Below are 57,671 nucleotides of genomic sequence, written 5' to 3'. Positions count from 1 at the left end.
AAAGGGGAGAGGGCTCCGCCCTGGACCCATTTTAAATTCAAATGCTTTATTTTTCGAAAATCTTCATTTCTAAAGTCCATATTATTTTATCTTTTTATTCTTCTAAAACTTTCTTTAATTTTTCAGGATCAACTCTAAACTTAGAACCTTTTCCCTGAAAAAAATGATGTTTTTCAATTAAATGTATAGAAAGCTCTGACAACAGTATTTCTTCGTTATTTTTTAAATTTCTGATTCTTAAATTCACTTTTCTAAAGATACCGTCTTCAAAAGGGCAAGGCAAATGTCCTCTGGCTTCATCAACTTTTATAAGCCATTTATTATCGACTGTTACAGGCTCATCGAAAGCTTCTTTACCTTTTTCAAGCAAATATTTTATTTTTTTCAAATCTTCATAAAAATTTATATTCAAGACTCTTACTTTCTCTTCGTCACTTTCTATTATATCCGCAAGAGTTCTTTCATCCTCACCTAAAAAACCTTCTGCTGTTATTACTCCAGGCTTCATATTTTCGGCGGCTTTCTTTAATTCTTCGGTCATTTTCATACTGTTTCGCCTCCATCACGCAAACTTGTCATAATATATTTTATCTTCTGGTATCCCATTTGTAGTCATAACTTTTATACACGCATTTATCATACCAGGGCTTCCACAAAGATAACCTTCTTTAGATGTATTTTGATCCATTTTAGCTTTAAAATATTTATCTAAAACATCTGTAATTAAACCAACTTCACCTTCCCAATTATCTTCTGGCTGAGGTTCAGAAAGCGCAGGAATAAAATGAAACCTATCCCATTTTTTCTCCATATCTTTAAAGAAATCAACATAGTAAAGATCTTTCAAACTTCTTGCTCCAAAAAATAACCAAACATTTCTATGAGTGATATTTCTTTCATACATATCTGTTACTATGGACTTTATTGGAGCCAAACCCGAACCTCCTGCAACACATATCATATCAGCGTCAGTATCTCTCATGTAAAATTCTCCAAAAGGCCCGACCAATTCTATTTTATCGTTCTCTTTAAGATAATTATGAACATAGGTTGTTGCTATTCCACCTGGTACAAGTCTGATCAAAAATTCTACATAACTTTTTTGACTTGGCGAAGAAGATATTGAATACGCTCTCTGGGTATATTCATTAATCTTTTCATAGGGCGGAATAACTAACTGCATATACTGTCCAGCTTTAAACTCTACTTCAGGTGGTTCTATCAATTTTATCTTCACTTCTTTTATGTCATAAGTAAGATTCTTAATGCTTTCGACAACGCCTTCGAATTTTTTAGCAATAAATAATTCTTCGGGAATTTCTATCGATATATCGGATTTAACTTTTACTTGACAGGATAATCTAATATTTTGCTTAATCTCTTCTGTATCCAGCAAAGGAGCTTCCGTTGGCAATATAGGTCCTATATCTGATAAAACCTTTACTTTACAAGCTCCACAACTTCCTCTACCTCCACAAGCCGAAGGAATAAAAATCCCTTGCTCTGATAAAGTAATTAACAAAGGAGCTCCTCCATTAACTTTCAATTGTTTTTTTCCATTGTTTATATCTATATTAACTTCACCATAGTTATTAACTAAACTGTCTACTAACACAATCAATGCAGACAAAACTCCACTTAAACCTCCAATTATAAGAGATGCAACTAAAACTGGATTCATCAACACCACCTCACTGTACAGCTAACATTCCTGAAAATCCCATGAAAGCCATAGCCATAAACCCTATAGTTATTAAAGTTATGCCAGGCCCTTTCAAAGGACCAGGAACAGGAGAATTATCAACTTTTTTCCTAATAGAAGCCAACAAAATAATAGCCAACCACCAACCAAGCCCTGAACCTAAGCCGAACACTACTGATTGTAGAAAATTATAATTTCTTATTTGCATAAACAAAGCAACTCCCATTATAGCACAATTAACAGTAATTAAAGGCAAAAAAATTCCTAAACTCATGTATAAATTAGTGGACATTCTTTCAATTACCATTTCTGAAATCTGTACAATAGCAGCAATTACAATAATAAAAACAATGTATCTCAAATAATCTAAACCGAATGGAACAAGTAAATAATGGTATACAAGCCAGTTAATAGCAGTAGTAATAGTCATGACGAAAGTAACAGCCAGCCCCAAACCATTGGAAGAATTAAAATCTTTCGATACTGAGATAAATGAACACATTCCTAAGAAATTTGAAAGTAAGATATTACTAGTAAAAATAGAAGCAAAAAATAGAGAAAGAAAACCAATATCAGGAGCCATTATTTTTTAACCTCCTTTTTAAACATGTATCCTTTAAATATCCACATAAATATAGCGAGCATAAAGAAAGCGCTTGGAGGCATAACCATTATTGTCCAATTTACAAAGTTGGCTGGTAAAACCTGAAAACCAAATATAGTACCAAAACCTAAAAGTTCTCTAACAAACGCTATCATCAAAAGAATATACATATATCCTAAACTGGAAGTAACCCCATCCCATAATGATAACAAAGGAGAATTAGATTGGGCAAAAGCTTCTGTTCTTCCCATTATTATACAATTTGTAATTATTAATCCAACGTACGGCCCCAAAGCTCTACTCACTTCTGGTACATATGCTCTTAATACAATATCTATAATTATAACATAAAAAGAAATTATAAGAGTTTGAACGATCATTCTAACTTTTCTTGGGATAAAATTTTTCAAAAGAGATACGGTTAAACTCGACAATCCCGTGGCAAAAGTAACACCTAAGGTCATAATTAGAGTATTCAATAACCTATTTGTGACGGCTAACGTAGAACATATACCTAAAATTTGAACAAAAACAGGATTATTATTCCATAAATTTTCTTTAGCTATACTCTTAAAAGTTTTTTGAGCCATTAACCATTCACCCCCAATGCAGCTTTTATAGTTTTAATCGTATCGTTTACAATTCTTTGAATAGATTCTGATGTTCTTGTTGCACCTGTGATAGCATCAACTTGACCACTTTCATAATTATTGTATCTATCAGTTCCTCCAGTCACAACTCTAATTTGTCCATCTACAATTTTTAAACCTCTAAACTGCTCTTTAAACCAATCTTCTTCAATCCTTCCTCCTAAACCCGGCGTCTCATTTTGAGAGATAAACTCTATTCCCATTATTCTTGAAACATCTTCATTGACAGCTAAAACACCTGTGATAGTTCCCCATAATCCACTACCCGAAAAAATAGTTGCATAGACATTTCCTTCATCTAATTCGGCTACATAAAATGGTAAGTTGCCTATGTTTTGTATTTCTACTTTTTGATTATACTTATTGTAAGCATCTTCATCTGATTCGTAAGATATACCCATCGCTGATAAGATAGCTTTAATTTGAAAGAGTTCTTGATTTCTCGTAACTTGCTCTTTTGTCAATTCGTTTGCAACTGCCAGAACAAATACAAATATGAATGAAATTATAAAGGTGAAAATAACAGTGTAAATTTTTCCTTCTTTTTTCATGCTTCCACCTTCTTTTTAGAAAAAGCTGTGTCAAGTAAAGCTGCAAAAGTGTTTCCCATTAAAACTGCAAAACTCGTTCCTTCAGGAAACAAAGAAAAAGATCTAATTAATATTGCAGTAACTCCTATTATAATACCATAAAACCATTTAGAAGTTTCGTTTTTTGGTGCAGTTACTGGATCAGTAGCCATAAAAACAGTAACAAATATTAAACTACCTGAAAATAAAAATTCTAAAGGATTTGAAAGTTTCGGTATTGCTAATAATGAAAGAAATACAGTTAATATTGAAGCACTCAAAAACGTTGAAATCATAATTTTCCAACTTGCAGTTTTTGTTACTATTAGATATATTGCCGCTATTAATATCAAAAATATTGGTCCTTCGCCCATCGAACCTGACCTTATGCCAAAAAATAAATCGAATAACCCAATATTTTCTCCGTTAGCTAAAATTTCAAGGGGTGTTGCAGTTGTCATTACATCGTTCACCATTCTTCCAAAGTTACCTGGTTGAGCCCAAGCTTGTGTCATAATGTTTGGAAAAGTTATGTATATAAATAATCTAGCAGCAATGGCAGGATTGAAAATGTTTCTTCCAAAACCTCCATAGGCTTCTTTAGCAAACAAAACTCCGAAAATAATACCTATACTGGCAATCCACCAAGGAGTCTTAGGGGGTAAGGAAAGAACAAAAAGTGTACACGTAACTAATACAGCTTCGGTAACTTTTCTGTTTTTCCTTTTTTCAAAAAGATATTCCGTTAATATTCCAAAACCATAAACAAAAACAGAAAGGTAAAGCAATCTAATTCCATACATATAAAAAGCAAATATGTATATCGGTATCAGCGAATACAAAACTCTTCTCATAATAACTTGCTTCTGAAAAAAACCTTCTGCCACATTAGCACCCCCTTAGTAAAATTAACTTAATAAAGCTATTAATATTTTAACATAACATATTTTAACATAACAATAGTTTTAATTCAACTCAAATCCAAACAAAAAGGGCGAATTAATTCGCCCTTTTTTAATAAAAAATTGAAACTAATTTTGATACAGCACATAAACCGCTAAGGGTGCAACTTCTATTACATTCGACACAGTGTTCAAAACTTCAATTCCAGCTTTATTTTCATCAACAACTACATTCCATTCTCCCTGAGGTAAAGTCAAAGTTATCTGTTTATCAGTTTCAGCATTATAAACCACAATAATATTTCGCCATGAATCGTTATTCGCATTGTCTTTTATCATAAAAGCAACTGTCCTTCTGTATTCTTTTGGGAGTTCAAAAAATTCTATATGATTTATTATATCTTGACTACTTGTCATTCTAAATGCAGGATGTGCTTTTCTTAATTCAATCAACCCTTGATAATACTCAAAAATATCATAAAATTCCGCTTTTCTGTTCCAATCAAAGACATTTGGTTCTAAAATATTGTATGGATTATGATGACCCTTTTTGGTTCGTGCAAAATCTACTCCTCCATGCAAAAAAGGTATACCTTGCATAGTTAAAATCATCGCATTAGAAAATTTCTGTGAACTTTTTAAGATCTCTAAAGTTTCTTCATCCACTTCTTCCTCCCATGGTTTTACACCGAGAGCAAGTGCATTTTTGTCCCATAACGTATGATTATCATGATTCGAAACATAGTTTATAGTTTCTTGAGGATCTAAAGCCCAAGATTTAATCCTATTATTATATTCTATAGAACCGACTATACCTCTTTCGATTTTTATAGTTTGACCTAGAGCTCCTAAACCAAATCCTTTAACGTTTGAATCAAAAACACTACCACGAATTGCATCTCTTATATCATCGTTGAATACAGCAACTTCTAATCCTTTTTGGTCTCCTTTACCAAAAAGGATAGGTCCTCCCCCAGTCCAAGGTTCACCATAAAGAAGTATATCTGGCAAAACTGCATGAAGTTCTTCTGATATTACCTTAACGGTTTCTTTATCGAACAATCCAAGTAAATCGAACCTAAATCCATCAACATGATACTCTTCAACCCAATATTTCAAACTATCAACTATATATTTTCTAACCATAAATCTTTCTGTAGCAATTTCGTTTCCAACTCCAGAACCGTTGGTATATTTTCCAGAATTATCTGTTCGATAATAAAAATAAGGAACTGTTTGATCAAAAGGAGAATTTCTACCTACTTGATAAGTATGATTGTAGACCACATCTAAAATTACTCTTATATCATTACTGTGAAAAGTTTGAACTACCTTTTTTACTTCTTCTATTCTTGTTAAAGGATCATAAGGATTGGAAGAATATATACCTTCTGGAACATTATAAACTAATGGATCGTATCCCCAACCATATTGTTCTTCAAACTTAGTCTCATCTAAAGAACCTGCATCTTGAATAGGCATAATATGTACATGAGTTACTCCCAACTCCTTTAAATGGGCTAAGCCGGTTTTGACACCTGCGGGAGAATATGTATTATCTAAAGTTAATCCTAAATATTTTCCCCTAAACTCTTTTGGAATTCCTGAACTTTCATCTATAGTGAAATCTTTTACATGAATTTCATAAATTATAGCATCTTCAGGATTTTTGAAAACTGGTCTCACATCATTTTGCCATCCCTCGGGATCACTATCTTTTAAATCTACTATTGCAGACTTAGTAGAATTGACTGCTACAGCTACAGAGTTGATATCTATAGTTCTTCTTTTTTCTCCATAAGATTCAAATTCATACATATAATATTTTCCTTTTAAATCACCTTCAACCTCAATTTCCCATACACCATTAATATTTTTAATCATAGGATAAACTTTATATGGCTCTAAATCATTATAATCTTCAAATAATAATAAAGAAGCTTTAGAAGAAACTGGTGACCAAACCTTAAAAGTCGATTTTTCAACACTATAATTTAAACCTAAATCATTCCCATAATAATGAAAAACTTCATCGTCTAAAATATTCCTCATTATTACATAATTATCTGAAACGTATCCTTCTATATTTAATTTAAACAGATTATCAACATCATCTGGAGACAATGGATTTGATAATTTAATTGTGATACTTGTTGTGACAGAAATATCTGTAGGATCAGTCTTATAAACATTCGATACTTGTAATATTTCTTCCTTTGGATCTTGCCTTGTCAAAAACACTTTACCTTTCCAATCTTTAGTATCAAAAGGAACATTAAGAGTTACTTTTATTTCATCGAAAGAATCCATAATAGCCCCAAGTACTCTGGGACGTAGGTCTACTTTTGTTGGATCAGAATAATAATTTTCAACTCCCGAAATAACCCAAATCTCAGCTACTCCAGTTTCAGGAATACTTACAAATCTATCAACGGATATATCCTTTTCCCAATTGTCTGTTCTGACAATGAACCCTAATTCTGTATATTTTTCACCAAAAGTAATAACTGCATATTTTCCAAAATCATCTTCTGCTTCAAACAAATATCTGTTTCCCTCTTTGGAAACAGGCTTACTTGGCCAAATCCAAAGATTCCAGGGATCATACTGACCATCTGGTCTGTGATAATGTACTATCAAAACTGTTTGTGCACCAAAATCTTGAGCAGTTTTACCTTCAGAAAGGCTTGTAAAATCTTGCAAGTTAGAAGTTTGGGTTGCTTGTGGAAGAACTGTTTGCTGACCTGAAGAAGCGGTCTGACTTGAACAACCTAAAAGAGAAAAAATAGTCAAAACAATTAACAAAAAATACCAACCTTTTTTCATAGTATCTACCTCCTCATATTAATTAATTAAATTATCTTACTTACTTTAGAAATTTTAAACTTCACATTTTATAAATATTTCGGCGTTTAACTTTTTACAAAATACCTCCCTCTTCTAATCCTTACTAATTTCTTTATCTTTTTCGGTACGTGTAGCTAAGGAGAGAGAGGAGGGCTCCGCCCTGAACCCATTTTAAATTCAAATGCTTATTTTTAAAAACTTCCCATTTCTAAAGTCTCTATCTAATCCTCAACTCTAATCTTTACAAAGTAAGAATTTCTTTAAATTTCTTCGTTATTTTTACCAAAAGAGAGGGAGAAAGGCTCCGCCCTGAACCCGTTATAAATTCAAAAGCTTATTTTTAGCAACTCTAAATATCTATTACGAACTTATGGAAAGGTTTCCATTACTCAATAAAAAAAAGATATTCATGTTTCTCTTTCAATTAATTTGCCTTCAAGTTTATAATTTTCTACTTTTTTTCTTCCATTAGAGGAACTAATAAACATTTCATAAGCGATTTCAACCATTTCGGTTATTGGTTGCCTTATAGTAGAAAGTTTGAACAATCTACTTATAGGAAGATTGTCAACACTAATTAAAGAATAATCTCTTTTGGGAACTATATTTTTTTCTTCTAAATATTTTTTTGCTCCTACTCCTAACATATCACATGTTGCAAATACGGAAATGTAATTTTTAGGCTTATTCTTTATATGAGATTCTAATGCTTTGTATCCTCCTTCCCATAAGAGATCCGCATAAATAATTTTAACTTTTTTATTATGTTTTTCCATAACTTCTAAAAATCCTTTATCTCTTTTAGCAAAAACAAAAGACGTAAATTCATTATTTAACTCTTTAAAAGTTACAAGATAAAAGTTGGTTTTAGTTGGAGAATTCTTAAGAAGATAGTCAGCAGCCGTTCTTCCTATGTTCTCATTATCTACATATACTGAATCAAATCTCTCATCAAATGAATCTATTAAGACTATTGTTTTTTGAGGGATTCTACTTTGAAAAATATTTGTAACTGATAACGATGAAATAAAAACTCCATCTGTTTGATAAATTATATCGGTATTTTGTTTAATCTTTTCTAATGAAATTTGATCTATTAATGGAAAAACTATCAGCCTATAATTATGTTTTGAAAGTCGACTTTCAAGTAAAGAATACATAATGCCATAAAATTCGTTCCCCATATCTGGTACGACAAACGAAAGTGAATTGATATTCTTTGAAGATAGAGTTCTAGCATGTATATTTGGAGAAAAACCTAACTCCTCTATAACTTCAATAACCCTTTCTCTTGTTTTCTCGCTTACCTTTCCAGAATTATTTAAGACTCTTGATACTGTAGCAATACCCACGTTTGCAATTTTAGCAACATCTTTTATTGTAGGATTAGTGTTTTTTTTATCATGCCCATTTTTCACAAATTACCATCTCTCTTTTCATATTCTTACTTTACCCGCTTTAGAAATTTCAAAATCCTTGCCCTGGACCTATTTTAAATCTAATATATTATTTTTCAAAATGTTTCGTTTCTAAACTTAGTAGAATATTATCAGTTGCATTATTATAACATATTTTTTATAATAAAGGAACCGTTTCCTTTTATTTATTTTACTAAATATATTATAAAAAATTCTAATCCAATTAACAGAAATTAGAGAGAATTATCGTTTTTTAAGTTTAATTAAGCTAAAAAATCTTTGATTTTCTCTTACTTAATAATATTAAAATAAAGTTGCATAAGAAAAAGTAGTATGATATAATAAATTTAAACTGTTATATAAGATAATTGATAATTAATCTTTATAGAAATAAAATATAATAAAAATAGTAGAAACTTTAAAATGCTGGTTTAGAGTGGGTATTGTATGCATGTCTCTAATCAAGTATAAAATGCAGGAACTTTAGAAATGAAAGTTTTCAGAAAAGAGGTATTTGAATTTAAAATGAATCCAGGCGGTATATAAAAATGGCGAAGGAGGTAAAAAATGGGTTTTTTAGATGTTTTATTAATAATAGTACATATTGTTTTAGCCATAGGAGTAATTTTTTTCGCTTTACAGCGTATGCAAAAAAACAGTGAAATAGGAGGTGCTTTTGGAGCAGGAGCAGCTGCAACAAATTTTGGTAGAGAAAAAGGTTTAGATAAAGCTTCTAAATTGGCCTTAACTTTAGGAATATTATTTATGTTTAGCTGCTTTTTAGTTACATGGATCCTTTCTTAAGGAGGAGTAAATGAATTTGCATCTTGAAGATCAAATAAATATAATAAAAAATAATACATTAGATTTAATAACAGAAGAAGATTTGTTGAATAAACTTCAAAAAAAGAAAAAGCTAAAAGTAAAGTTGGGAGTAGACCCTTCGAGGCCTGACTTACATTTAGGGCATGCCGTTGTTTTAAGGAAATTAAGACAATTTCAAGAGTTTGGGCACATAGTGTATCTAATTATAGGTGATTTTACAGCAAGAATAGGAGATCCTTCGGGAAGAACAAAGACTCGTCCGATGTTATCCGAAAAAGAAGTAAAAGAAAATGCAGAAACTTATGTAGAACAGGCTTTTAAAATTTTAGAACCTCAAAAAACTATTATAAAATTTAATAGTGAGTGGCTTTCTAAATTAACATTTGCTGATATAATTAATTTAACTTCAAGATACACAGTTGCAAGGATGCTTGAAAGAGATGATTTTAGTAAGAGACTGAGAGAGAACGAACCTATTACTATTGCTGAATTTTTGTATCCAATTGCACAGGCTTATGATTCTATTTTTATCGAAGCAGACGTAGAAATAGGTGGTACAGATCAGCTCTTTAATTTATTAGTCGGACGAAAACTTCAAGAAGAATTTGGTCAAGAACCGCAGGTAGTTATGACAATGCCTCTAATAGAAGGTACAGATGGCCACCTAAAAATGAGTAAAAGTTATGATAATTATATAGCTTTTAATGATACTCCAGAAAATGTTTTTGGAAAAGTTATGTCAATACCGGATCATCTTATTATAAAATATATGTGTTATTTGACAGATATTCCAATGGAAAAAATAAAAGAATATGAAGAGAAAATGAAGAATATGGAAATTAACCCGAGAGATGTTAAAATGATTTTAGCTGAGGAAATTGTTTCTTTATTATATAATAAAGAAGAAGCCAAAAAGGCAAAAGAAACTTTCATATCAATTTTTCAAAAAAGAGATATGTCTATAGATCTACCTGAAATTGAAGTAACAGAAGGAGAAAGTATATTAGATATAGTTTCAAAAACGAAAGTATACGACAGTAATAGCGAAATAAAAAGAGCCATAAAGCAAGGTGCGATAAAAATCGATGAAGAAAAAATAGAGGATTTTAAAAATGTTCCCAATTTTAAAGAAGGTGCGATATTGAAAGTTGGAAAGAAAAATTTTTTCAGAATAAAAAAAGCAAAATAACTTTGCATTTTTTTCTATGATATAGTATAATATTATTGATTTATAAGTTTTAAGATTTTAAATACATATAAAAAAATATAATTAATCAAAAGGGGGTAAGGAAGAATGAAAAAAACGTTAGTATTCATGATGGTTATAGTCTTTGTTGCTTCAGCTTTTTCTCTTGGCTTTACAGACGTAGGCGAAGATCATTGGGCTTACGACTATGTAATGAAATTGGTTGAAAAAGGAATTATACCGGTAGATGAACCAACTTTTAGAGGCTACGAACCACTTACTAGATCAGACGCATCAGTATGGATGACAAGGCTTGTTACTTACCTTGAAAATTCTCCAGAAATTGCAAAGACAAAGGATCTTGAATATTTAGAAGTTAAAGTTAAAGACTTATCTAAAAAAGTAGACTCTACTTCAAATGAAGTAAAATCCTTAAGTGATTCGTTGAATGAGGGTGGTCTCTTGGCAGATTTAAAAGCTTCCTACAGTGATGTTAAAAAAACTGCATACAGAGCAAAAAACATTGGTGACTCATTAACAGAAGACCTGTTAATGATTACAGGAGATGTGTATCAATTAAAAGCAAATTATGAAGTTTTGAGTAAGACTGTCGATGAGACAAAAACTTTAGCTGAACAAAACTCTATGTTTGTAAAAGCACTACCAAATCTTTCAAGAAAAGTAGCAGACAACGAATCAAAGATAAATTCATTAGATCAAAGAGTTTCTTCTTTAGAAAGTTTCCAACAAACTATGATAAGAAATCATTTGAATTTGAAATATGATACTTACGACAAAATCGACAATCTTTCAAATACAGTAGCAGCTAATGAAGAAGAAATATTAGCTTTAAGTAAAGATGTCCAATCATTGAGTCAACAAGTATCTGAGGTAAAGTCTTTAGCTGAAACAAACAAGATTTTTTCTGATTCTCTGAAGGTTATTTTACCGAATATGAACCAAAGAATTACAGCTAATGAAACAAAAATAACAGAATTAAGTCAGCAAGTTGATTTAAACACCCAGGAATTAGAAAAAGGAAAAGATGAAAAGCTCTTATTGTGGATAACAGCAGGATTAGGTGTATTTTTAGGATCTCTTGGGATATATTTAGCTCAACAGTAATCTAATAAAAAATAAAAAGTTTCACTTAAATTCACAATGTTGTATTGACAAGATATTCTGAATTTTGTTATAATTAGAAAGATTTCTCAAAAACAAAATTAAAAAAGTAGAAGGGGGTATTTCTGTATGAAAAAACTTTTAGTTACTTTTATGGTGGTACTTTCTGCACTGGCTCTTTTTTCTATAGAACCAGTTATTAATGTTAGTGGTTCAGCAGGTTTCGAAGTTTTACTAGATGAAAGTGCTTTAGATGTCACTTCATCTTTGGATTTTGACATTAGTTTTGATATACCTTTTACATCTGAAAGTGGTAAGTTAAGTGCTGGTTTCACCTTGAAGCCGGTTAACTTAAAAACAGAAACAACAGTTATTGGTACAACCACCGTTTTAACAAGTGTTGAAGTAGATCCTACTATCAGTTTAAAGTACATTCAATTTGAAGAAGACACTTGGTTAATAAGATATCAACCAGGGGCTATCGTATTGAGTGATTACACTATTAATGGTTTTACAGATACGGAAGGAGCTTTAAAATTAGGTTTAAAGAATTATAACTTATCTTTAGAGTTAGCCGACTTAAAAGCAGGCGAAGTAACAGAACATGCGACTGGAACTCTTTCTTTCCCAGAAGGTTGGATTGTTGGTGCAAAATATGATTTAGGGATAAGCGAAGATATTGAAGGCTTTGTAGCTGCTGCATTCAGCAATTATGAAGGTTCAGGGAATAACAGATTCTCTGTTGAAGGTAAATTAACAAAATCTCCACTTCCGGGAGAAGAAACTGTTGATCTTGTATTTGCTCTTTTAAATGATGAAAGCACACCTACAAACGCTTACAGAGTTTATGTTGATTACAAATATCCTGTAAAAGTTGAGAATGCATCTTCAACCGTTGTATTAACACCTCATGCATACGCTAAATTTCAGGAAGGTCTAACAACAGTATTTGCTCAAGAATATAATTCAGATATAGACGATGGTGATGAAGACATATCTTGGTCTGATGCAAAAAAAATAGGAGCAGGTTTTGATGTATCTTCAACAATGGATTATTTTACATTTGGTTTGAAAGATACTTTTACTTATGATCTTATGACAGAATCATCTTCTTTATCTTTAACACCATTTGTTGAATACGAAAAAGAAAAATTATTATTAGGAGCAAAGGTACCTGTAGATATGGATTTTGTTTCTCCAGTAGAATATACTATTACTCCTCATCTTTATTCAGAACTCAGAGTAAATAAGCTTACATTAAGTGGAGACTTGTTCTATTTCTATGAAAACCCTGATGCAGATCCGGACGCTAACAAGTTAGCTTATATGGCTGGTGTTTCTTATAAAGTTGCTGACCCATTAGAAATAGGGTTGCATCTTGGTAATGAAGTATGGGACGATGGTGCTGTAGGTGCCAACGAATTGACAGATTTACATTGGTACTTATACTTAAGTGCAAGCTTAGCATTTTAATTATAATATAGATACAAAAAACCTCTATAGACTTCTATAGAGGTTTTTTTATTTTAATTCATTTATCTTCATTATTCATCATTTTTCTAAAACAAGCAAAAACTTTTACATTATTTCACATAAAACAAATCTACGCCTATTTTTTCCATCTTTTCTTGAATTTTCTCGTATCCTCTAAAAATATGATCGACGTTAGTTATTACAGTTTCGCCTTCTGCTACAAGCCCCGCAATTAGTAGTGCTGCCGCTGCTCTTAAATCAGTTGCTTCCACAGGAGCCCCAGAAAGTTTATTAACGCCTTCTATTATTGCAGTATTGTCTTCCACCCTTATTTTAGCTCCCATTCTATTTAGCTCATCAATATGATAAAATCTACTTTTAAAAACTGTTTCTGTTATAGTAGATCTACCAGAGACAAGCGACAATAATGTTGTCATTTGCGGTTGTAAATCTGTTGGAAACCCTGGAAAAGGTGCTGTTTCCATACTAATACTTTTTAAAGTAGAAAGCTGAAGCGCACTTATTTTAACTTCTCTTCTTTTACTATCATAATCAATGGGACTTCCCATTTTTTCAAATATAGAGAATAAGCTATGCAAATGATCGGCAGTAACATTCTTAACGATTAAATCTTGACCAATTAAAGCTCCCATAATTATATAAGTACCGGCTTCTATCCTATCTGGAATAACAGTATATTCAATGCCTTTAAGCTTTTTAACCCCTTCTATTTTTAGAATGGATGTCTCAGAACCAAAAATTCTCGCTCCCATCTCGTTCAAAAAATTTATTAAGTCGGTTACTTCTGGCTCTATCGCACAATTGGTAATAGTAGTTTTTACTCCATCTAATAAACAAGCCGTTGTTAAAATATGTTCAGTTGCTCCAACACTCGGAAAAGGTAGAGATACATTTATTTCTTTGTTGGGTTTTATAAGAGAACTTGTTACAAAACCATGTTCTATATTACTTTCTATTCCTAACTTTTTTAAGCCTTCTAAATGAAAATCTACCGGTCTTGCTCCAATGGAACAACCTCCCGGCAATGCAACCTTTGCATAACCTTTTCTAATAGTCAAAGGACCATAAACGTTAAATGAAGCTCTCATCTTTCTAACAGGTTCATAAGGAATCTCAGAATTTAAAATGCCAGAACTTTTAATTACTAACTCATCGTCATATCTTTCTACTTCTTTACCAGCACTTTCTAAAATCTCTATCATTGTTCTAACATCGGCTAAATCAGGAACATTCTTCAATACTATATCTTCATCAGTGAGTAAAGAAGCTCCCATTATTGGCAATACCGAGTTTTTTGACCCAGAAACCATTATTTGTCCTTTTGCTTTTTGAGGACCTCTAACGATCATTTTCCCAGAAGTATCTAATCCAATACTTTTCACTTTAAACCCCCCTAAGTACATTATAAAAATTCTTTCTTCATAATAAACTTGTAGTAGTATTATTAATAATTTCTTGAATTTTTTCTCTTAAATTTCCTTCTCCATAACTCCAGGGTAACATAAAAAAATTATTACTTTCTAGATGAACCAATTCACCATCAAAAATTAAGTCTACTCCTTTTAAATCTTCTGAATAAGAATAAAATGAACCACATTTCAAAAGTAAAGAATCTACAGCATTCTTATTATCATTTGAGCTAACTATTATTACTGGTAAAACCCCACTAGTTTCAAAGCCTCTAATCATACGATAAATAACTTCAGATATTAAGTACGGGGAATCACTAATAAACTCTTGAGGATTTTCTGATTGTTTATTAGAAGTCTGAAGATTACCAAAAACAACAAAATCTATTCCTAATTTTTTTAAATAATATCCCAACTCTCTGCAAAATTGTTGTATTAAATTATAATTTCTCATGGTTCCTAACGTTGAATAAGATAATTTTGGATCAATTTCTTGGAGATTTAAAAGATATCCGACCAAAATATCTTTTTCCAATTCAATTTTCTCTAACTCTGATAAACTATCAAAAAACTTCCCTTCTATTTTTAGTTCCTTGTTTATTATATCGTATTCACTCGCAAAAGTAAAGCTAAGTATTAACATTATTGAAATCAGTAATGAAAATTTTTTCAATTGCATAAGCGACACCATCCTCATCGTTAGTCGGTAATACATATCTTGCGATTTCTTTTACTTCTTTTTTAGCATTTCCCATCGCAAAACTATTGTTCGAAATTTCAAGCATATCTATGTCATTTTCAGAATCCCCAAAAACATAACAGTTCTTTAGATCAAAGTTATAAATTTTAGAGAATATCTTTAAGGCTTCTCCTTTCGATACTCCTTTTGGAATAAAGTCCAAATAACTATCGAAAGATTTCATTATATTGAACTTATCTTTAAACCTTTTAAGAGCCATTCCTTTTAGTTCATCAAGTGTTTTTGGTTCACAAATTGCAAGTATTTTTAATGTGGGATGATCGCTATTTTTAACAACTTTGACTAAATCATCCACTAATGTATAATTTACAAAAGAATGTTTAGCATAAGCTTTTATTTCTTCATCATCCTGTTCAGAAATTAGTACATCGTTTATATAAATATGTCTATGGACTCTATATTCTCGCAAAAATCCTATACATTCACATGCTGTTTCTTTTTCTACACCTTTTTCAAGAACAACATTCCCACTATGATCTACCAAATATCCACCGTTATAAGCAGAAACTATGACATAATTCCTAAGAAACGGCAAGAATCTTTCAATAATATATTGCATTGAAGCATACATTCTTCCGCTTGATAAAATGATAAGATGTCCTTTATCTTTTAATTTTTTTAAAGCTTTTGCCGTTCTTTGAGAAATTTCTACATTAGAGTTTAAAAGGGTTCCATCTAAATCAAATACAAAAACACTTTTCATAAAAGCCTCCTTAAATTATATCCTACCCACTTTAGAAATTCTAAAATCCTTATTATATGTGTTTTAGAATTAATTTTTTACAAAACATCTTCTCAGTTCTAATCCTTACTAATTCTGAATTTTTTAACTTTTTTGTTACTTGTAGCTCGGCAGGGTAGGGTATGGCTCCGTCCTGGACCCCGTTATAAATTCAAATGCTTATTTGTAGAAAATCCTCTTTTTTAATTGATCTATTTTTCTATATTTTTTATTTTATCATAAAAGTATGAAAAGTTAATTAATTCATATATTTATAAAAGCTTTTCTCGAACTTAAAGATTAAAACATAAATTTTTGATATTATAAAAACATAAAACTACATATTTTTTAAAAATAATATTTTGAATTTATAATGGTTTGAGAGTAAATTCTCAATCCTCTTTTAGCATAAGACATAGATACGTTAGAAATTTCTAAAGTCTGCGGGCAATAAAAAAATTATAAAAGAAATGGAGAAGATAAAAATAATATGGAATTCAAAAAATGTGGAAATACGTATATAATAAGATTAGATAAAGGAGAAGAAATAATTTCCTGTCTTAAAGAATTTTGCCAAGATCATTCAATAAATTTAGGAGAAATTTCAGGTCTCGGTTCAACCAATGATGTTACTATAGGCCTTTTTAATACTAAAGAAAAAAAATATTACTCTAAAAAGTTCTCTGGGGACTTTGAAATAATCAATTTAACTGGTAATATATCCACAATGAATAATGAAACCTATTTACACGTTCACACTGTTATTTCAGATTATGAACTTAAAGCCTACGGTGGACATTTAAATTCGGCAATTGTTAGCGGCACTGCTGAAATAATCATAAAAGTTATAGAAGGAGAAATTAATAGAAAATTTGATTCTTCTATAGGTTTAAATTTGTTTGAATTTTAATACGATATTAAACTGAAGCCCTATCAAATGTAGAATTCCCTTTTTAGGGAAATAATTTTATTTTTATAAAATTCAAACTTATACTGTTAATAAAATCCAAGTTTTGGAACTTCTAAGGAAATTAAAAATAATTAAAAAGGAGAGTTAAATTTGAATTATATAGATACCCATTGTCATATACTTCTCAAACAATTTGATGATGATAGAAATGAAGTATTAAAAAAAATTGATGAAGAATTGGATTTTTATATAGAGATAGGTATTAATATAGAAACGTCTCGAAAAATCGTTGATTTTGTTAAACAGCAATACAAAGCTTATGGCACCGTTGGCATTCATCCTACAGAAAGCGAAAATATAAAAAAAGAGACTTTAGAAGAAATAGAAAAACTATCTTTGTCATCTAAAATCGTTGCTATTGGAGAAATTGGGTTAGATTTCTATTGGAATACAAGTAAACAAGACCAGTATAAAGTTTTTGACGCTCAAATGGAAATAGCTAGAAAAATAGATAAACCCGTTGTTTTGCATATAAGGCAAGCATATAATCAAACATATGAATTTTTAAAGAAAATCCCACTTCCAAAAAAAGTCGGTGTAGTGCATTGTTTTTCTGATACTTGGGAGACTGCTAAGAAGTTTTTAGATATGGGATTCTATCTTGGATTTGATGGACCTATAACATATCCCAATAACAAAGAGCTAAGAGAAGTTGTAGAAAAGACACCTTTAGACAAAATTCTTCCTGAAACCGATTCGCCTTTTTTGCCTCCTGTACCTTACCGAGGTCAAAGAAACAATCCTATATATGTAAAATTCGTTTATGAAAAGATTGCCGAGATAAAAAATAAAAACATAGAAGAAATGAAAGAAATATTAGGTAACAACGCCAAAAATTTATTCTTTGAATAAATCTCAATAAAATTTATCCCCTATTTTAATCTTTCTGCCATTTATTGCATCAATAGTTGAAATTCTTTTTTTATTTGGAAACTGTATTTCTTTTATCTTAACTACACCATCTTTACATTTTACTAATATGGCTTCTTCATCTTTAGCAAAGATAGTGCCGTTCTCATACTCATTATTTAAATCAGATAAACTATTTGCTAATAAAAGTTTTGAACCAAATATTTTAGCTTTCTCATTATTTATTAATGCAAAACTTCCTGGTATGGGATCATAAGCTCTTATTTTATTGTGGACTTTTTCTGCTTTCCAATTAAACTCCACTTTCAAATCTTTTTGTGTAATCTTTTCTGCATAGATCACTTCTTTTTCGTTTTGAGGTTTAAGGATAAAGCTATCAAATCTTTCTAAGAATTCCAAAACGGTTTCTTTAGCTAAACCAATTAACTTATTATAAACAGCCTCAAAATTATCATCAATATCGATTGATATAGATTTTTGAATTGCAATATCCCCAGCATCTAACGCTTCTATCATTTTAAAAATGGTTATTCCTGTTTCTTTTTCTCCATTTTCTATGGCCCTTTGAATGGGAGCGGCTCCTCTATATTTAGGTAGTAGTGAAGCATGAACATTCCAACAACCTTTTTGGGGCAAATCTAAAACCTTTTTCTTAAGAATTTTTCCATATGCTGCTGTAATTATAATATTTGGATTTAAATTTAAAAGTGTTTCAAATCCTTCTCCTTTATTAACAGAACCTGGCTGAAACACTGGTAAATCATACTTCAGACAAACAGATTTTACAGGTGTTGAACTTAATTTTAATCCACGACCTCTGGGTTTATCTGGCTGTGAAAATACACCGATGATATTATATCCATTTTTTATTAGCGTTTCTAAAATAGTTGCTCCAAATTCTGGAGTCCCCATAAAAACTATTTTAAATTTATCTTTTTCAGCCATAATTAAACATCACCCAATTCTAAAGCTCGTTTTTTACCTTTTTCTATTAATTTTATCAAATCTTTTTTCACCATTGTTTTTTTTATAATCGGCAATTTATCTGTAAACAATATTCCTTCGAGATGATCAAATTCATGTTGAAATATTCTTGCTTGATAACCGTGTAATTCTTCTTCTATAAAATTACCATCGATATCTTGATATCTTACTTTAATGCCTTCAGGTCTTTCGATATTTTCAAATATATCTGGTATGCTTAAACAACCTTCTTCGTAAAGCACATTTTCCCCTAAAAATTCATTTATTTCAGGATTTATTACAATTTTTTTACCTTTGTCATTATCTTCTCTTGAATCCATAATGAAAAATCTTAACGAAATACCTACTTGTGGAGCTGCTAAACCAACTCCATCGTATAAATACATTGTAGAAAACATGTCATTGATTATTTCTTTTAATTTACTATTAAATTCAACAACTTTTTTAGCTCTCTTTCTAAGAATAGGATCTCCTATAATTCTTACTTCCATGTTTCAGACCTCCAATTGCTTTTTTAATTCGTCCATAAAATCATAACGTGTCATAAATACACTTAAAGGAGTTACTGAAACATAACCTTGACTTATAATGTTATAATCTGAGTTCGGATCATCATCGTCTTCTATAATGTTTCCTAACATCCAATAATAAGAATTCCCAAAAGGATCTTTCCTCTCTTCAAAATAATCCTCATATCTTCTTTTACTTTGCTTAGTAACTTTTATTCCCTTTATTTCATCATAACTTATCTTTGGAATATTAACATTTAATGTAGTGAACTCTGGCCAATCTTTAAAGTTCAGATTTTCAAGTAAATCTAAAACTATTTTGGCACCATCTTCAAAATTTGGATTGACATATTCAACACAAGAAACGGCTAAAGAAGGGTAACCATTTATTGCTCCTTCTAAAGCTGCAGATACAGTTCCCGAATATAGAATATCTGTTCCTAAATTTGCTCCTTTATTTATTCCAGACACAACCACATCAAATTTTACATTTTTGTATATCGCATCAAGCCCTATTTTAACACAATCTGCAGGCGTTCCATTAACCGCATGACCAAAAAAGATATCCCCAAACTTCACTTCTTTTGCCCATAATGGATTTCTTACTGTTATAGCATGTCCTGTGGCACTTCTTTCTATGTCTGGTGCAACCACATATACGTTATGCTTGCGCGAAAGATACTCCTTTAAAGTTATAATTCCTGGGGACATTATCCCATCATCGTTAGAAATTAATATATTCATATTTACCTCCTATTCTTTTACTGTTTACTTACTTTAGAAATTCCAAAATCCTTATTATATGTATATTTTAACGTTGATTCTTTTACAAAATACCTCCTCAGTTCTAATCCTTACTAATTCCTAATCTCTTTACCTTTTTCGGTACTTGTAGCCAAGGAAGGGGGAGAGGGCTCCGCCCTGGACCCATTTTAGATTCAAATGCTTATTTTTCGAAATTATCATTTCACATTAATTTTAGCATTATTTTTTTAGTAGCAATTTAAATTATGATTAAATTTATCGATTATTATGTTTTTCTTCACCTTTATTTACAGTATTTAATTTTACCATATTCAATCAAAAGCTAAACAAAAAAGTTCAATACCTTATATAAATTTGATATAATTGAAGTATAGTCAAAATAAAACGATATTTTAGGTAGGTGTGATTTTGAAAGTTTTAGGTGTTATAGTTGAATATAATCCTTTTCACAATGGCCATTTATATCACTTGCAGCAATCCAAAGCCCTTATAAATCCAGATTATGTTGTAGCTGTAATGAGTGGAAATTTTGTCCAGCGCGGCGAACCTGCTATAATTGATAAGGTTTCAAGGTCAGAAATAGCGGTAAAGATGGGGATAGATATAGTTTTTGAATTACCTTTTGTGTATTCTATTCAAGATGCAAGTGGTTTCGCTGTTGGTGCCATAGGTACTTTAGAAAGAACGGGTGTCGTAACTGACATTGCTTTCGGAAGCGAATCATCAGATTTAGAAACATTAAAAAATATCTCAGATATTTTGACTAATCAACCAAAAAAATTTAAAAAACTTTTGAATAAACACCTAAAAGAAGGCTTGTCTTTTCCTAATGCAAGAAAGTATGCTTTAAATGAATATTTAGAAAGTTTATACGCTGAGAAAAATATAATAGATATTTTAGAAAAATCAAACGACATACTTGCCATAGAATATTTAAATTCCTTAAAGTTATATAATTCTGAAATAATTCCACATACGATAAAACGTATAAAAGCTGAATATAATGAAAAGAATTTTACAGGTGAAATTTCAAGTGCAACCGCAATTAGAGCTATAATCCAAAAAAACGATTTTGAGTTGATCAAAAAAGCGTTACCAGAGGTTTCATATGAAATATTGCGAAGAGAGATAAGTTTAAAAAAGGCTCCTATTTTTTTTGAAGATATGCGAGATATGATTTTAGCAAAATTAAGGATGATGAAAAGAGAAGAACTATTGGAAATAGACGGTATAAAAGAAGGTTTAGATAGAAGATTTTTAGACTGTTCTAATTCTTCTTCAACTCTATTTGAATTATTAGAATGTGTCAAGACAAAAAGATTTACTTTAACGCGACTTAAAAGAACCTTATTAAAAATATTTTTTAATTTAAAAGAAAATGAAGTAAGAAGATATGACAAATATGGTCCTCAATACCTGAGAGTTTTAGCTTTTAATAACAAGGGACAAAAATTATTAAATCATATAAAGAAAGTAAGCAAATACCCCTTAATAACAACTCCTTCTAAATATAAAAGAATTTATTATAAACTGAATAATGACTGCTTAAAAACGGATAAAAAGTATATTTCTTATCCCGAAATTTTTTTAACTCAAATAGAATATGACTTTTTAGCAACAAATATATATTCTTTATTATACAAAGACTATAATTTAGCTAACTCTGAAATTGATATAAAAAAGACTGTGATGAAACAATAGGTTGGAGGTAAAATATGGAAAAAATTCTTATTATAGATTTTGGCTCACAGTATACACAACTTCTTGCAAAGAGAATAAGGGAATTGGGAGCTTATTCTGAGGTTATCCAATATGATGATAAAATATCCTTGAAAGATGTAAAAGGTATAATATTGTCTGGGGGGCCTGATAGTGTTTATGATGAATTAGCACCTGATATACCAAAAGAAATATTAAATTCGAATATTCCTATTTTAGGTATTTGTTATGGGATGCAACTTTTAGCTAAGCTTTTAGGTGGAAAAGTTGAACAAATAGGTATTGCTGAATATGGAAAAACAAAAATAAGAATCGTAGAAAAGACGAAACTGTTTGAAAATATAGATAAAGAATTTAACGTATGGATGAGCCACAAAGACACGGTTACTAATCTTCCTGAAAGTTTCAAAATAATTTCTAAAACGGATAATGGAATAATAGCAGCTTTTGAAAACCAAAAAAATAAAATATATGGTATTCAATTCCATCCCGAAGTTAGGCACACTGATTTTGGAAACAATATTTTAAAAAATTTTGTAATAAAAATATGCAAAATGCAAGGTAATTGGACACTTATAGATTTTGTTGAAGAAAAAATAAAAGAAATAAGAAATATTGCAAAAAATAAAAAAGCTATTATAGCTTTATCTGGTGGTGTAGATTCTTCTGTTGCTGCTATGCTTACTTATAAAGCAATTGGACATAATTTAAAGGCCATTTTTGTAAACCATGGCTTATTAAGGTTAAATGAAGCTGAAGAAGTAAAAAGCACTTTCAAAGATTATTATGGAATAAATTTAACTGTTGTAAATGCGGAAGATAGATTTTTAAAAAGATTAAAAGGTATTACGGATCCTGAGGAAAAACGCAAAATTATTGGAGAAGAATTTATCAGAGTATTTGAAGAAGAAGCTAAAAAAGATGAAAATTACGATTTTCTTGTACAAGGAACAATCTATTCTGATGTAATAGAAAGTGCAAAATCTGGGAAAAAAACTTACAAAATAAAAAGTCACCACAATGTGGGTGGTTTACCTGATCAAATAAACTTAAAATTAATAGAACCCCTTAGGGAACTTTTTAAAGATGAGGTACGAAGTGTAGGAGAAATTTTAGGTTTACCCAAAGAAATATTATATCGTCATCCGTTTCCAGGCCCTGGACTTGCTATTAGAATAATAGGAGAAGTCACAAAAGAAAAGTTACAGTTATTGAAAAAAGTAGATGATATTTTCATTAAAACGCTTAGAGAAACTGGATGGTATGAGAAAGTTTGGCAAGCTTTTGCGGTGTTAACTCCAATAAAAACTGTAGGAGTTACAGGAGACAAAAGAAATTATGGGTATTTAGTTGCTTTAAGGGCAGTTGATAGTATAGAAGGCATGACAGCTGATTGGTCCAAAATTCCTTATGAAATATTAGATACAGTTTCAAGAAGGATAACAAACCAAGTTGAAGAGATTACAAGGGTGGTTTATGATATATCATCAAAACCACCTTCCACAATTGAATGGGAATGAAATTATGGAGGTGCTATAATATTGGATTTATACTTAGTTAGACATGGAACAACACTTTGGAATAAAGAAGGAATATGGCAAGGTCAAAGAGATATCGAGCTGGATAATGAAGGAATAAGTCAAGCTCAAGCAGCAGCAGAAAGGTTTAAGAAAGTTGAAATAAACGATATATATTGTTCGGGATTAAAAAGAGCAATAAAAACTGCAGAGATAATTAATAACTATCATCATCTAACTATAAAAAAAGATCCTGATTTAAATGAATGTAACATAGGCCATTGGGATGGTAAAAAATTAGAAGATATACTGCAAAATTACAAAGACGAATTGGAATATTGGCATAGAGATCCTTGGGCTTTAGTAGAAGGTATAGAAGCTTTAGGGGATGTTCAAAACAGGGCGGTAAGAGCTCTAAAGAGAATAATAAAGCAACATGAATTAAGTCAAAGAATATTAGTTGTTGCACATGGACTTGCTATAAGGACTATTATTTGTTGGATATTAAACATTCCACTTAATGAACATACCACTTTTAGAATAGACAACGCTTCTGTATCTCATATTATATACGAAAGTAACCACAAATATACTTTAGCTTCCTTGAATGAAACTTGGCATCTTGAATACTATGGTCTTAAAACATATGTTACTCCAGAAGAAAAGGAGATAGATTAAAATAACAGAAAAAGATATTTTCAAAAAATATTTGAATGTGTATTTGTTGCCTCAGGAACCATTTAAAGAGCACGAAATATATGTACTCATAGATATTTTACGAGCTACTTCAAGCATATCTACCTTGATTCATTGCGGAGTGGAGGAGGTGTTTATTTGCGAAGAAGTTGATACTGCCAGAGAACTTAAACCTTTGGGCTATTTAATTGCAGGGGAAAGAAATGCTATTAAAATAGAAGGCTTCGATTTTGGGAATTCTCCAATAGAATTTCTTAAATATTCTGATACAATAAGAAAAAAGCCCATTGCTTTAACTACAACAAACGGAGCAAAAACTATGAAAATAATTAATGCTCATGGAAACGTAATTGCCCTTTCATTACTAAATTTTACGTCTGTTTTGAATTTTTTGTTAGAAAAGAAGTACCAAAAGGTAGGTATCGTATGTTCTGGAACAGATGGAAATATTTCACTTGAAGATTGTTATGCAGCTGGACTTTTTTTAAAAAAACTCTTAGAAAAAGAGGATTATGAAATAAACGATGGAGCCAAGTTAGTTTTAAAGCTTTCAGATACTAAGAAAAGAGATATAGCAAATTCATTTCACGCACTTAGATTAAAAAAGTTAGGATTCAAAGAGGATGTGGACTTTTGCTTTGAAATGGATATGTTTAACATCATTCCATTTGCAAAAAAGAGTACTTATACTTTTAGAAATTTATATACGGCAAATTTAAATGGATAAATTTAATAGTTAAAAGAATTCAAGAACCTTAATAGAGACTATAGAAACAAAAAAATTGAAAAATTAGCTTTTGAATTTATGACGGTAAGGGGGCGGAGCCCTCTCCCTCCCTTTCGCTACGTGTAACGAAGAAGTTAAGAAATAGTAGTTAATCAAAAATATTTATAAAATGTGAAGTTTAGAATTTTTAAAGTGAAGTATTATTATAGTAGGTACTTTAGAAATGAGAATTTTTTAAAAACAAGCATTTGAATTTAAAATGGGTCCAGGGCGGAGCCCTCTCCCTCCCTTTCGCTACGTGTAACGAAGAAGTTAAGAAATAGTAGTTAATCAAAAATATTTATAAAATGTGAAGTTTAGAATTTTTAAAGTGAAGTATTATTGTAGTAGGTACTTTAGAAATGAAAATTTTCAGAAAATAAGCTTTTGAATTTAAAATGGGTTCAGGGCGGAGCCCTCTCCCTCCCTTTTGCTACGTGTAGCGAAGAAGTTAAGAAATAGTAGTTAATCAAAAATATTTATAAAATGTGAAGTTTAGAATTTTTAAAGTGATTAAAAGCCTTAAAATAAGAAGGTGAAGATTGTTATGTCGTTAACTATCAAAAGTTGTTACGCTATAAGGGGATTATACTATTTATGCAAACTACAAAATGAGCAAGAACAAGGAAAATCAAAACATACACCTATATACAAAATTTCAGAAAAGACTGCGATCCCAAATGAATTTTTAGCGAAAATATTCGCAGAATTGAAAAAGGCAGGAATCATCGAATCCGAAAGAGGCAAATTTGGAGGGTTCATTCTAAAAAAGAACCCTGAAGATATAAAACTCTCTGAAATAGTAAAAATATTAGAAGAACCTTTAAACTCTTACAATTGTGTTTCAAAAGGATATTGCATAGAACAAGAGACCTGTCCTACAGATTTCGTTTGGAAAAAGGTTCAAAAAGCTATATTTTCCGAATTATCTAAGATTACCTTGAAAGATATTATAGAATACGGAAAAAAGAAGGAAAAATCAAATAGTAAACTCAGTGACTCTTGGGAAACTTAATTATTTTATTTAAAGCTCCTAATTCTTTCATTACACTTTCTGATTTAGTTATTGCACTTTTCAATATAATTTCTTTTTCTTTGTTATTTAAAATGCCGTCAATTAAAAATACATCAAAAACATCTCCCATTCCTATTTTATACGGTGCTTCTTCTTTATTTCCTTCTAATTTTATGTCTCCCCATCGAACACCATTTAGACCTAATTTAACAATATCGCAATTAAAAGAGAATTTCTCGCATTCTTTTTCATTTCCTATGTATATTACATTTTCATATTTTTTATTTATAATTTTAGGTCTTGGCCCTATATCGAAAAACGTTTTTTTATAGTTCATAAAAATACTACTATTAACAATATTAGAATTCACTTCCGTTGTTATAAACAAATAATCAGCTTTATTTTTAGAAAGTAATATATCAAGATCCGCCACTTTTCTTGATACAGCTAAAGGTTTTTCATTAATAGTAATAAAGGTAGGTGTGGGGTAATTCAATTTTTGAATCCAGTTGGTATCCACACCATACTCCGAAAGTATTTTTAAACAATATTCCCCCATAAAGTCACTTCCAATATTCCCAAATATTCTGACTTTATGTCCTAATCTTGATAAACCTATAGCTACATTCAAACCACATCCTCCTGGAATTATTGTGATATTTGAATCGTGAACATAATTTTTATTATCTTTAAAGATATATACATCAATAAAAATGCCGCCTATTATATCAATAGTTGCCATTTAAATCACCAACACCTATAAAATAATATTTTATTTGAACAAAATCTGAGGTATATTCTTCAAAGGATGATTAATAATATATACTTCAATATCAAAAATCTCCTTCATTATAGATTCTTTGAATATATCTTTTGGTGTTCCTACATATTTAATATTTCCTTCATTCATTACTATTATTTTATCAGAAAATAAAGCAGCGTTGTTTACATCGTGGAAAACTGCTAAAACTGTTTTATTTTCTTTTCTTACCATAGCTCTTACTAATTTCAACAAATTTTGGGTATAGCCAGGATCTAAATGAGAAGAAAACTCATCTAACAATAAAACTGGGGTTTTTTGAGCAAATGCCCTTGCAATCATGACTTTTTGTTTTTCTCCCCCTGAGAGAAGCAAAAAAGGTTTGTTTTTTAGATTTTTTAATCCAACTAAATTAATAACTTCTTCAATAATTTTTCTGTCTTCTATAGATTCAAAAAAACTTATTCTTTTAGAGTAAGGTATTCTTGCAGTAGAGATTATACTTTCTATGTCATAATCAAACAAAGTGTTAAATTCTTGAGGAACTACGGCTATCTTTTTAGATAATTCCCTATAATTATAACTTTTTAAATCTTCGTTATCTATGTATACATCCCCAGAATAGTTTCGCAGAATTCCACTAAATATCTTAATCAAAGTACTTTTACCTGAACCATTAGGACCTATTATAGAAATGATGTCTCCTTTTTCTATTTTTAGATTTTCTATATTCAATTTAAAATTATTCCCATAACTAAATTTCAACCCTTTTACAGATATCATAACTTCTCTTTTCTCCTCATTACATATATAAAGATTGGAGCTCCTACAATCGATGTCACTACACCGATTGGTAATTCTGTCGGTGCAAACAATGTACGAGATATAAAATCCGCAGTCATCATAAATATTCCACCAATAAAAAGCGAGTAGAAATTTGAAATTAAAGAATGTGGACCTTTGATCATTCTAATTATATGAGGTATTATTAGACCTACAAATCCTATTATACCTGCCTGAGATACTGTAAAAGAAACCGCAAAAACATTAATTATTATTAAAAATATTTTTAAACGGTCTGGATTAATACCAGAAAATACAGCCATTTCATCCCCCATCGATAATACATTTAATTGTTTTGAGAATAACAAAACAATAAAAAATTGAAAAATTAAAACTAAAAATAACTTTAAAACATCGTTCCAGATCAAATCCGCCGTACTACCCATTAACCATATATTAATATGGATTAAGTTCCTCCAATACATAACTGTAAATAATGTTGTAAAAGAATTAAAAAGAAAGCTTACTATTACTCCACTTAAAACTAAAGAAAGAACAGGAAGCTTTTTACCTTGTCTTGCTAACAAAAGTACTAACAATATAGTTAAAATACCAAAAAAGAATGAGAACCCTTCTAATCCCATAAAAAGAGAAAAACCATAAATACTACTCAAAGCCGTATACAGTACTGCTCCAAAACTTGCTCCCGAAGATATTCCTAAAATATACGGATCTGCTAAAGGATTTTGTATCACAAGTTGTAAAACATTTCCACAAATTGCAAGAATACTACCAATCAAAAAACTTCCCACAACTCTTGGCATTCTTACATTTATTATTAAATTCTTGTAGACTTGGTTTGATTGTTTCCCTATTAATGACAAGCATACTTCTTTAAAAGGCACTTTCACACTTCCATTGGCAGTAAAAACGATTAAAAGGATAAAACTAAGAAACACCAAAAATAAAGCAAGGGGTAGTTCCCCTTGCATAGATTTCTTTTTCAACGATATTCACCAAAATACTTGTATAGTTGTTCTAAAATTTCAATTAATGAAGGAGAAGCCAGAGACATTTTATTCCCATCAACCATAATTATTCTGCCTTCTTTAACGGCTTTAATGTTTTGGAACTGTGGAGCATTCATAATAGCATTTTTTGCATTTTCGTCTCCTTCATAATAAGAGTCAACGATAATTATATCTGGATTTTGAGAAACAACAAACTCGGGCCCAACTTGTAAAAAACCGTTATTCCCTGTATATAAAGCTGCTAAGTTCAAACCTCCAGCGTAAGATATCAACTCATTTATATAAGAACCAGTACCTGCTGTCCAAATCTGTGAAATATTATTTTGAACCATCAAATATAAAACACGCGGCTTATCCTTCCAAGTGAACGTTTCCTTAGCAATATTTAATACCTTTTCCCTTAATTCGTTAGAAAGTATCGAAGCCTTTTCTCTTTCTCCTAAAATTGTTCCTATGATGATCAATTCCCTGTAAATATCATTAAAGTTTGTAGGATTGATAACAAAAGTTTTTATGTTATGTTGTTCCAACCTTTTTACTTCAGGTTCTTGGAATCCGCCACTAACAAATACTAACTCTGGATTTAAAGAAACAATTTTTTCAATATTTAAAGGAATCAAGTTACCTATTTTCTCCTTTTGAATAATAGTATCCCAATCAGTTACTCCTATAACTTTTTCTTCTAAACCTAAATGTTTTATGTAATCAGAAACTAAAGGTGCCGCTGAAACTACATGTTCAACATCATTTTCAAACACTACCAATCTTCCGAGATCATCAACCAAAGAAAGTTGAGACACTGCTAAAACAGATACCAAAATCAACACTAAACTTACAAAAAACTTTTTCATAAAATGGCCTCCTATAAAAATTTACGCCATTAAAAATAACCATTTTCTATCTTTTTGGCGCGAAAAGATAGAAACTCTTGGATTTATGTAGGTCTCCCGACTTGCGAATCTTTCTACTCCTTACGCCTTCCCAGGTAAATCCCCAGTGGCTATAGGTAAGTTTCGTCCTCGCTCACGGTGGCGCGACCGTAACGGTTTTTCACCGTTTTCCCTTACATAAATTCAATACTCTATAAACTTTTGATATTGTTATATTATATCATATCATTGAAAATAAATTTTTAATTTTTTTGACTTATCTTAATTTTATGATACAATATATGTATAGCCTTAACTAAAAAGGAGGAATACTAAGTCATGGAAGTATTGAAAGTTAGTCATTCATCTTCACCTAATAAAGTTGCTGGAGCTATTGCGGGAGTATTATCTAAAACAGACGAAGTAGAAATCCAAGCTATCGGAGCAGGAGCGGTTAACCAAGCTGTAAAGGCTATTGCTATTGCTAAAAGGTTCATAGAAACTAAAGGTAAAGAAATTTATGTCATTCCCGGTTTTGTGGAGGTGGAAGTAGGGTCTGAAAAAAGAACCGGAATAAAGTTTAAAGTAGTTGCGAGAACGTCAAAGGAAGCTTCTTTCCAAGAAAATCTTTAATTTCGATTTGAGAAAATGTCAAAATATGATGAAATAATACAAGACATTGTCGATGCTTGCAGAAAAAATGTTGACCTTTTTAAGATTGTTAAAGATATTTCGCAAATGGAAATAAATAAAAGATATAAAATACGAAAGAATGCTTCTAAATTCCTTAAAAGGGAAAATGGAATTGATAAAGAAGCAATGAAATTTTATTTTATTATAACTGAAGATGGTATTGCAGAGGAAGTTTTAAGGAGGATAAAAGTAGATGAAAGTTAAACCAAAAACAGTTGGAGGACAGGCAGTAATAGAAGGAGTAATGATGAAAGGTATAAATACTGTAGTAGCAGTAAAAAGAAAAGATGGAAAGATATCTATAAAAACTATTAAAGATAATTCATGGGGTATTATAGAGAAGATACCTATAATAAGAGGATTTTTTGTTCTATTACATTCAATGATAATTGGAATGAATGCTTTATCTTATTCAGCAAATATCTCTGGAGAAGAAGATGAAGATCTAACAACAAAAGACATGGTTATAGCTATACTATTTGCAATAGTAATCGCTACTTTAGGATTTGGAGTACTTCCCGTTTTAATAACAAAACCATTTAAAATTCAGTCTGAATTTTTGTTTGCCTTTATAGAAGGATTAATTAGAGCGGCTCTTGTTATAGCTTATATATGGGCTATCTCTTTTATGAAAGATATAAAAAGAGTATTTCAATATCATGGAGCAGAACACAAAAGTGTTCATACTTATGAAAATAATGAACCGTTAGAAACAGCTTATGCTAAAAAATATACTACACTTCATCCAAGATGTGGAACAAGCTTTTTGATAATTACAGTTTTCGCTTCTATAATAGTATTTGCAATTTCAGGTGGTTTTGGTTGGAATTCCACATGGGAAAAGATTATCTCAAGAATTGTTCTGCTTCCAATTGTTGCAGGTGTGGCTTATGAATTTCAAAGATTTACGGCAAAAATTATAGATACAAAAATAGGTAAAATCCTTGCTTATCCTGGATTAACACTTCAAAAAATAACCACTAAAGAACCTGATGAAGAACAGTTGAATATAGGTCTTCTATCTTTAAAATATGCTTTAGATGAAAATTTTAATGGAGAAATTGTAGTAGATATTCAAAATACTAATGATGAAAAAAGTGTTGTTTCTAATAAAGAAGTAAATAATATTTTATTGCAATAACACACGTTATTATTAAGGAAAATTGGATAGAGTTTTTATTCTAACAGATATTTTCTTTCTTTTATTTTGCTACATGAAATTACTTCATTTTATTTCAGCTTTTTAGTAAATATAATATTCTAAAATTTTTATTTGATTTTTTGGTTATAAAAACTTCACTTATAGTGAAATTATTTTTAGAAGATTTTTATATAAAATCTCCAACTTTAGGAACTTTATAAATAAGTATTTGAATTTATAGCAGCTTCACAGCAGAACCCTTCCTTTTAACATTAACGTAGATATCAAAAAACTCAAAAAATCATCGTCAGATAATTTCAAATAGTGATTTTAGAAATTAAAATTTTAATTTATAGTGAGTTTGGAATAGATCCTTATTCCTCTTTTAGAGTGGTGAATCCGCTCAAGACCAAGAAAGGATGTGGTGCTTTTCTTGCTGCAAAGCAGCGAATCGATAGAAAAGGCAGGCTTATTACATGAGTTCTCCAATAAATTTGAAAATTTTATATGTATAAAGCAGTTAGACCCGATTACGCAATTAGAAAATTTGCCAATAAAATAAGTTTATGAATGTATAGTAGGTCCAGGACAGAGTCCTCTCCCAGTTTTCAGTAAAGTTACTAACGAAGTTAAAAAAAATAGAAATTGGTCAAAATTAGAATTGTGGAGGTATTTTATAATTTTTAAAGATAATAATAAAAAAATTATAGGGAGGCAATAAAATGGAGGAAAATCCTGATACTTTAATTACAAAAAAACAATCAAAAGATAACATTCAAGCTGTCGAAATAGACATGGCCAAATTAAATGAAATGACTAGAAAAGAATTATATGACATAGCAAGAAAATTCGAAATTCCTAATTACTCTCGAATGTCAAAAAATGAGTTAAAGTTTGCGATATTAAGAAAACAAACTGAATCAATAGGATATTTCTTTTATGAAGGCATTTTAGAAATTATGCAAGATGGATACGGGTTTTTAAGAAGTATTGATAATTCTTTATTACCTGGAAGCGATGATGTTTATGTATCACAATCTCAAATTAGGAAATTTAACCTTTTTACAGGTGATATTGTTGCCGGACAAGTTAGACCACCAAAAGAAGGAGAACGTTTTTTTGCCTTACTCCGAATAGAGGCTATAAACGCTTTGCCACCAGAAAATGCAAAAGATAGGGTTTCTTTTGAAAACCTTACTCCCGAGTATCCTAAAAAAAGAATGCAGTTAGAACATAAAAATAGCCCTTTCAGTTCTCGAATAATAGATTTGTTTTCTCCCATCGGTTTTGGTCAACGAGGCTTAATTGTTGCGCCACCAAAAGCAGGAAAAACTACTTTGCTTAAAGATATTGCAAACTCAATCGCAGAAAATTTTCCTGAAACAAAGAGATACATTCTTTTAATAGACGAAAGGCCTGAAGAAGTTACTGATATAAGAGATACTGTTGATGCAAATGTTATAGCTGCTCCTTTTGATATGGATCCTCAAAGTCAAATAAAGATAACCGAAATGGCTTTGGACCATTTTAAAAGATTAGTAGAGTTTGGTCATGATGTTGTAGTTTTGATTGATAGCCTTACTAGGTTTGCAAGAGAATATAATCTATATGTTCCTTCAAGCGGTAAATTACTAAGCGGTGGACTAGACCCTGCTGCAATCATTTTCCCCAAAAAATTCTTTGGAGCTGCAAGAAAGGTTAGAGAAGGTGGAAGTCTCACTATGATAGCCACTGCTCTAGTAGAAACTGGATCTAAAATGGATGAAGTAATTTTTGAAGAATTTAAAGGAACAGGAAACATGGAACTAATACTTTCTAGAGAGATGGCAAATGAAAGGTTATTTCCAGCAATAAATTTAAAACTTTCTGGCACCAGGAAAGAAGAGCTTTTATTTGATGAAGATGAATTAAAAAATATTATTATTTTAAGAAAATTCATTAACGATATGTCTCCTAAAGAAGCATTGGAATTTATACTTACTTTACTAAAAAAATATAAAACAAATGACGATATAATGGCAGCTATTGAAAATCAAAAAACATTGTAGGAAGTGATAATTTTATTTATGAATATATACAACCGTTATTTTCTTTCAAAGAAAAGAAATGGTAAAAAGATTTTTTTAATCCATGGTTTAGGAGAATACTCTGGAAGATATAAAACTTTTATAAACCTTCTTAATAACAAAGGATATGATGTTTATACTTTTGATTTACCAGGTCATGGTTATTCTTTCGGCTCAAAAGGTGATATAGAAAATTTCTATGAAGTGTATGCTTTTTTAGAAGAATATATTTCGAATGACTATATTCTATTGGGACATTCCTTAGGAGGATTAATAGCTACCAGATTTGTTGAAATCACCGAAAAAAAACCTAAAAAACTTATTCTCTCTTCACCTGCGCTTGGAAATATAAGCCAAATGAAAATACTTCTAAATATTCTTTCTATCTTTCCAAAATTAGTGGTCTCAAATCGAATAAATCCATATGATTTATCAACTAATCAAAAATCCTGTCAAGAATACATTGAAGATCCTTTGGTACACGATAAAATTACTGTTCAAACAGCACTTCAAATGTTTGAAGAAGCTGAAATTGCGCTAAGAGAAATAGATAGTATAAATGTTCCAACCATTTTGCTATACGGAGAAGAAGATAAAGTAGTAAACCCATATGAATATGAAAAAATTAAAAACGCTAATTTTGAAGTTTTCTCTTTTTCAAAAGGCAAACATGAACTTTTCGAATGTATATATAACAAAGAAAAATTCTTAAACAAAATCTTTGAATTTTTAAAATAAAGCAGAACCTTTTTCTTCTACTTCAATCCAAATACCAAATCAATTGTTTAATCGGATTTTAGAATTTCTAAAAACAGTAAAATAATAAAATTTTTGGAGGTTTATAGAATGCAAGAAAAAACACAGCAATACAAAGAAAAAGATATTTATGGAATTTTAGAAGAAACTGGAGCCTATTTAAAAGGACACTTTTTATTATCCTCTGGATTACATTCCGACACTTATATTCAATGTGCTAAAGTATTGAAATACCCAAAATATGCCGAACTTTTTGGAAAACTGATATCCTCTCAAGTTAATTCAAAAATTGATTATGTTGTTTCTCCTGCCATGGGAGGAATAATAATAGGATACGAAGTGGCAAAATCACTAAATGCTGTTTTTCTATTTACTGAAAGGAATGAAAATGGCGAAATGATGTTGAGAAGAGAACAAAATATAGAAAAAGGTAAGAACATATTAATTGTAGAGGACGTTATTACTACAGGAAAATCTACTTTAGAAGTAGCGAATGTTGTTAAAAAACTTGGTGGTGAAATTACAGGTATAGGTTGTATAGTAAACAGATCCCAAAAGGAAGATTTACTTGATAAAAAAATTATTTCTTTATTAAAAGTTCAAGCTAACGTTTATCCTCCAGAAAATTGCCCCTTATGTGAAATGGGACATGAAATAGTAAAACCAGGTAGTAGAAAGAAATTATTGTGAAATAAAAGTTTTTAAGATATCTTTAAGAAGTAGATATATAATTTAATTAATAAAAATAAAATTTGGAGGTGTTTATATGAAAAAATCTATTATTCTTGTGACCGTGGCATTATTAGTTTCACTTACTTCATTTCCCATCGTAAATGAAGGTTATGAAAATCCTATTGTAAACGTAGTTGAATTAGCTGCTCCCGCAGTGGTTAACATTGTAACAACAAGGACATCTTCTATTCCTATAGATCCATATATAAGAGATTTTTTTAAAAGATTTTTTGGACAAACGATTCCTGAATATCAAACAAAAGGAGTAGGTTCTGGCTTTATTTTTGATGAAGAAGGTTATATATTAACTAATTACCATGTTATAGAAAACGCCAAAGAAATAACAGTTACCCTATTAAACGGAAATAAGTATGAAGCAGAAATAATAGGCGGAGATCCTGATCTTGATTTAGCAATAATAAAAATTAACAGTGATGAAAAATTGCCAACTCTTGCATTAGGTGATTCAAATCAAGTAAAAATTGGAGAATGGGCAATCGCAATTGGCAGTCCATTAGGATTGCAAAATACCGTAACAGTAGGAGTTGTAAGTGCAACAAATAGGAGCATACAAAAACCTACTGGGAATGGTAACTATGTGGGATTAATTCAGACTGACGCAACAATTAATCCCGGAAATAGTGGTGGCCCTCTTTTAAATATTCATGGAGAAGTAATCGGTATAAATACCGCTATAGCTGTTGATCCTCAATTAGGAAGTGTTAATATCGGATTTGCAATTCCTGTAAACGTTGCAAAAAGATTTGCAAACTCTGTCATGGAAAAAGGGTATTTTGAAGGGGCCTATTTAGGAGTCCATATTTCAACTGTAAATGAAGATTTAAAAAAAGCTTTGGGTTTAAAAGTTGATAAAGGAGCGTATGTTACCGACGTAGAACCTGGAAGTGCTGCAGAAAAGGCGGGTATAAAAGCAGGCGACGTTATAATCGAAATGAACGGCGAAAAGATTGAAAGTGCTAATGATCTTTCTTCTTTAATAAAGACATATCCTGCTGGTAGTAAAGTAAAAGTTGTTCTTGATAGGTTTGGAGAAAGAATAACTCTTGAAGTTACCTTAGGAAGCAAAACAACAACCGAAACAGAAACAGCCTACTTTGGAATATTAGTTAGAGATATTACTGCTGAAGATAGAAAAAATTACAATATTAGAAGTAATATCAATGGAGTAATAGTAGAGGAAATCCGAGATAATACATATGTACTGGGTTTAAGAGTAGGAGACGTAATAACTGAAGTCGCAGTGAATGGAGTCTATCATAAGATCAACAACGTAAATGACTGGGAAAAAGTTGTATCATCAGTTGAAAAAAACAGTTATGTTGCTCTAATAGTTTATAGAAATAATGTAAGATATGTAATACAGTTTTTTTATAGATAATAATATTTAGGTACCAGACTGATAGTAAAACCACTCTAAAAAATCGAGCGTCCTCAACAAAATAAAATTAAAATTTTGGATGAAACAGTAAAGTATGATTATGCAATTAGAAAATTAACCGATAAATAGTTTTTTGAATTTAAAGTGAGTCTAGGGAGAAGCCCGTCTCTTTGTTGGTTGCAAGATACTAAATATCTTAAAAGAAAAATTAGTTAATTAATATTAGAATAATGTATTTGAAAAAGTAACACTTGAAATTTTTTTGAAATATATGTTTATAATTTTTAAAAATAAAAAAGAGGGTAATAAGCCCTCTTTTTTATTTTATAAAAATCTTACTCACTCATTATCAATATTTTCAATGAGGTTACTAAACTCAGTTATGCATTCATCAACCAACTCTTTACTAATTCCCTCACTCATTATTCTTACCTTGTGCTCCGTACCTGACGTCCTAACCACAATTCTGAAATTCTCTATTCCTTCATATTTCTTTTTTAAACCTTCTAACCTTTTATCGTTTATAACTTTAAACTTATCCTTCACAGTTATGTTTTTTAAATATTGTGGATATTTAGGAACTACTGATGTTAACTCTTCTAAAGATTTTGAAAAAAACTTTATAGTTTCAAGAGTTTCTAAAGCTGTAATTATACCATCTCCTGTTGTAGACCTATCAAGAAAAATAACATGACCTGATTGTTCTCCACCTAAGATTGCCTCTTCTTTTAGTAATCTTTCTAAAACATATTTGTCTCCAACATCTGTTCTTAAAAGAATTATTCCATTCTTGTTTAAATACTCTTCTAAACCAAGATTACTCATAACAGTTGTTACTATTAGATTTTTCTTTAATCTGCCTTGTTTTCTTAATTTCAAAGCATTTATAGCCATTAAATGATCACCATCTACTACGTTGCCATACCTATCAATGAAAAGGCATCTATCAGCGTCTCCATCAAATAAAATTCCCAAATCATATCCTTTTTCTTTTACCTTTTTGGATAAAAAATCTGGAGAAGTTGATCCACAATTATCATTAATATTAAACCCATTAGGTTCATTGTTATACACATGGTAATTTAACGAAAGAGCTCCAAATATACTATCGATTATAGCTCCAGCAGCTCCATGTGCAACATCAATTGCTATTTTAAGATTAGTTTCATCTAACTTATCTTTGTATAATGAAATTACATAGTCTATATATTCTTGTTTAGCAGAATCTTCAAGATACTTACCTATTTCTCTATAATTACAATAATCCATAAGACCTTTTAAAATGATATCTTCCAGTTTTTCTTCTGTTTCATCAGAAACCTTGTACCCTTCACAAAAAACCTTCAATCCATTATAAATAGGGGGATTATGTGAAGCAGAAATAACGATTCCTAATGCTTTTTCTTTATGAGTAACATAAGCCAAAGCAGGTGTTGTAAATATACCACAAGATTCTACTTCTATACCAGCTGCTGCCGCACCAACAGCTACCGCCATTTCTAATAATTTTCCGGAATTTCGCGTATCTCTTGCCAAATATAGTTTCGTATATTTTGGCTTAAAGAAACTACCCACTGCATTACCCAATCTCATCGCCAAATCTACAGTCAAATTTTCGTTTACAATGTCTCTAATTCCATCAGTACCAAATAATTTTTTCACCCTATATCACCCTTTTACGCTTCCAGCTGTTAAACCTTGAACTATCCTATTTTGGAATATCAAAACTAAAATCACCAAAGGCATTGTTACTATTACTGACGCAGCCATTAACTGACCCCATGGAACTTCATAAAAAGTCTTCCCTGTAAACATTGCTATAGCTACGGGAACAGTATACTTTTCGGGAGTTTGCATAAAAGTTAACGCAAAAAGGAACTCATTCCATGCTTGAATAAAAGTCAAAAGACCAGTTGTAACTAAACCTGGTGCAGAAAGAGGCAAAACTATTCTCCACAATGTTTCAAACTTAGAACAACCATCTATATATGCAGATTCCTCAATTTCTTTTGGAAGTTCTCTAAAGAAATTTTGCAAAATCCATGTTGTTAAGGGCAAATTTAAAGCAATGTAAGGAATTATCAAACCCAGATAAGTATTTATCAAACCCATTCTTCTCAATAATTGAAAAAGTCCTCCCAAAATAGAAACTTGTGGGAACATACTAACAGCCAGTATAAGCATCATTAAAGCAGCTTTACCCGGTATCTTTAATCTCGCTATCGCATAAGCAGCAAAGGAACCTACAATAATTGAAAATATTGTCGTTGCTCCAGCTACGATAACAGAATTTAAAATATTCAAACCAAAGGGTCTTTCTGTAAAAACTTTAACATAGTTTTCAAAAGTAAACCCTTGAGGTAAAAGAGTAATATTTTTGGTAAAGAGATACTGATCAGAAGTAAAAGAACTTTTTATTGCCCAATAGAATGGAAAAACATAAAAAATTACCATTAGAATAACGATTATATATAAAAAAGTTTTTTGTGTATTCTTTTTTGTTCTCATTCCCCATTTCATAAAAAACCACCCCTTAATCTAACTTAATATTTAAGGATCTCATATAGATTACAGTGAATACACCAATTATAAGGAAAATTACTACTGATAATGCTGAACCATATCCAAATAATCCTCTTGGGGAAAAAATGTTATCCATAAGCAAAGATCTATTGTAAACAGCCAAAGTTTCTGTTCCTACAGCCCCTTGAGTCATTATATATACAACATCAAATACTCTCAAAGCATCTAATGTTCTAAATATAAGAGTTACACCAATAGTAGGCCTTAAAACAGGTAGAGTAATAGAAGTAAATTGTTTCCACATGCTTGCACCATCTATTCTGGCTGCTTCATATAATTCATTTGGAATTATTTGAAGTCCTGCAAGAAGTAAAAGAGCTACAAAAGGAGTGGTTTTCCAAACATCTACAGCTATAATCGCACTCATCGCTATTCCCGGTGTTCCCAAAATGGGAGTTCCTTCACTTAATATTCCAAGATTATAAAGCATGAGACTTATTACACCATATTGATCGTTGTACATCCATTTCCACATCTGTGAAGACACAGCAGTAGGAATTGCCCATGGAATTAAAACTGCGGCTCTAACTAATCCTCTCAATTTGAAATCAGCATTTAATACAAGTGCTGTAGCTAAACCCAGCAAAAATTCTATCAAGACAGAAAAAAAAGTAAAATAAATAGTATTCCATAACGCTTGTAAAAATCTCGGATCTTGAAACAAATTAATATAATTTTGTAACCCCACAAATTCTCTTTGAAACCCAGGACGTAATGACCATTTGAAGAAACTATCGTAAATAGTTTGACCCAACGGGTAAAACGCAGTTATACCTATTGCAACGAGCGTCGGAATTATCAACCAAAATGCCAACCACATATCGGATCTTTTGTACTCTCCCTTAGCTTTCAATTAGAACACCCCCGCTCAGATAGTCTATAAAAAATTCAACTACTAAAAATGTTTTTAATATACCCAAAATAATACACATAAATGGCGGTAGACGGGAACCCGTTTACCGCCGATTTTATAATCCTTCATTGATTATAACACAAAATTATTGCTTCCTCAATATACCAATTTCCTTAAGTTTTGAGCCAAGCTTTTCACTGCATTTTCTGGTTGTGTTTGCTGTGTCAATACACTATGAACTGCAACTTGAATTTCGTAAGAAATTTCATTGTAAATAGGAGAAATAGGTCGTGGTTCTGCACTCATGAAAACATCAAATATATCTACATAAAATGGATTAGCTTCAATTGTTCTTGGGTCGTTGTAAGCTTCTATCCTAGTAGGAGTTTGTCCAGCATTTACGGCTTTGTAAACTTGTTGTTCATGACTGGTCAAGAATTTTATCAATTTTTTTGCAGCCTCAACTTCCGCAGCAGAAGAATTTGCATTTATACCTAAATTCCATCCACCAAGTGTTGCTGAATTCCTTCCATCAGGGCCAGGACCTTTTGGTAACACAGTTATGCCAACTTTACCAGCAACTGGAGAAGTTGGAGAATTGACTAATGCCCATGCATAAGGCCAATTTCTCATAAATACAGCTTCTCCATTTTGGAATATCCTCCTTGCTTCTTCTTCCATATACGTTGTAACTCCTCTTGGAGTTACTCTATCTTCTATAAGTTTATCCATAAAAGTTATAGCAGCTACATTTTTATTGTAATATTGCGGATCATCGACAACTACTTTTCCATCCTTCATTATCTCTCCACCAAAACTGTGAACAAATTCCATTACATTACAAGTTAAACCTTCGTACCTCGCACCTTGCCATACAAAACCATTTATGCCTTCTTTAGAAGATATATCCTTTGCTGCAGTATATAATTCATCCCAAGTTTCAGGAACATCGTATCCATATTTTTCCAACAAATCAGAACGATAATAGAGTATACCCGCATCAGTAAACCATGGCACAGCAACTAACCTTCCCTCTACAGTATTGGAAGCAACTGTTCCAGGGAAAAACTTGTCAAGTTCAAAATAATCGTAATCGTCTGTTAAATCTACCAAAAATGGTGCAAACTCAGCTGGCCAAATAACATCCAGCATCAAAACATCTGGATCTGGGGTACCTGAAGCAAGATAAGTAACGTATAAGTCGTGTCTATCTGTAGAACTATTAGGCATCGGAAGAACTTGTACCCGAATGTCTGGATTTTCTTCCATGAACATATCTACTTGCTTTAACAAAGTTTCTAATTCTGTCCCTACAGCACCCGCCGTCATAGTAATCGTTATTGAAAAAACACTTAAAACTATCGTTAATAAAACAACTACTGCCAAAATCTTTTTCATCCACATACACCTCCTTGATTTTTAACATGTTACTTACTTATGAAGTTCTATATACCTTATGTTTTATTAATGTTCCAAAACTTAGGTCTTTCAAAAACATCTCTTCACATTTAATACTTCTTAAATGTGAGCTTTCCTAACTTCTTAATATAAGTACCAAAAGAGAAACTATAGAACTTCACCCTAAACTCACTTTAACTTTACATACATATTTTTCAAAAATCACCATTTTTAAAGTTTTTATTTTCTATAGATAATTTAAATTAATAAATTAAAGGTAATTCTTCTTACATATGTTATAATTATTAAAAAATATATAAAAAATAAAACCTTAATTAAATTATAATGCCGTTGGTCTGAATAAGCAAGTTCCAATATTTATCATTATTGATAATTAAATCTAATTAAAGAAAATTATTCTTGATTATAACCTAAAATCTCAGTTTTTCTTTTAATTGTAATAATTTTTTATAATTCATATTCTATTCGAAAGTTATCTTAATAAGTTAGTTCGTTATGCTTAACAAATCAAAGGAAGGAGATATATATATGAAAGTCGTTCTTATTATGGTTCAAAGTATAAATGGAAAAATTAGGTTGAATAAGAACAATATCCAAAAATGGACTTCTATCGAAGATAAAAAACACTTCCAAAAAATAACAAAAGAAATTGGTGTAGTCATCATGGGAAGAAAAACTTTTGATTCTATAGGTAAACCTTTAAAAGAAAGACTCAATATAGTATTAACTGGTTCTCCAGAAAAGTATAACGCTCTTGAAAAGATGTACAATAACCAATTATATTTTACAGATATGATTCCAGAAAAAATTTTAGAACATTTAGAAAATAAAGGATATCAGAGTGTCGCATTAATCGGAGGTCCAACTATTAATTCGCTATTTTTAGAAAAAGATTTAATCGATGAAATCCTTTTAACTATTGAACCGGTTATAATAGATGGTGATCTTTCAATTTTTTCATATGTTAATGGCATTCATAATTTCGAGCTGAAAAATATTGTTAAATTAAACAAAAACAGCTTGTTATTAAAATATGTAAAAAATGTGCCCTTTGAGGAGGATTAAAATGTATAACTTTATTTCTTTCGGAGAAGTTTTAATAGACTTTATTTCTAAAGATTATGTTGACGGATTAAAAAACGCTACTTCTTTTGATAAATTCTTAGGAGGTTCCCCCAGTAATATAGCTGTGAATATTTCTAAGCAAGGTTTTAGATCTGCCATAATATCAAAAGTTGGCAATGATCCTTTTGGAAACTATATTTTGAATGAGCTAAACAAATACAAAGTCGATACTTCTTTTATTATTCAAGATAATCTTGTTCAAACTGATTTAGTATATGTTTTAAAATCCAAGACCTCTCCGGAATTTTATCCATACAGATCAGCTTCTTTGAATTTAGAATTTTTAGATTCAAGTATCAAAAAAATAGTAGATACAAATATATTTCATTTTTCTTCTTGGGCTATATCTTCCGACATAAACTTAAAAAATACCTTAAAGCTTCTAAAATCATTTAAAAAAAGCCGTACTTTAGTAGGATTTGACCCAAATTATAGAAAAATACTTTGGCATACTTCTTTAGAAATTGAAGATGTGCTAAAATTAGTTCTTCCTTACGTTGATTTTATAAAACCTTCTTTAGACGATTGCTATCACATTTTTGAAAAAAATACACTCGAAGAAGAATTCATAAAAATATTTCATGATTTTGGAGTTAAAAATGTGATTTTAACATTGGGAGAAAATGGTTTCATAATATCTACAGGTACCGATAAAAGACACTTTGAATCTTTTGCAAAAGATGTGGTTGATACTACCGGTGCTGGAGATGCTTTTTGGTCAGGACTATATGTGGGAATAATAAATGGATTAAATATCGTTAATTCATCGAAATTAGGAAATGCTTTTGCTGCCGAAAAATTAAAGTCTGTTGGAGCTATTTCGGAAATTAAAAGTTACCAAACACTATTAAAAGAGTACAATATTGTATAAATTATATTCGATGAATTTGAAAAATGTAAGAGGAGGCAATTTTATTATGAGAGTTTTGTTTCTCAATCCCCAAGGAAATTTTGATAAATATGATTCACATTTAACTGAACATCCTGATTTTGGAGGCCAACTTGTATATGTAAAAGAAGTTTCTAAAGAACTTGCTAAAATGAATATTTCGGTTGATATAGTTACGAGACAGATAATAGACGAAAATTGGCCTGAATTTTCTAATGAAATAGATTACTTTGATGAATCTTTAAATCCACGAATTGTTAGAATACCTTTTGGAGGTGAGAAATTTTTAAATAAGGAAGAATTATGGCCGTTTTTGTCAGACTATGTTAAAAATATTTTAGATTTTTATAAAAATGAAAATATAGATTTTATAACCACTCATTATGGAGATGGAGGATATTCTGGCGTTCTTTTAAAATCAAAATTAGGAATTAATTTTTCTTTTACAGGTCATTCTTTAGGAGCTCAAAAAATGGATAAACTTGGTGTGAATTTAGAAAATTTTAACGAATTCGATAAAGAATACCATTTTTCTCAAAGAATTATGGCAGAAAGACTTTCTATGAAACACGCTTTTAAGATAATAGTTTCAACCTCTATGGAAAGATTTGAACAATATTCTCATCCTCTATACAAAGATGTTGCGCAAATAGAAAACGATAATAAATACAAAGTTATCCCACCTGGTGTAAATACAGAAATATTCAACGATGATGCGAGTGTTTTGGATGATAAAACTATAAAACAAATAAAAGAAAAAATAAAAAATACAAAAAAATCTTTTATTATTCTCTCAAGTAGATTAGATGAAAAGAAAAATCACTTAGCAGTGGTGAAAGCATTTGCAACCTCAAAAACATTGCAAAATAATTCAAACTTAGCGATATTTCTACGAGGTATTAATGACCCATATCAAGATTTCAACTTATTAAACGAAAAAGAAAAGAAAATATTGAAACCTATTTTAGAAGAAATAGAAAAAGCAAAAATTAAAGACAAAGTGTATTTCTTTGATTTCAGATCTCAAAAAGAACTTGCAAGTGCTTATAAATACTTTTCTCAATTAAAATCAGTTTTTGCCTTAACAGCTTTTTATGAGCCATTTGGATTAGCTCCAATTGAAGCTGGCGCATGTGGTCTTGCTGTTGTTGCTACAAAAAATGGGGGACCAAGTGAGATTTTTGATGATGGATCAGGAGTCCTTGTAGATCCTGAAAATATCCAAGAAATTGAAATAGGCTTAATTGAAGCTTTAAAAAACTACGAATCTTATTCTGAAAAAGTAAAAAAAAGAGTGCATGAGAAATTCACATGGAGAAGAACTGCCGAAGGATACCTTACTGTTATTCAAGAAGGAATGGCAAAAAAAGAATATATAAAGGAAGATAATTTAGATCTAAATGGGAAAGAATTAATTATCAATTATCTTAAGAATAAAATATGATATAATTTATATATGGGAAAAATTCTAAGATTTGTGGTTGGTGAAATATTATGTTAGTTTCTCTTTCAATGAATAATTTTGGACTTTTTAAAAAAGTAAACATGGATTTCGATGATCATTTCAACGTTATAACCGGAGAATCTGGAACGGGAAAATCTATGTTATTAAATGCCATAAATGTTTTTTTAACTGGCAATATTCCTCAGAATTTGAAAACAAACGAAGGTTCAGTTTCTGCTTTTTTCTTAATTAATGAATTTCTAAAAGAAATCATAAAAGAACACGTTCCTATTAAAGACGATGAATTAATTTTATCTGTAAATTATACTCCCAAGAAGGTCCTTTTTAGAATTAACGACACTATAGTTTCAAAAAACATTGTACAAGAAATTTCCAAGTTTTTAATAGAGATGCATTCACAAGATTCAAATATTGCTTTGAGAGACGAAAACTATCAAAGTACACTTATTCTTAGAATTTTAAGGGAAAATTTCTTGCAATATTTTTCAAAATATGATGAAAAGTTTCAAGAATATATGAAATTAAAAAAAAGGTACGATAATTTACCATCTAATACCACAGAAATTTTTAGAAATATAGATATTTTAAATTATCAGATAAAAGAAATTGAAGAAGTTAATCTAAATCCCAACGAAGATGATGATCTTTCTGAACGTTTTAGAACTCTAAATAATATAGAGGAAATAAAAGAAAGAATAATAGAATCATTAAATATTCTCAAAGATAGCGAAGATCAAAGCATTGATGTTGCCTTAGGTAAAATCATATTCAATTTGTCAAAAATTATTAATTTTGGATTTAAAGAGGAATATTCATTGGCAATAGATATACAGGACCAATTCAATCAATTGTACAGTATTTTAGAAAATAGATTTAACGAGTTAGAAGTAGATCCAGAAGAATTAAACAAAGTCGCATTAAGACTAAATAAGATTATGGAATTAAAAAGAAAATACGGACCTACGTTGCAAGATGTCTTAGACACCTTAACCAAATTAAGAAAAGAAAAAAATGAATTAGAAGAAATCCAAAGAGATCTTTATGAATTAGAACCAGCTTTAATTAAAATCAAAAACGAACTTGAAATAGAAAGTTGTAATATTATCGAAAAATCCAAACCTTTTCTTCAAGATATAAAAGAAAAAGTTGAAGGTAACTTAAAAGATTTAAATATGGAAAATTGCAAAATAGATTTTAAAATCGAACAATTAAAGGAACCAAGAAAAGAATCTTTTCATAAAATTACTTTACTTTTAAAAACTAACCCAAAAAGTGAATTTTTACCATTATCTGATATCGCTTCTGGAGGTGAACTTTCCAGAATAATATTGGCTTTAGAAGCAGTAATTGGAAACAATCATAATATTGATACAATGTTTTTTGATGAAATAGATTCGGGAGTTGGTCCAAGGATGGCCGATATAGTTGGAAGTAAATTGAAAGAATTATCTTCTAAAAAGCAAATTATAGTTATTACTCATATGCCACAAGTTGCAAATTTGGCTAAAAAACATTTTAAAATAACAAAATCCTTGGAAAATAACGAAACGGTTTCAAAAATTATTGAGTTAAACGACGAAGAACGGCAAGAAGAGATAAAAGAAATGTATGGAAACATAGTTTATATAGAAGGGTGAATTATAAATGTATAGTAGAGAAGAAGCGATACAAAAAATTATCGAAGAGAAAGGGTTAAAAGCTATTCCTAACTTGATAAAACTGTTAGATGATGATGATCTAGAAGTTAGAGAACTTGCAAGAGATGCACTAAGCATAATGGCACCAGAAGGTAAAGAATATATTTTAAAAGAATTTAAAAAAAGATTTGAAATGTATATAAAAGATGACACAGTCTTGTTATACTTAGCCGAACTTCTTTCCGATTTAAGATGCCAAGAAATAGTGGAAAATTTAAAAATGTCTTTTTCAATGTTTACAGATGAAAGAGCTTTTATCTTGATTATTGAAAGTTTGCTTAAAATTACCCAAGATGAAAGTTATTTGGACATTTTAAAAACTTATTTGGAAAATGATGAAACAGAAATACAAGAGATTAGCATTATGGCAGTATCAGAATTGCCCTGCAAAAAATCTATTGATATTTTAGCCGAAAAATACTATACAACAAGGGATAAATCTATAAAGGCTTTAATTTTAGATTCGTTAATAAAGATAATTGCAACTGCTTATGATTTACTACCTTATTTTGAAGAAAAATACCCTGACCTTTACGATATTTTAAAATGGGACCTTCAGAAACGTTGAAAATCTTAAAAATTTATGGTATAATTATATTGGGAATGTTCTAAATAGGGGACGTCCCGGATTCGACGGGAATAGGTTGAACTCGGGAAGCGAGCCGAGGAGTCTGAAACCTCGTTAAAAAGGGAAAAACTATGAAATGCCGAAAAACCAGAATTAGCTTTAGCTGCTGCCTAATATAGTGCGCAGCTCGTCTCTCCTCAAGTTTAATGAAGACCTTTCTTGAGGAATGAGGCGTCAGAAAAAGGTCTTTCTTTCAAAATCTTGTACCCGGATTTTGAAAGTACAAAGGGGTACTAGAATCTTATAACTCTGCCTGCAAAGTTGTAAGATTCGAAAGATGATTGTGGGCTGCGCTCGGAGAAGCCGAGTTCACCTGTTTTCGGACGCGGGTTCGACTCCCGCCGTCTCCACCATTTGCTAACATGTCTAATATGAATGTTACAAAATTCACATACTTCCTGAGATAAAAGATTAAGTCTGATATCGAAGGAAGGAAGAGGGTTTATTAATATCCCTCCTTCTTTCGGTATCTTGTTATATTTAGATATAAAAAGAAGGAGGGATATTATTTTGGAAAAAAGATTAACGATGATCTCCATAGCGATAAAAAATAGAGAAAAAGTCTACAATACCGTAAATGAACTATTGCATAGTTTTGCTGATAATATTCTTTTAAGAGTAGGTTACCCCCGTCAAGACAAAAATTTGTCGATAATTTTTTTGGTATTCGAAGGAACAACCGATGAATTAAGCTCTTTAAATGGAAAATTGGGGCAAATTCCCGATATAAAAGTGAAATCTCACACAATTTGAAGGAGGTATTTTAGTGTTTTATGTTAGAGACAAACAAGGGCAGAAGCCTTTCATAAAAGAGGGAAAAATTTATGAATTGTTAGAAAAAACAAAGTCTCCTGACAGTATAAAAGTTGATGAAATAATTCAAAAATCTCTATCAAAAAAAAGACTTGAACCTGAAGAAGTTGCAACCCTCTTGAATGTTGAAGAAGAAACTACCTTAGAAAAAATTTTTGAAGGTGCAAAAACACTGAAACAACGAATATATGGTAACAGAATTGTATTTTTTGCACCCCTTTATATTGGTAATAAATGTGTCAACGATTGCCAATATTGTGGATTTAGAAGTAGTAATAAAGAAATTTACCGGAATTCCTTGACATTTGAACAATTAAAAAAAGAGATAGAAGCTTTGGAAAACAAAGGTCATAAGAGATTAATATTAGTATACGGCGAACATCCTGAATACGACGCTAATTTTATAGCAAAAACTGTTGAGACTGTTTATAACACAAAGAATAATAATGGAGAAATCAGAAGGGTAAATATAAACGCTGCACCTCAAACAATAGATGATTACAAAAAAATAAAAGATGTGGGAATTGGAACTTTTCAAATTTTCCAAGAAACATACCATTATGAAACATATAAAAAACTTCATCCAAAAGGACCTAAATCAAGTTATATCTGGAGATTATACGGCTTAGATAGAGCAATTCAAGCTGGAATCGATGATGTTGGAATCGGGGCATTATTTGGTTTATCTAATTATAAATTTGAAGTAATGGGGCTTATTTATCATACAATTCATTTTGAAGAAAGATTTGGCTTCGGGCCTCACACTATTTCTTTCCCACGAATCGAACCTGCTTTAAATACTCCTTTATCTTTTCAGCCTCCTTCCTTAGTAGACGATAAAACTTTCAAAAAAATAGTAGCTATTTTAAGGTTAGCTGTACCTTATACCGGATTAATATTAACTGCAAGGGAACCTATAAAAGTTCGAAATGAAGTTTTAAAATTAGGAGTTTCTCAAATAGATGCAGGATCTAATATAGGAGTAGGAGCATACTCTACACAAGACAAAGAATCTTATAAGAAAAGTCAGTTTACACTAAGTGATCAAAGAAGCTTAGATTTAGTAATTAAGGAACTTTCAAAGGAAGGTTATTTACCATCTTTTTGTACTGCTTGTTATAGAATGGGTAGAACTGGTGAACACTTTATGGAATTTGCAATACCAGGATTTGTAAAAAGATTTTGCACACCCAATGCAATATTAACCTCTTTAGAATATTCCCTTGATTATGCATCTAATGAAACTAAAAATATTATAAAGAACCAAATAAACGAAGAATTTAAAAATATGGAAGAAGGTAAATTAAAAAACATGCTGTTAGAAAAAATAAAACTTATTGAAAATGGGGAAAGGGACTTATATTTCTAATGGGAGATTTTAAAAAATGAAAGAAAATAATAATGATAAAGATTTTTTAAAGTCAAAAATTGATCAACTATATGAACAATATGGCACAAAAGTTTGGCTTTCAAAGAAAATTGGGAAAAGAGTTAGTTTTGTTTACGCAAAAGGTACAGGTTTTGAAATTCCCCCAGTAAAAATATATGAAGACAATACATATATTGTATTTCTTGAAAGTGATAACGAAACAATTATAGAAAAAGCAAAAACATTTTTTGAATAAACTGCCATTAAAAACTTTTATTAAAAAGTAATGGAGGAATTTATGTGAAAACCAAATTCATAGAAGAAGTGGAAAAAATTCAAAAAAATTTATCTTCAGAAATTAAAAACATTATTAATTACTTCTTAACTCATGAAACAATAGAAAAACCGCACATAATAAAGATCTTATCCTTACAAAAAGATGAAGAGGATAGAAATTATATTTTTAAAATAGCTAATTTGATTAGGAAATATTACACAGGAGATTTTATAAATATAAAAGGAGTTATAGAATTTTCAAATTACTGCAAAAAAAATTGTTTTTATTGTGGTTTGAGAGCAAAAAATCCACTAATAAAAAGATATCGCATGTCTCCTGATGAAATTATACAAACAGCTAATGAAGCTTTTCATTATGGTTTAGATACAATAATACTTCAAAGCGGTGAAGATGATCTATACACTGACGAAGATTTGGTAAATATCATCTCTGAAATTAGGAAGAATACGAGACTTCCTGTATCTTTATCTATAGGAGAAAGAAGTTTTTCTTCGTATAGAAAATTTAGAAAAGCTGGAGCAGTTAGAGCCTTATTAAAACATGAAACAATAAACAGGAAGATATTTGAAAATATTCATCCTGATAAAAATTATGAAAATAGAATAGAACTTCTAAGATATATGAACAATTTGGGATATGTCACAGGGTCTGGAAATATTATAGGATTACCAAACCAGACATTAGAAGATATAGCTGATGACATTATATTTATGAGAGATGAAAATATACATATGATAGGAATGGGCCCCTTTATACCTGCCAAAAATACCCCTTTAGAACATTTCTCAGCAGGAAACGCAGAGCTAACCTTAAACGCTTATGCTGCAACAAGATTGTGTATTCCCCGAGTACAAATGCCTACAACTACCGCTTTAGGAACTATTTCTCAGAATTTGCAATATCAAGGTTTTTTCGCTGGATGTAATGTAATCATGGTTAACATAACACCTGATAAATATCGAAAAAATTATAATATATACGACAACAAAATAAAAGTTGAATTTTATCAAACCTATAAAAAGATTATCGAGCTTGGTTTTTCACCGTCTCCCCTAACTCAAAAGAGAATGAAGGAGGAAATAAATGTTAGCAAATAGTGGTTATAGAACTTATATAGCAATATCAGGAAGGCGGAATGTTGGCAAATCTTCTTTAATAAATTCCATATTTAATCAAGATATTTCTATAGTATCAGAAGTAGCTGGTACTACTACAGATCCAGTATATAAAAGTATGGAATTACAACCTATTGGACCCGTAACCATAATAGATACTCCAGGAATAGACGATGAAGGTGAAATTGGAATCAAAAGAATAGAAAGAGCCAGAAAATCTTTTTATAAAGCTGATATAGCTTTATTAGTAACTGATTCAAAACCTACCCAATACGAAACTTTTCTTTCTAATATTTTTAATGAAATGAAAATCCCTTTCATAATCGTAATAAACAAAATAGATAAAATCGATAATGTTGAACATATTAAACAAATGTATCTCGAAAATTTTAAAAAGCCTGTCGTTGAGGTATCTTGTTTAGAAAGAAACAATATAGAATATTTAAAGCAAATTTTAACAGAAATTATACCTCAAGAGAACGATATACCCATGTTACCTGAGTTTATTAAAAGTAAGGATATTGTTTTGCTTGTTGTACCCGTAGATACAGGAGCTCCAAAAGGGCGCTTAATAATGCCCCAAGTAAATGCAATTAGAGAAATACTTGATAGAAAAGCTTTTCCAATAGTAACATCTGTAGAAGGTTTACCGGAAATCTTAGATAAAATAAATGAAAATCCTAGATTAGTTATCACTGATTCGCAAGCTATAAAAAAAGTTGACGAATTAACTCCAAAAAACATTAATTTGACAACTTTTTCAATATTAGAAGCAAGACACAAAGGTGATATTAATATATTGACAAAAGATGTTGAAGTAGTAGAAAAATTAGAAAATGGAGATACCATTCTTATTATCGAAGGATGCTCTCATAGACCTTTAAAAGAAGATATAGGTAGAATTAAAATACCAGCATGGCTTGAAAAATATACTAAAAAATCTTTAAATTTTAAATTTATATCAGGAAAAGAATTCCCAGAACTTTCAGATGTTAAAAATATAAAATTAGCTATACATTGTGGGGGTTGTACTTTAACAAGAAAAATGATGTTGAGAAGAATCAACGCATTAACCAGACTGGAAATTCCTGTTGTTAATTATGGTGTAATTATATCTTACCTGCATGGAGTTCTGAATCGAACCTTAGAACCACTTCTAATTTAACAATTAGTTTTTATTATGTAAATACTAATATATAGAATTTTTTTAAAAAGGGATATGTAATTGATAATCCCTTTTTATAGTTTTATTTTTCACGGATTTATAAAACAACTGTAATGGAATTTAGCTTTTTTGTATAAAGAAAAGAGTAATATTATATATGTAAGCCACCGATGCAAATTATTATAAAAAGAAAGGCGGCGAATAACATGTTTACGAATGAGCAAAGCCTTAATGTTGAGGATTATAATAAAATAAAAGTATCTTCTCAAATCGATTTTATAAGATTACTCAAGAATGCAGACGACCATGAAAGCATGATCAAATTGGCTTTATTAAAAGAAACCATGAATCAATTCAACAACTTCAAAAAAGAAAAAAAATAAGATGGATAAAGAAAGTATATTAAAAATAAAGAATTTATCAATAACAATAAATAAAGAAGAAATTTTAAAAAATATAAATTTAGAGATCTTGTCTAATCAAATCTTTTTAATCTATGGACCTCGTAATTCAGGCAAATCTGTTTTATTAAGATCCATAGTAGATCTAAATGAAGAACTTTTTAGTAATATAGATGAAAAAGGAAAAATCTTACTTCAGGGAAAAGACATAAAGACCTTTGATAAAAGACAATTAAGATCCCAAATAGCTTATGTTGAACCTACATTTGTTGATAATATAAATTTTTTGAAATTAAGCGAAGTTTTTAATTTGGCATTAGGCTTAAAGCTTTCGGAGATTTCAAAAGAGCAATTTTCTATATTAAATAAGTTAAAACTATCTCATATCTTCTCTGAAAAAACTACCTTGAAAAAATATGAAAACTTTGAAAATTGGACTATTGGTGATAAAGTTTCTTTAATAATATTTTTAAGTATTGTGAGAAACCCACAAGTTTTTATATTTGACTCAATTTTAGATCATTTAGATGATTTTTTATTAAATAATATAAAAGATTTTCTATTTGAGATGAAAGAAGAAAGGACTTTAATCATTTCTACTAGGAATCTTTTTCTGTTTTCTGATATTGCAGAAGAGGTCGCTTTTTTAACAAAAGGAGAACTTTTGTTCAACGGAAAAATTAATAAGTTCATTTTGAATTTCCCTATTTGATCTTGGGCTCTAATTACCATAATAAATATTAGTTATGCCTTCTTCGATAACAATTTTGAAACTTCCTATCTCGTAATTCTTTTTAGGTGCATAATTAGGCAATTCAAGTTTCATGTTATAAACATTACCTTCTTTAAATATTCCGCCATTAAAATCTATTTTATATCTCTCTAATTTAAAAGTTTCAAGTAGAATATAATCATTGCCTACCATTATAGCTAAAGGAGATCTTCCAAAATCTCTGTTCAAATTTTTATCTCCTAATGTAAGAAAATGACCTGAACTAGTGATCAAATAAACGCTTCTATTTTTTTCATATGCAAAAATAACTTCTCCGTCTATATAAAAAGATTTACTTTTCTCTTCGAGATTTCCATAATTACAATAAAATCTTGATTTTACAATTATTGGTTCATCTGTTTCTGATATCCAAATAGAAAAAGGATTCCCATAAAAGAAAGTCCCGCTTTCTAATTCAAATACTTTTTCGATATTAGTATGAACTTGCTTAAATAAATTTAATCTTTGTAAATCAACTGTATACTTCCTTTCTTCAAAATTTGTTAAATCAATTTCTAACTTTTCTATATTATTTTCCAAAACAATTTTTGAAGGAGGAACATTTATTTTTGAAGGTATTTCAATTTTTTTGTTATTCAATGTTGCTAATTGTGAATCTCCGACAATCTCAAGTTCTATCCATTTGGAAGGTATTCTAAAAATTATTTCTCCCAAAGGAGGATAAAATTCGTATCGAAACACAATGTCATCTACCAATAAATCTACTCCCACTTTTTTATCCCAAAATTCAAATATGGAATTAGAGATACCATCATCGGTTAATATGAAAGAATTCTCAGATATTAAAAAAATACTTCGAGGAAAATCTTGTATGAGAAGTTTAATAGTTTTTTCAAAATTTGATAAAGTAGTTGATTCTACACGATTATTATAATCAATATAAAATAAACCATTATCGTATTTTATTTTCATGTGTTTGGAATCATCTTCTGGAGGAACAGAAATGTCAGCATATTTATAAAGAGTATAAAAGACTTCGCTAAAAAGTTCGGGAGGCCCTTCATATATAAGGCCAACCTTTGAAATAGACAAAACCGAAGAACTAACTATTAAAATAAAACCGAATAAAAATATAATCCTTGAGCAGGGGCAGAAGCTGGTGCCATCGATCTTTGCCTTGCTTCCAGTATCTCTTTTATACTTTCTATCTCCCATGAACCTGTACCTACCTTTACTAAGGTTCCTACAATATTTCTAACCATCTTTCTTAAAAAAGATTTACCTTCAACTCTAATCAATATAAAATTATTCCTATAATTTAAAATCCTGATTTTATATATATTTCTTATGGGATTTCTTTCATCATTTCCTGTTTTAAAGCTTGTGAAATCATGCTCTCCTTCTAAGTACTTAGCAGCTAACCTCATTTTTGAAATATCCAAATCGAAGGGTAACCACCATACCCTATTTCTTAAAAATATGTCCGGTTCTTTATTTATATAAACAATATAATGATATATTCTTTTTTTAGCTTCAGAACGAGGATTAAAATTATCTTTAACAAATTCGACTTTCTTTACATAAATATCTTCAGGCAAAATGGCGTTTAAAGCATCTCTAATATTTTTATCAGTCATATTTTCATTTGCTACTTCAAAAGAAACAACTTGTCCCAATGCGTGAACCCCTGTGTCTGTTCTTCCGGCTGCGTAAGTAAGTATTTTTCTTTTGAATATAATATACAAAGCTTTTTCTAACTCTCCTTGCACGGTTCTAACACCGGCTTGTGATTGATAACCAAAAAAATTTGTTCCGTCATATGCAACAGTTGCTGCGACCCATTTCACTAAAATTCCTCCTAATATATTTTTTGCATAATAGCGGTTTCTAATATTTTAAAAGTAATTTCAGATTCATATTTTTTCAGCAAAAATTGATTCCTTTTATAAAAGCCTTCATAAACTTTTATCAAATATAAATTGACGAACCTTGTTATTCTTTGAGCTACGATCTCTCTTTTATCAAAAGAAATGGTTTGTACTATATCGTCAAGCCAGAATTCATAATTATTATTCATATCACTCTGAATTATCAATTCATTAAAAGAGTTTACTATCTTTCTTAAACCAACATATTTAGAAATAATTTCCACAGAATCATCATATAAATCTCTTACGCAATCAGGTACAAAATCGTCATATACTGCCTGAAAAGACTTCTTACTATATAAGTCTATTTTTAAAAGCCTTGTTATTCCAGATATATCCTTATTATCTTCTTCAACTAAAAAATATCCTATATAGTTCTTATCTTTAGAAAGTTTCATTTCCTTTGGAAAAACGTCTTGAATAATCAAAGTACTTAAATTTTGATAGTAAATATCTTTAACTTCAAAGAAATTTCCTTCTTCTGAAAAAATAATATTATGAAATTCCATTTAAAAACACCTCAACTTTTAAATTAGACATTTACTATTTCAGAAATTGCGCTTTCAGCCTCTTTAATAAGCTGTTGAGCCTCATCTTCTGTACTTCCGTCAACTAAAATATAAAACTTTATTTTTGGTTCTGTACCTGAAGGTCTTCCAATAAGTTTTATTTTCGAATACCTTAGCTCTACAACATCTGATTTTGGAAGTCCTTCGATACCTTTCAAATAGTCGAGAGTTTCTAACAAATCGTATTCTCCTATTTTCACAGGAGGATTTTTGCGCATTTTATTCATAATCCTATTTATCTTTTGAGCTCCTTCAAAACCTTCAAATTCGAAAGAAATAAGTTTTTCTTCATAATAACCATACTTTTCTTTCAAATCTTTTAAGTATTCTGATAAAGTTTTTCGTTTGGACAACATTTCAGAAGCCATAATAGAAATTAATGCAGCTGCTATAATAGCATCTTTATCTCTCGCATGATCGTTTGCTAAATACCCGTAACTTTCCTCAAATCCAAAAATAAACCTTCTTCCACTATTTTTATACTTTTCAATTTTTTCACCTATGTACTTAAATCCTGTTAATGTTTCTTCTACGGTAACTCCAAATTCCTCTGCAATAGGTTTTACCATATCGGTTGTAACAATAGTTTTTACAATATAATCTCCAACTTTCAAAGAAGAATATTCCCTAAACTTACACAGTAAGAAATGAGTCAACATTACACCTACTTGGTTGCCAGTAAACGTTATATACTCTCCATTATAATTTTCATATATTCCTATTCTATCTCCATCTGGATCAGTAGCAAGTACCAACCCGGCTTTAACTTCTTTCGCTTTTTTCAATGCCAACTCAAAAGCACTTTTTTCCTCAGGATTTGGAACTTTTAATGTAGAAAAATTAGAATCCGGTTTAGACTGTTCTTCAACTAAAAATACTTCAAACCCCAATCGACTTAATATTCCTGTAACGAGTTTTAAAGCTGCACCATATAAAGGAGTATAAACAATTATAGGTTTTATATCCATTAAAGCATTTAATCCTCTTAAATAACCTTCTATCTCATCTAAATAATCATTAAAAATTTCTTCGTTTAAAAGAGATATTTTTTCATTTTTAAGAGCTTCTTCAAACGGAATAATTTTACTGTCTTTAAAATAATTTAACTTCTCTATTTCAGCGGTTATCTCATTGGCATACTTTGGTACAGCCTGAGTCCCGTCTGAAGTATAAACTTTATATCCATTATATTCAGGAGGATTATGACTTGCAGTTATAACTATTCCCCCATCAGTTTTTAATTTTCTTACAGCAAAAGATAAAAGTGGAGTTGGAGCGACCTGATCAAAAAGAAAAACATTAATATCATTTGCTGCCAAAACTCTAGAAGCCGTTTTTGCAAACAGCTCAGAGTTTTTTCTAGTATCGTAGGCAATTACAACACTTGGAAAATCTTTTTGTTTTTTCAAATAATTCGCATAACCTTGAGTAGCTCTCGCAACTGTATAAATATTCATCCTATTACTTCCAGCACCAATTTTGCCTCTTAATCCCCCAGTTCCAAACTCCAAATCCTTATAAAATCTATCAATTATTTCTTTCTCATCATCTTTTAATTTCAACAATTCCTCTTTCAATTCTCCATCTACATTTTCAAGCCATTCTTCATATATATTAAAGGCTCTTTCTCTAATATTATCCAAAATTACACCTCCTAAACCATAAAAACTTTATATATATATGCACTGTCTTCAGAATTTATAAAATTCATATTTTATAGAGAGTTAAAGATAATCTATTGATAAAATACCTCCGCAATTCTAATTTTGACCAATTTTCTATCATTTAACTTCTTCGGTACTTGTACCAAGAAAGGAAATAAGGCTCTGCTCTGAACCCGTTTAAAATTCAAAAGCTTATTTTATTAACAAATTTTCCAATTTTGTTTTATTCAAAAAACTCACGTAGAGAGTCTCTATTATTAATTCGACTTACATAGATTGTATGCTAAAACCCTCACAGGATTTCATACTGATACCCAATTACGAGCATTTCTAAAAACTTTATATATTTTGTTGCTAAAATTATATCATAAAAAATTAATAAAACGAAAAAATGCCGCTATTGTTTAGCGGCATTTTGAAATAAGAAAGGGGGCGATACCTACTCTCGCACGTCATAGCGTACTACCATCGGCACGATACGGCTTAACCGTCAGGTTCGGAATGGATCTGGGTGTTTCCCGTATCGTTATCTTCACCCCCTATTACTCACTCATAAGTGCATAGGGTTACGTCCAAAGCCTCGGGCTATTAGTACCGCTCGGCTCAATGCTTCTCAGCACTTACACCTGCAGCCTATCTACGTCCTGTTCTCGAACTGCCCTTACCTCTTTTCAGAGTGGGAAGCTTATTCTTAGGGCCCGCTTCCC

At 30.4% G+C, this 57,671-nt stretch carries 56 protein-coding genes, 2 rRNA genes, 1 other RNA gene and 1 riboswitch; of the genes, 31 read left to right on the top strand and 28 right to left on the bottom strand.

The genetic code is table 11. The features are described 5' to 3' along the window. Positions 1 to 94: 94 nt before the first annotated feature. The 8 genes from X924_RS03950 to X924_RS03915 form a co-directional block, all read right to left on the bottom strand. Positions 95 to 547, bottom strand: a complete 453-nt coding sequence (locus tag X924_RS03950) for a hypothetical protein (protein ID WP_121957646.1) — start codon at positions 545 to 547, stop codon at positions 95 to 97. Positions 548 to 562: 15 nt separating this feature from the next. Further along, a complete protein-coding gene (locus X924_RS03945) occupies positions 563 to 1,681 on the bottom strand; it encodes an NADH:ubiquinone reductase (Na(+)-transporting) subunit F (RefSeq protein WP_121957645.1) in 1,119 nt (372 codons plus the stop codon). 10 nt (positions 1,682 to 1,691) lie between these two features. Next, positions 1,692 to 2,285 carry an electron transport complex protein RnfA gene (locus X924_RS03940; protein WP_121957644.1) on the bottom strand — a complete coding sequence of 198 codons (594 nt, stop codon included), beginning with the start codon at positions 2,283 to 2,285 and terminating at the stop codon, positions 1,692 to 1,694. Then, positions 2,285 to 2,896, bottom strand: coding sequence for an NADH:ubiquinone reductase (Na(+)-transporting) subunit D (locus X924_RS03935; protein ID WP_121957643.1), 612 nt, complete (start codon positions 2,894 to 2,896; stop codon positions 2,285 to 2,287). The genes X924_RS03940 and X924_RS03935 overlap by 1 nt, the downstream gene beginning before the upstream one ends. Then, positions 2,896 to 3,507, bottom strand: a complete 612-nt coding sequence (locus X924_RS03930; RefSeq protein WP_121957642.1) for an FMN-binding protein — start codon at positions 3,505 to 3,507, stop codon at positions 2,896 to 2,898. The genes X924_RS03935 and X924_RS03930 overlap by 1 nt, the downstream gene beginning before the upstream one ends. Continuing rightward, a complete protein-coding gene (locus tag X924_RS03925; RefSeq protein WP_121957709.1) occupies positions 3,504 to 4,379 on the bottom strand; it encodes an RnfABCDGE type electron transport complex subunit D in 876 nt (291 codons plus the stop codon). The genes X924_RS03930 and X924_RS03925 overlap by 4 nt, the downstream gene beginning before the upstream one ends. 177 nt (positions 4,380 to 4,556) lie before the next feature. After that, complete coding sequence (gene pulA, locus X924_RS03920; protein ID WP_121957641.1) at positions 4,557 to 7,253, bottom strand: type I pullulanase; 2,697 nt, start codon at positions 7,251 to 7,253, stop codon at positions 4,557 to 4,559. Between the two features lie 428 nt (positions 7,254 to 7,681). Beyond that, positions 7,682 to 8,692, bottom strand: a complete 1,011-nt coding sequence (locus X924_RS03915; protein WP_121957640.1) for a LacI family DNA-binding transcriptional regulator — start codon at positions 8,690 to 8,692, stop codon at positions 7,682 to 7,684. A gap of 567 nt (positions 8,693 to 9,259) precedes the next feature. Here X924_RS03915 and secG point away from each other — a divergent pair. The 4 genes from secG to X924_RS03895 all read left to right on the top strand — a co-directional run bounded on the left by secG (position 9,260) and on the right by X924_RS03895 (position 13,298). Further along, complete coding sequence (gene secG / locus X924_RS03910; protein WP_121957639.1) at positions 9,260 to 9,496, top strand: preprotein translocase subunit SecG; 237 nt, start codon at positions 9,260 to 9,262, stop codon at positions 9,494 to 9,496. Between the two features lie 16 nt (positions 9,497 to 9,512). Then, on the top strand, positions 9,513 to 10,706 hold the full coding sequence (tyrS, locus tag X924_RS03905) for a tyrosine--tRNA ligase (protein ID WP_121957708.1): 1,194 nt from the start codon (positions 9,513 to 9,515) through the stop codon (positions 10,704 to 10,706). Between the two features lie 105 nt (positions 10,707 to 10,811). Further along, a complete protein-coding gene (locus X924_RS03900) occupies positions 10,812 to 11,828 on the top strand; it encodes an S-layer homology domain-containing protein (protein WP_121957638.1) in 1,017 nt (338 codons plus the stop codon). A 126-nt stretch (positions 11,829 to 11,954) separates the two neighbouring features. Next, positions 11,955 to 13,298, top strand: a complete 1,344-nt coding sequence (locus X924_RS03895) for a hypothetical protein (protein ID WP_121957637.1) — start codon at positions 11,955 to 11,957, stop codon at positions 13,296 to 13,298. Between the two features lie 110 nt (positions 13,299 to 13,408). Here the strand turns inward: X924_RS03895 and murA are convergent, their stop codons facing one another. The 3 genes from murA to X924_RS03880 are packed head-to-tail and all read right to left on the bottom strand — an operon-like array spanning position 13,409 to position 16,191. Continuing rightward, positions 13,409 to 14,722, bottom strand: a complete 1,314-nt coding sequence (murA, locus tag X924_RS03890; RefSeq protein ID WP_369826020.1) for a UDP-N-acetylglucosamine 1-carboxyvinyltransferase — start codon at positions 14,720 to 14,722, stop codon at positions 13,409 to 13,411. A 16-nt stretch (positions 14,723 to 14,738) separates the two neighbouring features. Continuing rightward, on the bottom strand, positions 14,739 to 15,407 hold the full coding sequence (locus X924_RS03885) for a hypothetical protein (protein WP_121957635.1): 669 nt from the start codon (positions 15,405 to 15,407) through the stop codon (positions 14,739 to 14,741). Continuing rightward, positions 15,358 to 16,191, bottom strand: a complete 834-nt coding sequence (locus X924_RS03880) for a Cof-type HAD-IIB family hydrolase (RefSeq protein ID WP_121957634.1) — start codon at positions 16,189 to 16,191, stop codon at positions 15,358 to 15,360. The genes X924_RS03885 and X924_RS03880 overlap by 50 nt, the downstream gene beginning before the upstream one ends. A 508-nt stretch (positions 16,192 to 16,699) precedes the next feature. Between X924_RS03880 and X924_RS03875 the strand changes: the two genes are divergently transcribed. Both X924_RS03875 and X924_RS03870 read left to right on the top strand, forming a co-directional pair. Further along, complete coding sequence (locus tag X924_RS03875) at positions 16,700 to 17,119, top strand: PPC domain-containing DNA-binding protein (RefSeq protein WP_121957633.1); 420 nt, start codon at positions 16,700 to 16,702, stop codon at positions 17,117 to 17,119. Positions 17,120 to 17,269: 150 nt separating this feature from the next. Continuing rightward, a complete protein-coding gene (locus X924_RS03870) occupies positions 17,270 to 18,031 on the top strand; it encodes a TatD family hydrolase (protein ID WP_121957632.1) in 762 nt (253 codons plus the stop codon). A gap of 3 nt (positions 18,032 to 18,034) precedes the next feature. Here the strand turns inward: X924_RS03870 and fmt are convergent, their stop codons facing one another. The 3 genes from fmt to surE are packed head-to-tail and all read right to left on the bottom strand — an operon-like array spanning position 18,035 to position 20,286. Beyond that, a complete protein-coding gene (gene fmt, locus X924_RS03865; protein ID WP_121957631.1) occupies positions 18,035 to 18,994 on the bottom strand; it encodes a methionyl-tRNA formyltransferase in 960 nt (319 codons plus the stop codon). 2 nt (positions 18,995 to 18,996) lie between these two features. After that, positions 18,997 to 19,524, bottom strand: coding sequence for a peptide deformylase (gene def / locus X924_RS03860; RefSeq protein WP_121957630.1), 528 nt, complete (start codon positions 19,522 to 19,524; stop codon positions 18,997 to 18,999). 3 nt (positions 19,525 to 19,527) lie between these two features. After that, positions 19,528 to 20,286, bottom strand: coding sequence for a 5'/3'-nucleotidase SurE (gene surE / locus X924_RS03855; protein WP_121957629.1), 759 nt, complete (start codon positions 20,284 to 20,286; stop codon positions 19,528 to 19,530). A 429-nt stretch (positions 20,287 to 20,715) separates the two neighbouring features. Here surE and X924_RS03850 point away from each other — a divergent pair, with 429 nt between their 5' ends. From X924_RS03850 to X924_RS03830, 5 genes are all read left to right on the top strand, one after another. Next, positions 20,716 to 22,008, top strand: a complete 1,293-nt coding sequence (locus X924_RS03850; RefSeq protein WP_121957628.1) for a nucleotidyltransferase — start codon at positions 20,716 to 20,718, stop codon at positions 22,006 to 22,008. A gap of 14 nt (positions 22,009 to 22,022) precedes the next feature. Next, positions 22,023 to 23,546, top strand: a complete 1,524-nt coding sequence (guaA, locus tag X924_RS03845) for a glutamine-hydrolyzing GMP synthase (protein ID WP_121957627.1) — start codon at positions 22,023 to 22,025, stop codon at positions 23,544 to 23,546. Between the two features lie 21 nt (positions 23,547 to 23,567). Beyond that, a complete protein-coding gene (locus X924_RS03840; protein ID WP_158245309.1) occupies positions 23,568 to 24,221 on the top strand; it encodes a histidine phosphatase family protein in 654 nt (217 codons plus the stop codon). A 37-nt stretch (positions 24,222 to 24,258) separates the two neighbouring features. Next, a complete protein-coding gene (locus tag X924_RS03835) occupies positions 24,259 to 24,966 on the top strand; it encodes a 2-phosphosulfolactate phosphatase (protein WP_233186577.1) in 708 nt (235 codons plus the stop codon). 586 nt (positions 24,967 to 25,552) lie between these two features. Then, positions 25,553 to 26,020 carry an Rrf2 family transcriptional regulator gene (locus X924_RS03830; RefSeq protein ID WP_121957624.1) on the top strand — a complete coding sequence of 156 codons (468 nt, stop codon included), beginning with the start codon at positions 25,553 to 25,555 and terminating at the stop codon, positions 26,018 to 26,020. Here the strand turns inward: X924_RS03830 and X924_RS03825 are convergent. From X924_RS03825 to X924_RS03810, 4 genes are read right to left on the bottom strand one after another with little or no spacing between them, the layout of a single operon-like run. Further along, positions 25,998 to 26,762 (bottom strand): PfkB family carbohydrate kinase, encoded by a 765-nt coding sequence (locus X924_RS03825; RefSeq protein WP_121957623.1) that lies wholly within the window; start codon positions 26,760 to 26,762, stop codon positions 25,998 to 26,000. The two genes, X924_RS03830 and X924_RS03825, sit on opposite strands and share 23 nt — an antisense overlap. A gap of 30 nt (positions 26,763 to 26,792) precedes the next feature. Then, positions 26,793 to 27,563 carry an ABC transporter ATP-binding protein gene (locus X924_RS03820; RefSeq protein WP_121957622.1) on the bottom strand — a complete coding sequence of 257 codons (771 nt, stop codon included), beginning with the start codon at positions 27,561 to 27,563 and terminating at the stop codon, positions 26,793 to 26,795. Further along, positions 27,560 to 28,570, bottom strand: coding sequence for an iron ABC transporter permease (locus tag X924_RS03815; protein WP_121957621.1), 1,011 nt, complete (start codon positions 28,568 to 28,570; stop codon positions 27,560 to 27,562). The genes X924_RS03820 and X924_RS03815 overlap by 4 nt, the downstream gene beginning before the upstream one ends. Next, positions 28,567 to 29,445 carry an ABC transporter substrate-binding protein gene (locus tag X924_RS03810; RefSeq protein WP_121957620.1) on the bottom strand — a complete coding sequence of 293 codons (879 nt, stop codon included), beginning with the start codon at positions 29,443 to 29,445 and terminating at the stop codon, positions 28,567 to 28,569. Before X924_RS03810 ends, X924_RS03815 begins: the two co-directional genes overlap by 4 nt. Positions 29,446 to 29,513: 68 nt before the next feature. Further along, positions 29,514 to 29,702, bottom strand: a riboswitch (cobalamin riboswitch). Between the two features lie 100 nt (positions 29,703 to 29,802). Here X924_RS03810 and X924_RS03805 point away from each other — a divergent pair. From X924_RS03805 to X924_RS03775, 7 genes are all read left to right on the top strand, one after another. Continuing rightward, positions 29,803 to 30,096 carry a stage V sporulation protein S gene (locus X924_RS03805; protein ID WP_121957619.1) on the top strand — a complete coding sequence of 98 codons (294 nt, stop codon included), beginning with the start codon at positions 29,803 to 29,805 and terminating at the stop codon, positions 30,094 to 30,096. Between the two features lie 15 nt (positions 30,097 to 30,111). Next, positions 30,112 to 30,360: a hypothetical protein gene (locus X924_RS03800; protein ID WP_121957618.1), complete on the top strand. Its 249-nt coding sequence runs from the start codon at positions 30,112 to 30,114 to the stop codon at positions 30,358 to 30,360. Continuing rightward, complete coding sequence (locus tag X924_RS03795; protein WP_121957617.1) at positions 30,350 to 31,297, top strand: DUF1385 domain-containing protein; 948 nt, start codon at positions 30,350 to 30,352, stop codon at positions 31,295 to 31,297. The genes X924_RS03800 and X924_RS03795 overlap by 11 nt, the downstream gene beginning before the upstream one ends. 722 nt (positions 31,298 to 32,019) lie before the next feature. Then, positions 32,020 to 33,345, top strand: coding sequence for a transcription termination factor Rho (gene rho / locus X924_RS03790; protein WP_121957616.1), 1,326 nt, complete (start codon positions 32,020 to 32,022; stop codon positions 33,343 to 33,345). An 18-nt stretch (positions 33,346 to 33,363) separates the two neighbouring features. After that, the gene (locus X924_RS03785; protein ID WP_121957615.1) at positions 33,364 to 34,101 is read left to right on the top strand and encodes an alpha/beta fold hydrolase; all 738 of its coding nucleotides are present in this window, start codon (positions 33,364 to 33,366) and stop codon (positions 34,099 to 34,101) included. 108 nt (positions 34,102 to 34,209) lie between these two features. After that, a complete protein-coding gene (gene pyrE, locus X924_RS03780; RefSeq protein WP_121957614.1) occupies positions 34,210 to 34,809 on the top strand; it encodes an orotate phosphoribosyltransferase in 600 nt (199 codons plus the stop codon). A 76-nt stretch (positions 34,810 to 34,885) separates the two neighbouring features. Next, positions 34,886 to 36,250 (top strand): Do family serine endopeptidase, encoded by a 1,365-nt coding sequence (locus X924_RS03775; RefSeq protein ID WP_121957613.1) that lies wholly within the window; start codon positions 34,886 to 34,888, stop codon positions 36,248 to 36,250. A 339-nt stretch (positions 36,251 to 36,589) separates the two neighbouring features. Here the strand turns inward: X924_RS03775 and X924_RS03770 are convergent, their stop codons facing one another. The 4 genes from X924_RS03770 to X924_RS03755 all read right to left on the bottom strand — a co-directional run bounded on the left by X924_RS03770 (position 36,590) and on the right by X924_RS03755 (position 41,084). Next, complete coding sequence (locus X924_RS03770; RefSeq protein ID WP_121957612.1) at positions 36,590 to 37,912, bottom strand: phosphoglucosamine mutase; 1,323 nt, start codon at positions 37,910 to 37,912, stop codon at positions 36,590 to 36,592. A 6-nt stretch (positions 37,913 to 37,918) separates the two neighbouring features. Next, positions 37,919 to 38,770: a carbohydrate ABC transporter permease gene (locus tag X924_RS03765; RefSeq protein ID WP_121957611.1), complete on the bottom strand. Its 852-nt coding sequence runs from the start codon at positions 38,768 to 38,770 to the stop codon at positions 37,919 to 37,921. 13 nt (positions 38,771 to 38,783) lie between these two features. Continuing rightward, complete coding sequence (locus X924_RS03760) at positions 38,784 to 39,653, bottom strand: carbohydrate ABC transporter permease (protein ID WP_369826021.1); 870 nt, start codon at positions 39,651 to 39,653, stop codon at positions 38,784 to 38,786. A 189-nt stretch (positions 39,654 to 39,842) separates the two neighbouring features. Beyond that, positions 39,843 to 41,084 carry an ABC transporter substrate-binding protein gene (locus X924_RS03755; protein WP_121957609.1) on the bottom strand — a complete coding sequence of 414 codons (1,242 nt, stop codon included), beginning with the start codon at positions 41,082 to 41,084 and terminating at the stop codon, positions 39,843 to 39,845. Positions 41,085 to 41,633: 549 nt separating this feature from the next. Here X924_RS03755 and X924_RS03750 point away from each other — a divergent pair. The 13 genes from X924_RS03750 (at position 41,634) to X924_RS03695 (ending at position 52,782) form a co-directional block, all read left to right on the top strand. Then, complete coding sequence (locus X924_RS03750) at positions 41,634 to 42,170, top strand: dihydrofolate reductase family protein (RefSeq protein ID WP_158245307.1); 537 nt, start codon at positions 41,634 to 41,636, stop codon at positions 42,168 to 42,170. A 1-nt stretch (position 42,171) separates the two neighbouring features. Further along, entirely contained in the window at positions 42,172 to 43,101 is a 930-nt protein-coding gene (locus X924_RS03745) for a carbohydrate kinase family protein (protein WP_158245306.1), read from the top strand. A gap of 46 nt (positions 43,102 to 43,147) precedes the next feature. After that, entirely contained in the window at positions 43,148 to 44,563 is a 1,416-nt protein-coding gene (locus X924_RS03740; RefSeq protein ID WP_121957606.1) for a glycosyltransferase, read from the top strand. A 50-nt stretch (positions 44,564 to 44,613) separates the two neighbouring features. Beyond that, positions 44,614 to 46,221 carry a DNA repair protein RecN gene (locus X924_RS03735; protein ID WP_121957605.1) on the top strand — a complete coding sequence of 536 codons (1,608 nt, stop codon included), beginning with the start codon at positions 44,614 to 44,616 and terminating at the stop codon, positions 46,219 to 46,221. Between the two features lie 7 nt (positions 46,222 to 46,228). Then, positions 46,229 to 46,849 carry a hypothetical protein gene (locus X924_RS03730; protein WP_121957604.1) on the top strand — a complete coding sequence of 207 codons (621 nt, stop codon included), beginning with the start codon at positions 46,229 to 46,231 and terminating at the stop codon, positions 46,847 to 46,849. A gap of 47 nt (positions 46,850 to 46,896) precedes the next feature. Next, positions 46,897 to 47,262: a transfer-messenger RNA gene (gene ssrA / locus X924_RS03725) on the top strand. Between the two features lie 157 nt (positions 47,263 to 47,419). Further along, entirely contained in the window at positions 47,420 to 47,662 is a 243-nt protein-coding gene (locus tag X924_RS03720; protein ID WP_199172623.1) for a TM1266 family iron-only hydrogenase system putative regulator, read from the top strand. 13 nt (positions 47,663 to 47,675) lie between these two features. Next, positions 47,676 to 49,091: a [FeFe] hydrogenase H-cluster radical SAM maturase HydG gene (hydG, locus tag X924_RS03715; RefSeq protein WP_121957603.1), complete on the top strand. Its 1,416-nt coding sequence runs from the start codon at positions 47,676 to 47,678 to the stop codon at positions 49,089 to 49,091. 16 nt (positions 49,092 to 49,107) lie between these two features. Next, positions 49,108 to 49,347, top strand: a complete 240-nt coding sequence (locus tag X924_RS03710) for a hypothetical protein (RefSeq protein ID WP_121957602.1) — start codon at positions 49,108 to 49,110, stop codon at positions 49,345 to 49,347. Between the two features lie 44 nt (positions 49,348 to 49,391). Continuing rightward, the gene (gene hydE, locus X924_RS03705; RefSeq protein WP_233186574.1) at positions 49,392 to 50,486 is read left to right on the top strand and encodes a [FeFe] hydrogenase H-cluster radical SAM maturase HydE; all 1,095 of its coding nucleotides are present in this window, start codon (positions 49,392 to 49,394) and stop codon (positions 50,484 to 50,486) included. After that, positions 50,473 to 51,669 (top strand): [FeFe] hydrogenase H-cluster maturation GTPase HydF, encoded by a 1,197-nt coding sequence (gene hydF, locus X924_RS03700; protein WP_121957600.1) that lies wholly within the window; start codon positions 50,473 to 50,475, stop codon positions 51,667 to 51,669. The genes hydE and hydF overlap by 14 nt, the downstream gene beginning before the upstream one ends. Positions 51,670 to 51,875: 206 nt before the next feature. Further along, positions 51,876 to 52,052, top strand: a complete 177-nt coding sequence (locus tag X924_RS10140; protein WP_158245305.1) for a hypothetical protein — start codon at positions 51,876 to 51,878, stop codon at positions 52,050 to 52,052. Between the two features lies 1 nt (position 52,053). Continuing rightward, positions 52,054 to 52,782 carry an ATP-binding cassette domain-containing protein gene (locus X924_RS03695; protein WP_121957599.1) on the top strand — a complete coding sequence of 243 codons (729 nt, stop codon included), beginning with the start codon at positions 52,054 to 52,056 and terminating at the stop codon, positions 52,780 to 52,782. A gap of 9 nt (positions 52,783 to 52,791) precedes the next feature. Here the strand turns inward: X924_RS03695 and X924_RS03690 are convergent, their stop codons facing one another. From X924_RS03690 to X924_RS03665, 6 genes are all read right to left on the bottom strand, one after another. Then, positions 52,792 to 54,018 carry a hypothetical protein gene (locus X924_RS03690; protein ID WP_146255664.1) on the bottom strand — a complete coding sequence of 409 codons (1,227 nt, stop codon included), beginning with the start codon at positions 54,016 to 54,018 and terminating at the stop codon, positions 52,792 to 52,794. Continuing rightward, positions 53,913 to 54,650 carry a tRNA pseudouridine(38-40) synthase TruA gene (gene truA / locus X924_RS03685; RefSeq protein WP_121957597.1) on the bottom strand — a complete coding sequence of 246 codons (738 nt, stop codon included), beginning with the start codon at positions 54,648 to 54,650 and terminating at the stop codon, positions 53,913 to 53,915. Before truA ends, X924_RS03690 begins: the two co-directional genes overlap by 106 nt. A gap of 11 nt (positions 54,651 to 54,661) precedes the next feature. Beyond that, positions 54,662 to 55,240 carry a hypothetical protein gene (locus X924_RS03680; protein WP_121957596.1) on the bottom strand — a complete coding sequence of 193 codons (579 nt, stop codon included), beginning with the start codon at positions 55,238 to 55,240 and terminating at the stop codon, positions 54,662 to 54,664. A gap of 23 nt (positions 55,241 to 55,263) precedes the next feature. Then, entirely contained in the window at positions 55,264 to 56,943 is a 1,680-nt protein-coding gene (locus X924_RS03675; RefSeq protein ID WP_121957595.1) for a phospho-sugar mutase, read from the bottom strand. A gap of 448 nt (positions 56,944 to 57,391) precedes the next feature. After that, positions 57,392 to 57,504: ribosomal RNA gene (gene rrf / locus X924_RS03670) — 5S ribosomal RNA — on the bottom strand. Between the two features lie 27 nt (positions 57,505 to 57,531). Then, positions 57,532 to 57,671 (bottom strand): 23S ribosomal RNA (locus X924_RS03665); the annotation flags it as partial.

The sequence above is a fragment of the Petrotoga sp. 9PWA.NaAc.5.4 genome, assembly GCF_002895485.1.
In the GTDB taxonomy this organism is placed as follows: Bacteria; Thermotogota; Thermotogae; order Petrotogales; family Petrotogaceae; genus AZRK01.
Note: the sequence above shows the minus strand (reverse complement) of the source record. Positions and strands in the feature narration are given on the sequence as shown.

Coding starts and splice junctions, on each gene's coding strand:
- X924_RS03950 (WP_121957646.1), bottom strand. CDS start 547: ATGAAAATGACCGAAGAATTAAAGAAAGCCGCCGAAAATATGAAGCCT.
- X924_RS03945 (WP_121957645.1), bottom strand. CDS start 1,681: ATGAATCCAGTTTTAGTTGCATCTCTTATAATTGGAGGTTTAAGTGGA.
- X924_RS03940 (WP_121957644.1), bottom strand. CDS start 2,285: ATGGCTCCTGATATTGGTTTTCTTTCTCTATTTTTTGCTTCTATTTTT.
- X924_RS03935 (WP_121957643.1), bottom strand. CDS start 2,896: ATGGCTCAAAAAACTTTTAAGAGTATAGCTAAAGAAAATTTATGGAAT.
- X924_RS03930 (WP_121957642.1), bottom strand. CDS start 3,507: ATGAAAAAAGAAGGAAAAATTTACACTGTTATTTTCACCTTTATAATT.
- X924_RS03925 (WP_121957709.1), bottom strand. CDS start 4,379: ATGAGAAGAGTTTTGTATTCGCTGATACCGATATACATATTTGCTTTT.
- pulA (WP_121957641.1), bottom strand. CDS start 7,253: ATGAAAAAAGGTTGGTATTTTTTGTTAATTGTTTTGACTATTTTTTCT.
- secG (WP_121957639.1), top strand. CDS start 9,260: ATGGGTTTTTTAGATGTTTTATTAATAATAGTACATATTGTTTTAGCC.
- X924_RS03900 (WP_121957638.1), top strand. CDS start 10,812: ATGAAAAAAACGTTAGTATTCATGATGGTTATAGTCTTTGTTGCTTCA.
- X924_RS03895 (WP_121957637.1), top strand. CDS start 11,955: ATGAAAAAACTTTTAGTTACTTTTATGGTGGTACTTTCTGCACTGGCT.
- murA (WP_369826020.1), bottom strand. CDS start 14,722: ATGTACTTAGGGGGGTTTAAAGTGAAAAGTATTGGATTAGATACTTCT.
- X924_RS03885 (WP_121957635.1), bottom strand. CDS start 15,407: ATGCAATTGAAAAAATTTTCATTACTGATTTCAATAATGTTAATACTT.
- X924_RS03880 (WP_121957634.1), bottom strand. CDS start 16,191: ATGAAAAGTGTTTTTGTATTTGATTTAGATGGAACCCTTTTAAACTCT.
- X924_RS03875 (WP_121957633.1), top strand. CDS start 16,700: ATGGAATTCAAAAAATGTGGAAATACGTATATAATAAGATTAGATAAA.
- fmt (WP_121957631.1), bottom strand. CDS start 18,994: ATGGCTGAAAAAGATAAATTTAAAATAGTTTTTATGGGGACTCCAGAA.
- def (WP_121957630.1), bottom strand. CDS start 19,524: ATGGAAGTAAGAATTATAGGAGATCCTATTCTTAGAAAGAGAGCTAAA.
- surE (WP_121957629.1), bottom strand. CDS start 20,286: ATGAATATATTAATTTCTAACGATGATGGGATAATGTCCCCAGGAATT.
- guaA (WP_121957627.1), top strand. CDS start 22,023: ATGGAAAAAATTCTTATTATAGATTTTGGCTCACAGTATACACAACTT.
- X924_RS03830 (WP_121957624.1), top strand. CDS start 25,553: ATGTCGTTAACTATCAAAAGTTGTTACGCTATAAGGGGATTATACTAT.
- X924_RS03825 (WP_121957623.1), bottom strand. CDS start 26,762: ATGGCAACTATTGATATAATAGGCGGCATTTTTATTGATGTATATATC.
- X924_RS03820 (WP_121957622.1), bottom strand. CDS start 27,563: ATGATATCTGTAAAAGGGTTGAAATTTAGTTATGGGAATAATTTTAAA.
- X924_RS03810 (WP_121957620.1), bottom strand. CDS start 29,445: ATGAAAAAGTTTTTTGTAAGTTTAGTGTTGATTTTGGTATCTGTTTTA.
- X924_RS03805 (WP_121957619.1), top strand. CDS start 29,803: ATGGAAGTATTGAAAGTTAGTCATTCATCTTCACCTAATAAAGTTGCT.
- X924_RS03800 (WP_121957618.1), top strand. CDS start 30,112: ATGTCAAAATATGATGAAATAATACAAGACATTGTCGATGCTTGCAGA.
- X924_RS03795 (WP_121957617.1), top strand. CDS start 30,350: ATGAAAGTTAAACCAAAAACAGTTGGAGGACAGGCAGTAATAGAAGGA.
- rho (WP_121957616.1), top strand. CDS start 32,020: ATGGAGGAAAATCCTGATACTTTAATTACAAAAAAACAATCAAAAGAT.
- X924_RS03785 (WP_121957615.1), top strand. CDS start 33,364: ATGAATATATACAACCGTTATTTTCTTTCAAAGAAAAGAAATGGTAAA.
- pyrE (WP_121957614.1), top strand. CDS start 34,210: ATGCAAGAAAAAACACAGCAATACAAAGAAAAAGATATTTATGGAATT.
- X924_RS03775 (WP_121957613.1), top strand. CDS start 34,886: ATGAAAAAATCTATTATTCTTGTGACCGTGGCATTATTAGTTTCACTT.
- X924_RS03765 (WP_121957611.1), bottom strand. CDS start 38,770: ATGAAATGGGGAATGAGAACAAAAAAGAATACACAAAAAACTTTTTTA.
- X924_RS03760 (WP_369826021.1), bottom strand. CDS start 39,653: ATGTGGTTGGCATTTTGGTTGATAATTCCGACGCTCGTTGCAATAGGT.
- X924_RS03755 (WP_121957609.1), bottom strand. CDS start 41,084: ATGAAAAAGATTTTGGCAGTAGTTGTTTTATTAACGATAGTTTTAAGT.
- X924_RS03750 (WP_158245307.1), top strand. CDS start 41,634: ATGAAAGTCGTTCTTATTATGGTTCAAAGTATAAATGGAAAAATTAGG.
- X924_RS03745 (WP_158245306.1), top strand. CDS start 42,172: ATGTATAACTTTATTTCTTTCGGAGAAGTTTTAATAGACTTTATTTCT.
- X924_RS03740 (WP_121957606.1), top strand. CDS start 43,148: ATGAGAGTTTTGTTTCTCAATCCCCAAGGAAATTTTGATAAATATGAT.
- X924_RS03735 (WP_121957605.1), top strand. CDS start 44,614: ATGTTAGTTTCTCTTTCAATGAATAATTTTGGACTTTTTAAAAAAGTA.
- X924_RS03730 (WP_121957604.1), top strand. CDS start 46,229: ATGTATAGTAGAGAAGAAGCGATACAAAAAATTATCGAAGAGAAAGGG.
- X924_RS03710 (WP_121957602.1), top strand. CDS start 49,108: ATGAAAGAAAATAATAATGATAAAGATTTTTTAAAGTCAAAAATTGAT.
- hydF (WP_121957600.1), top strand. CDS start 50,473: ATGTTAGCAAATAGTGGTTATAGAACTTATATAGCAATATCAGGAAGG.
- X924_RS10140 (WP_158245305.1), top strand. CDS start 51,876: ATGTTTACGAATGAGCAAAGCCTTAATGTTGAGGATTATAATAAAATA.
- X924_RS03695 (WP_121957599.1), top strand. CDS start 52,054: ATGGATAAAGAAAGTATATTAAAAATAAAGAATTTATCAATAACAATA.
- X924_RS03690 (WP_146255664.1), bottom strand. CDS start 54,018: ATGGGAGATAGAAAGTATAAAAGAGATACTGGAAGCAAGGCAAAGATC.
- X924_RS03680 (WP_121957596.1), bottom strand. CDS start 55,240: ATGGAATTTCATAATATTATTTTTTCAGAAGAAGGAAATTTCTTTGAA.